This is a genomic window from Terrimonas pollutisoli (assembly GCF_029360765.1).
Classification (GTDB): Bacteria; Bacteroidota; Bacteroidia; order Chitinophagales; family Chitinophagaceae; genus Terrimonas_B; species Terrimonas_B pollutisoli.
The window spans coordinates 57,478-114,364 of record NZ_JARKNA010000005.1 but is presented as its reverse complement, the minus strand read 5'-3'; the positions used below and the strand labels follow the sequence as shown (position 1 = coordinate 114,364).

General features: G+C 41.5%; 60 protein-coding genes (1 of these 60 cut by a window edge). 32 read left to right on the top strand and 28 right to left on the bottom strand.

The window, feature by feature from the left end; genetic code table 11:
• Positions 1-90 precede the first annotated feature (90 nt).
• Complete coding sequence (locus P2W73_RS11080) at positions 91-645, top strand: fasciclin domain-containing protein (RefSeq protein ID WP_276502103.1); 555 nt, start codon at positions 91-93, stop codon at positions 643-645.
• Positions 646-789: 144 nt separating this feature from the next.
• Here P2W73_RS11080 and P2W73_RS11075 read toward each other — a convergent pair whose 3' ends face one another.
• The 4 genes from P2W73_RS11075 to pdhA all read right to left on the bottom strand — a co-directional run bounded on the left by P2W73_RS11075 (position 790) and on the right by pdhA (position 3,815).
• Complete coding sequence (locus tag P2W73_RS11075; protein WP_276502102.1) at positions 790-1,509, bottom strand: (Fe-S)-binding protein; 720 nt, start codon at positions 1,507-1,509, stop codon at positions 790-792.
• 22 nt (positions 1,510-1,531) lie between these two features.
• Entirely contained in the window at positions 1,532-2,032 is a 501-nt protein-coding gene (gene ribH, locus P2W73_RS11070; protein WP_276502101.1) for a 6,7-dimethyl-8-ribityllumazine synthase, read from the bottom strand.
• Between the two features lie 4 nt (positions 2,033-2,036).
• On the bottom strand, positions 2,037-2,726 hold the full coding sequence (locus tag P2W73_RS11065; protein ID WP_276502100.1) for a tetratricopeptide repeat protein: 690 nt from the start codon (positions 2,724-2,726) through the stop codon (positions 2,037-2,039).
• A 93-nt stretch (positions 2,727-2,819) separates the two neighbouring features.
• The gene (gene pdhA / locus P2W73_RS11060) at positions 2,820-3,815 is read right to left on the bottom strand and encodes a pyruvate dehydrogenase (acetyl-transferring) E1 component subunit alpha (protein ID WP_276502099.1); all 996 of its coding nucleotides are present in this window, start codon (positions 3,813-3,815) and stop codon (positions 2,820-2,822) included.
• 146 nt (positions 3,816-3,961) lie between these two features.
• On the opposite strand from pdhA, the gene recF reads away from it, so the two are divergent.
• Genes recF through P2W73_RS11045 form a run of 3 tightly spaced genes read left to right on the top strand, consistent with a single transcriptional unit; the run spans position 3,962 to position 5,730 of the window.
• Entirely contained in the window at positions 3,962-5,044 is a 1,083-nt protein-coding gene (recF, locus tag P2W73_RS11055; protein WP_276502098.1) for a DNA replication/repair protein RecF, read from the top strand.
• Positions 5,041-5,436, top strand: coding sequence for a hypothetical protein (locus P2W73_RS11050; RefSeq protein ID WP_276502097.1), 396 nt, complete (start codon positions 5,041-5,043; stop codon positions 5,434-5,436). The genes recF and P2W73_RS11050 overlap by 4 nt, the downstream gene beginning before the upstream one ends.
• A gap of 12 nt (positions 5,437-5,448) precedes the next feature.
• Positions 5,449-5,730, top strand: a complete 282-nt coding sequence (locus P2W73_RS11045) for a DciA family protein (protein ID WP_276502096.1) — start codon at positions 5,449-5,451, stop codon at positions 5,728-5,730.
• Here the strand turns inward: P2W73_RS11045 and P2W73_RS11040 are convergent.
• The 7 genes from P2W73_RS11040 to P2W73_RS11010 all read right to left on the bottom strand — a co-directional run bounded on the left by P2W73_RS11040 (position 5,724) and on the right by P2W73_RS11010 (position 13,684).
• Positions 5,724-6,167, bottom strand: a complete 444-nt coding sequence (locus P2W73_RS11040) for a CBS domain-containing protein (protein ID WP_276502095.1) — start codon at positions 6,165-6,167, stop codon at positions 5,724-5,726. The genes P2W73_RS11045 and P2W73_RS11040 overlap by 7 nt on opposite strands.
• 516 nt (positions 6,168-6,683) lie before the next feature.
• Positions 6,684-7,175 (bottom strand): hypothetical protein, encoded by a 492-nt coding sequence (locus P2W73_RS11035; protein WP_276502094.1) that lies wholly within the window; start codon positions 7,173-7,175, stop codon positions 6,684-6,686.
• Between the two features lie 36 nt (positions 7,176-7,211).
• Complete coding sequence (locus P2W73_RS11030) at positions 7,212-8,087, bottom strand: aldose 1-epimerase family protein (RefSeq protein ID WP_276502093.1); 876 nt, start codon at positions 8,085-8,087, stop codon at positions 7,212-7,214.
• Between the two features lie 73 nt (positions 8,088-8,160).
• A complete protein-coding gene (locus tag P2W73_RS11025; RefSeq protein WP_276502092.1) occupies positions 8,161-10,386 on the bottom strand; it encodes a B12-binding domain-containing radical SAM protein in 2,226 nt (741 codons plus the stop codon).
• Positions 10,387-10,437: 51 nt separating this feature from the next.
• A complete protein-coding gene (locus P2W73_RS11020) occupies positions 10,438-11,901 on the bottom strand; it encodes an early set domain-containing protein (protein WP_276502091.1) in 1,464 nt (487 codons plus the stop codon).
• Entirely contained in the window at positions 11,892-12,905 is a 1,014-nt protein-coding gene (locus P2W73_RS11015; protein ID WP_276502090.1) for an aspartyl protease family protein, read from the bottom strand. The genes P2W73_RS11020 and P2W73_RS11015 overlap by 10 nt, the downstream gene beginning before the upstream one ends.
• Positions 12,906-13,072: 167 nt before the next feature.
• Positions 13,073-13,684: a helix-hairpin-helix domain-containing protein gene (locus P2W73_RS11010; protein ID WP_276502089.1), complete on the bottom strand. Its 612-nt coding sequence runs from the start codon at positions 13,682-13,684 to the stop codon at positions 13,073-13,075.
• Positions 13,685-13,946: 262 nt separating this feature from the next.
• Here P2W73_RS11010 and P2W73_RS11005 point away from each other — a divergent pair, with 262 nt between their 5' ends.
• A complete protein-coding gene (locus tag P2W73_RS11005; RefSeq protein WP_276502088.1) occupies positions 13,947-17,342 on the top strand; it encodes a ThuA domain-containing protein in 3,396 nt (1,131 codons plus the stop codon).
• A gap of 48 nt (positions 17,343-17,390) precedes the next feature.
• On the opposite strand, the gene P2W73_RS11000 is transcribed toward P2W73_RS11005, so the two are convergent.
• Positions 17,391-17,786 (bottom strand): VOC family protein, encoded by a 396-nt coding sequence (locus tag P2W73_RS11000; RefSeq protein ID WP_276502087.1) that lies wholly within the window; start codon positions 17,784-17,786, stop codon positions 17,391-17,393.
• 196 nt (positions 17,787-17,982) lie between these two features.
• Here P2W73_RS11000 and P2W73_RS10995 point away from each other — a divergent pair, with 196 nt between their 5' ends.
• Both P2W73_RS10995 and P2W73_RS10990 read left to right on the top strand, forming a co-directional pair.
• On the top strand, positions 17,983-18,576 hold the full coding sequence (locus P2W73_RS10995; protein WP_276502086.1) for a cytochrome c family protein: 594 nt from the start codon (positions 17,983-17,985) through the stop codon (positions 18,574-18,576).
• Between the two features lie 34 nt (positions 18,577-18,610).
• Complete coding sequence (locus tag P2W73_RS10990; protein ID WP_276502085.1) at positions 18,611-19,537, top strand: NmrA/HSCARG family protein; 927 nt, start codon at positions 18,611-18,613, stop codon at positions 19,535-19,537.
• Positions 19,538-19,635: 98 nt separating this feature from the next.
• Here P2W73_RS10990 and P2W73_RS10985 read toward each other — a convergent pair whose 3' ends face one another.
• The 4 genes from P2W73_RS10985 to ku form a co-directional block, all read right to left on the bottom strand.
• Positions 19,636-20,616 (bottom strand): Gfo/Idh/MocA family protein, encoded by a 981-nt coding sequence (locus tag P2W73_RS10985; RefSeq protein ID WP_276502084.1) that lies wholly within the window; start codon positions 20,614-20,616, stop codon positions 19,636-19,638.
• A 304-nt stretch (positions 20,617-20,920) separates the two neighbouring features.
• Positions 20,921-22,750 (bottom strand): DNA ligase D, encoded by a 1,830-nt coding sequence (gene ligD / locus P2W73_RS10980; protein ID WP_276502083.1) that lies wholly within the window; start codon positions 22,748-22,750, stop codon positions 20,921-20,923.
• A gap of 81 nt (positions 22,751-22,831) precedes the next feature.
• Positions 22,832-23,377, bottom strand: coding sequence for a DNA polymerase ligase N-terminal domain-containing protein (locus P2W73_RS10975; protein WP_276502082.1), 546 nt, complete (start codon positions 23,375-23,377; stop codon positions 22,832-22,834).
• A complete protein-coding gene (gene ku / locus P2W73_RS10970; RefSeq protein WP_276502081.1) occupies positions 23,374-24,150 on the bottom strand; it encodes a non-homologous end joining protein Ku in 777 nt (258 codons plus the stop codon). The genes P2W73_RS10975 and ku overlap by 4 nt, the downstream gene beginning before the upstream one ends.
• 508 nt (positions 24,151-24,658) lie before the next feature.
• On the opposite strand from ku, the gene P2W73_RS10965 reads away from it, so the two are divergent.
• A complete protein-coding gene (locus tag P2W73_RS10965; RefSeq protein ID WP_276502080.1) occupies positions 24,659-25,198 on the top strand; it encodes a hypothetical protein in 540 nt (179 codons plus the stop codon).
• Between the two features lie 11 nt (positions 25,199-25,209).
• Positions 25,210-26,241, top strand: coding sequence for a ligand-binding sensor domain-containing protein (locus P2W73_RS10960; RefSeq protein WP_276502079.1), 1,032 nt, complete (start codon positions 25,210-25,212; stop codon positions 26,239-26,241).
• 369 nt (positions 26,242-26,610) lie between these two features.
• Here P2W73_RS10960 and P2W73_RS10955 read toward each other — a convergent pair whose 3' ends face one another.
• From P2W73_RS10955 to P2W73_RS10945, 3 genes are all read right to left on the bottom strand, one after another.
• The gene (locus P2W73_RS10955) at positions 26,611-27,687 is read right to left on the bottom strand and encodes a winged helix DNA-binding domain-containing protein (RefSeq protein WP_276502078.1); all 1,077 of its coding nucleotides are present in this window, start codon (positions 27,685-27,687) and stop codon (positions 26,611-26,613) included.
• A gap of 192 nt (positions 27,688-27,879) precedes the next feature.
• A complete protein-coding gene (locus P2W73_RS10950) occupies positions 27,880-28,596 on the bottom strand; it encodes an EcsC family protein (RefSeq protein ID WP_276502077.1) in 717 nt (238 codons plus the stop codon).
• Between the two features lie 33 nt (positions 28,597-28,629).
• Positions 28,630-29,475 (bottom strand): oxidoreductase, encoded by an 846-nt coding sequence (locus tag P2W73_RS10945; RefSeq protein ID WP_276502076.1) that lies wholly within the window; start codon positions 29,473-29,475, stop codon positions 28,630-28,632.
• Between the two features lie 184 nt (positions 29,476-29,659).
• Here P2W73_RS10945 and P2W73_RS10940 point away from each other — a divergent pair, with 184 nt between their 5' ends.
• Entirely contained in the window at positions 29,660-30,352 is a 693-nt protein-coding gene (locus P2W73_RS10940; RefSeq protein WP_276502075.1) for a molybdopterin-dependent oxidoreductase, read from the top strand.
• A gap of 205 nt (positions 30,353-30,557) precedes the next feature.
• The gene (locus tag P2W73_RS10935) at positions 30,558-31,619 is read left to right on the top strand and encodes an LLM class flavin-dependent oxidoreductase (RefSeq protein WP_276502074.1); all 1,062 of its coding nucleotides are present in this window, start codon (positions 30,558-30,560) and stop codon (positions 31,617-31,619) included.
• On the opposite strand, the gene P2W73_RS10930 is transcribed toward P2W73_RS10935, so the two are convergent.
• Positions 31,612-32,469, bottom strand: a complete 858-nt coding sequence (locus tag P2W73_RS10930) for an NmrA/HSCARG family protein (RefSeq protein ID WP_276502073.1) — start codon at positions 32,467-32,469, stop codon at positions 31,612-31,614. The two genes, P2W73_RS10935 and P2W73_RS10930, sit on opposite strands and share 8 nt — an antisense overlap.
• Positions 32,470-32,856: 387 nt before the next feature.
• On the opposite strand from P2W73_RS10930, the gene P2W73_RS10925 reads away from it, so the two are divergent.
• From P2W73_RS10925 to gloA2, 8 genes are all read left to right on the top strand, one after another.
• On the top strand, positions 32,857-33,243 hold the full coding sequence (locus P2W73_RS10925; RefSeq protein ID WP_276502072.1) for a VOC family protein: 387 nt from the start codon (positions 32,857-32,859) through the stop codon (positions 33,241-33,243).
• Positions 33,244-33,299: 56 nt separating this feature from the next.
• A complete protein-coding gene (locus P2W73_RS10920; RefSeq protein WP_276502071.1) occupies positions 33,300-34,217 on the top strand; it encodes a macro domain-containing protein in 918 nt (305 codons plus the stop codon).
• A 258-nt stretch (positions 34,218-34,475) separates the two neighbouring features.
• A complete protein-coding gene (locus P2W73_RS10915) occupies positions 34,476-34,877 on the top strand; it encodes a lysozyme inhibitor LprI family protein (RefSeq protein WP_276502070.1) in 402 nt (133 codons plus the stop codon).
• A gap of 6 nt (positions 34,878-34,883) precedes the next feature.
• Entirely contained in the window at positions 34,884-35,411 is a 528-nt protein-coding gene (locus P2W73_RS10910) for a 2'-5' RNA ligase family protein (protein ID WP_276502069.1), read from the top strand.
• Between the two features lie 106 nt (positions 35,412-35,517).
• Entirely contained in the window at positions 35,518-36,006 is a 489-nt protein-coding gene (locus tag P2W73_RS10905) for a DUF2059 domain-containing protein (protein WP_276502068.1), read from the top strand.
• A gap of 66 nt (positions 36,007-36,072) precedes the next feature.
• Positions 36,073-36,681: a hypothetical protein gene (locus P2W73_RS10900; RefSeq protein ID WP_276502067.1), complete on the top strand. Its 609-nt coding sequence runs from the start codon at positions 36,073-36,075 to the stop codon at positions 36,679-36,681.
• A 58-nt stretch (positions 36,682-36,739) separates the two neighbouring features.
• Positions 36,740-37,258, top strand: a complete 519-nt coding sequence (locus P2W73_RS10895; RefSeq protein ID WP_276502066.1) for a hypothetical protein — start codon at positions 36,740-36,742, stop codon at positions 37,256-37,258.
• A 384-nt stretch (positions 37,259-37,642) separates the two neighbouring features.
• The gene (gloA2, locus tag P2W73_RS10890; RefSeq protein ID WP_276502065.1) at positions 37,643-38,026 is read left to right on the top strand and encodes an SMU1112c/YaeR family gloxylase I-like metalloprotein; all 384 of its coding nucleotides are present in this window, start codon (positions 37,643-37,645) and stop codon (positions 38,024-38,026) included.
• 47 nt (positions 38,027-38,073) lie between these two features.
• On the opposite strand, the gene P2W73_RS10885 is transcribed toward gloA2, so the two are convergent.
• The gene (locus P2W73_RS10885; protein ID WP_276502064.1) at positions 38,074-38,778 is read right to left on the bottom strand and encodes a 5'-methylthioadenosine/S-adenosylhomocysteine nucleosidase family protein; all 705 of its coding nucleotides are present in this window, start codon (positions 38,776-38,778) and stop codon (positions 38,074-38,076) included.
• A gap of 58 nt (positions 38,779-38,836) precedes the next feature.
• Here P2W73_RS10885 and P2W73_RS10880 point away from each other — a divergent pair, with 58 nt between their 5' ends.
• The 3 genes from P2W73_RS10880 to P2W73_RS10870 all read left to right on the top strand — a co-directional run bounded on the left by P2W73_RS10880 (position 38,837) and on the right by P2W73_RS10870 (position 39,906).
• A complete protein-coding gene (locus P2W73_RS10880) occupies positions 38,837-39,247 on the top strand; it encodes an ester cyclase (RefSeq protein WP_276502063.1) in 411 nt (136 codons plus the stop codon).
• Positions 39,248-39,339: 92 nt separating this feature from the next.
• The gene (locus tag P2W73_RS10875; protein WP_276502062.1) at positions 39,340-39,504 is read left to right on the top strand and encodes a dihydrofolate reductase family protein; all 165 of its coding nucleotides are present in this window, start codon (positions 39,340-39,342) and stop codon (positions 39,502-39,504) included.
• Between the two features lie 9 nt (positions 39,505-39,513).
• Complete coding sequence (locus P2W73_RS10870) at positions 39,514-39,906, top strand: dihydrofolate reductase family protein (RefSeq protein ID WP_276502061.1); 393 nt, start codon at positions 39,514-39,516, stop codon at positions 39,904-39,906.
• A gap of 6 nt (positions 39,907-39,912) precedes the next feature.
• On the opposite strand, the gene P2W73_RS10865 is transcribed toward P2W73_RS10870, so the two are convergent.
• Positions 39,913-40,368, bottom strand: a complete 456-nt coding sequence (locus P2W73_RS10865) for a hypothetical protein (RefSeq protein ID WP_276502060.1) — start codon at positions 40,366-40,368, stop codon at positions 39,913-39,915.
• 295 nt (positions 40,369-40,663) lie between these two features.
• Between P2W73_RS10865 and P2W73_RS10860 the strand changes: the two genes are divergently transcribed.
• The 6 genes from P2W73_RS10860 to P2W73_RS10835 all read left to right on the top strand — a co-directional run bounded on the left by P2W73_RS10860 (position 40,664) and on the right by P2W73_RS10835 (position 45,191).
• Positions 40,664-40,897: a hypothetical protein gene (locus P2W73_RS10860; RefSeq protein WP_276502059.1), complete on the top strand. Its 234-nt coding sequence runs from the start codon at positions 40,664-40,666 to the stop codon at positions 40,895-40,897.
• A 339-nt stretch (positions 40,898-41,236) separates the two neighbouring features.
• On the top strand, positions 41,237-42,148 hold the full coding sequence (locus tag P2W73_RS10855) for a PLP-dependent cysteine synthase family protein (RefSeq protein ID WP_276502058.1): 912 nt from the start codon (positions 41,237-41,239) through the stop codon (positions 42,146-42,148).
• A gap of 295 nt (positions 42,149-42,443) precedes the next feature.
• Positions 42,444-42,917: a carboxymuconolactone decarboxylase family protein gene (locus P2W73_RS10850; protein ID WP_276502057.1), complete on the top strand. Its 474-nt coding sequence runs from the start codon at positions 42,444-42,446 to the stop codon at positions 42,915-42,917.
• Positions 42,918-43,006: 89 nt separating this feature from the next.
• The gene (locus P2W73_RS10845; protein ID WP_276502056.1) at positions 43,007-43,348 is read left to right on the top strand and encodes a YciI family protein; all 342 of its coding nucleotides are present in this window, start codon (positions 43,007-43,009) and stop codon (positions 43,346-43,348) included.
• An 89-nt stretch (positions 43,349-43,437) separates the two neighbouring features.
• Complete coding sequence (locus P2W73_RS10840; RefSeq protein WP_276502055.1) at positions 43,438-44,670, top strand: RNA polymerase sigma factor; 1,233 nt, start codon at positions 43,438-43,440, stop codon at positions 44,668-44,670.
• Positions 44,671-44,777: 107 nt separating this feature from the next.
• Positions 44,778-45,191 (top strand): iron chaperone, encoded by a 414-nt coding sequence (locus P2W73_RS10835; RefSeq protein ID WP_276502054.1) that lies wholly within the window; start codon positions 44,778-44,780, stop codon positions 45,189-45,191.
• A gap of 41 nt (positions 45,192-45,232) precedes the next feature.
• Here the strand turns inward: P2W73_RS10835 and P2W73_RS10830 are convergent, their stop codons facing one another.
• Positions 45,233-45,694, bottom strand: a complete 462-nt coding sequence (locus P2W73_RS10830; protein ID WP_276502053.1) for a hypothetical protein — start codon at positions 45,692-45,694, stop codon at positions 45,233-45,235.
• A 167-nt stretch (positions 45,695-45,861) separates the two neighbouring features.
• On the bottom strand, positions 45,862-46,338 hold the full coding sequence (locus P2W73_RS10825; protein WP_276502052.1) for a YybH family protein: 477 nt from the start codon (positions 46,336-46,338) through the stop codon (positions 45,862-45,864).
• 265 nt (positions 46,339-46,603) lie between these two features.
• On the opposite strand from P2W73_RS10825, the gene P2W73_RS10820 reads away from it, so the two are divergent.
• The 3 genes from P2W73_RS10820 to P2W73_RS10810 all read left to right on the top strand — a co-directional run bounded on the left by P2W73_RS10820 (position 46,604) and on the right by P2W73_RS10810 (position 49,356).
• On the top strand, positions 46,604-48,211 hold the full coding sequence (locus tag P2W73_RS10820; RefSeq protein WP_276502051.1) for an OmpA family protein: 1,608 nt from the start codon (positions 46,604-46,606) through the stop codon (positions 48,209-48,211).
• Positions 48,212-48,259: 48 nt separating this feature from the next.
• A complete protein-coding gene (locus P2W73_RS10815) occupies positions 48,260-48,796 on the top strand; it encodes a hypothetical protein (protein WP_276502050.1) in 537 nt (178 codons plus the stop codon).
• A 146-nt stretch (positions 48,797-48,942) separates the two neighbouring features.
• Positions 48,943-49,356 (top strand): hypothetical protein, encoded by a 414-nt coding sequence (locus P2W73_RS10810; RefSeq protein WP_276502049.1) that lies wholly within the window; start codon positions 48,943-48,945, stop codon positions 49,354-49,356.
• A gap of 70 nt (positions 49,357-49,426) precedes the next feature.
• Here P2W73_RS10810 and P2W73_RS10805 read toward each other — a convergent pair whose 3' ends face one another.
• From P2W73_RS10805 to P2W73_RS10795, 3 genes are all read right to left on the bottom strand, one after another.
• Complete coding sequence (locus tag P2W73_RS10805; RefSeq protein ID WP_276502048.1) at positions 49,427-50,032, bottom strand: DinB family protein; 606 nt, start codon at positions 50,030-50,032, stop codon at positions 49,427-49,429.
• Between the two features lie 181 nt (positions 50,033-50,213).
• Entirely contained in the window at positions 50,214-51,431 is a 1,218-nt protein-coding gene (locus tag P2W73_RS10800; protein WP_276502047.1) for a fasciclin domain-containing protein, read from the bottom strand.
• 38 nt (positions 51,432-51,469) lie between these two features.
• On the bottom strand, positions 51,470-54,148 hold the full coding sequence (locus P2W73_RS10795; RefSeq protein ID WP_276502046.1) for a TonB-dependent receptor: 2,679 nt from the start codon (positions 54,146-54,148) through the stop codon (positions 51,470-51,472).
• A 146-nt stretch (positions 54,149-54,294) separates the two neighbouring features.
• On the opposite strand from P2W73_RS10795, the gene P2W73_RS10790 reads away from it, so the two are divergent.
• Positions 54,295-55,224: a phosphoribosylaminoimidazolesuccinocarboxamide synthase gene (locus P2W73_RS10790; protein ID WP_276502045.1), complete on the top strand. Its 930-nt coding sequence runs from the start codon at positions 54,295-54,297 to the stop codon at positions 55,222-55,224.
• 146 nt (positions 55,225-55,370) lie between these two features.
• On the opposite strand, the gene P2W73_RS10785 is transcribed toward P2W73_RS10790, so the two are convergent.
• Positions 55,371-56,887, bottom strand: partial view of a DUF8818 domain-containing protein gene (locus P2W73_RS10785; RefSeq protein WP_276502044.1) — the 3' portion only. It continues 1,963 nt past the right edge of the window; the window shows 1,517 of its 3,480 coding nt (coding positions 1,964-3,480); its start codon lies off the right edge, out of view — the gene reads right to left on this strand; its stop codon occupies positions 55,371-55,373.

Below are 56,887 nucleotides of genomic sequence, written 5' to 3'. Positions count from 1 at the left end.
TTTTAAAACCGATCTTTTACCGTTTAACGTATTTGTATGCGATGGGCTGCTGCACAGCCTGATTAATCAAAACCTAAAAGCAACAATTTTATGAAATCAATTAAAGCAATCGGTCTTGCTCTTGTGGCAACAACGCTGATGAATGTATCGTATGCACAAAAAGAAAAAACAGTAGAAGTTGGTGGAGCAGCAATGTATCCTGCCAAAAACATTGTCGAGAATGCAATGAATTCCAAAGATCACACTACACTGGTAGCTGCTGTAAAAGCCGCCGGGCTGGTTGAAACCCTGCAGGGTGTCGGACCTTTCACCGTCTTTGCTCCTACCAATGCAGCATTTGATATGCTGCCTGCAGGCACGGTGGAATCACTGGTGAAACCTGAGAATAAAGAGAAACTTGCCAGTATACTTACTTACCACGTTGTTACCGGAAAATTGGATTCCAAAGAATTAGAGAAATGGATGAAAAAAGGAAATGGCACTGCAGAGCTGACAACTGTTGCCGGTGGCAAATTATGGGTGATGAAAAAAGATGGCAAATGGTGGGTGAAAGATGAAAAAGGCGGAATAGCTACTATCACTATTTCCAACGTTTATCAGAGCAACGGCGTGATCCATGTTGTTGACCATGTGTTGATGCCGTAGGAAAAATTCGGAACCACGCTTTATTAGATTTGAATGGATTAATGGGAAAGAGTGGTTGATGTCACCTAAAAACATAAAGAAGAAGCAGCGATACCTGCTCCTTCTTCCTTATAATCCTTTTTAAATTCGATCAATCGTGGTTCTTTACCAGCCATTGGCCAGCACATCAGCCAGGTGAAGTGTTTTTAGATTGTAGCCTTTGTGTTTTATATAACCACTCAGGTGCATCAGGCAGGAGTGATCAGTCGAAATAAGATATTGTGCGCCGGTAGCCAACGCATTTTCTACTTTCTGCTCCCCCATACCGATTGATATGGCTTCAAACTTTACAGCAAAGGTTCCGCCGAAGCCACAACAGGTTTCCACGTCATTCATTTCTGTTATCTCAAGACCTTTTACATTGGATAAAAGCTTACGTGGCTCTGTCTTGATTTTACACTCTCTCAATCCCGCACAGCTGTCGTGATAGGTGGCCTTACCATTCAATTCAGCGCCTACGTTTTCAACCTGCAGCACGTTGATCATAAATTCTGAAAATTCATAAATACGGTTGCCGATATTTTTCACCTCGTTATGCTGCGACGAATTGTCAAAAAGTTTTCCATAGTAATTACGGACAAAGCCCACACAACTTGCACTGGGCGCCACGATATAATCGCTGCCCTCAAAGTCTTTCAGGAATTTTGTACATACTGATTTTGATTCATCCCAAAAGCCAGCATTAAAAGCCGGTTGGCCGCAGCAGGTTTGATCAGTATTATAAGAAACAGTGCAGCCTGCCTTTTCCAACACTTTTATCATGTTAAATGCGGTATCGGGATAAAGCTGGTCTACAAAGCAGGGTATAAAAAGTTGAACGTTCATGCCTGGGTTACTTAAATAACAACTACTTTTTAAAGGAACGGGATAAGGAGATCATCTTAAGGGCTGTAATAGCCGCTTCACTTCCTTTGTGCCCGTGCTTTCCTCCAATTCTTTCCCGGGCCTGCTCATCATTATTTACAGTCAATACTCCAAATATAACCGGAACAGGCAGGCATAGATTTAATTGGGTTATCCCATCCGTTACGGCCTGGCATACATATTCAAAATGCGGCGTATCACCTCGCACCACGCAGCCAAGGCCAATGAAAGCATGCGGTAATTTTTTCTTCGCCGTGTTATCCCAATAATTTTTAATGGCAAAAGGAATTTCAACAGCGCCGGGCACAGTGATCGAAACTATTTTTTTGACCTTATGATTTTCTAACTCAGCTATCGCTCCCCGTTCCAGTTCATCAGCAATAGCGGCGTTCCATTCTGTTTTGACCAAAACAACACAGGCATCCTCAATGTCAAGGATGCCTGTATCAATCTGTAAAAGTTTGCTGTTTGCTATATCAGCCATAAAATTAATTCACGTTGTAAACACCTAGTTGTGCCAGGTAATTGTCTGCATCAAAACCTTGCTGTGTTCTTGGATATTTTTCTTTTAATTCTTTGTATAAAGCAATTGCTTCTTTTTGATTTTTCATCACCCGGTCAGCGAGGTAGGCTGCCAGGAATAAAGCTTCAGCAGAGTTTGCCTGGTCTTCTTCAAAATGATGCGCTGCTTTTTTATAGTAATCCAGTGCATCATCATTTTTACCAAGATCAGCTGAAGCATCGCCCAATAATTTATAGGCTCTTTGCTGTATTTGCTTTGCGTCGCTGCTGAACTCTTTCAAATGTTTGATGGCATTGGTGTTGTCATCCATTTTAATATAGCAGCTACCCGCATAAAAATGAGCCAGGTTAGCCGCATCGGTACCGCCATATTTGCTGATGATTTTCAGGAAACCCATCGACTGGCCGTCACCATTTAACGCAGCATTGACGGAATCTTTGCGGTAATAATCTTCCGCTTTAAATAATGCGTCAGCAGCTTTTTCTTCTTTAGGTTTTTGTACCAGGTTCTTATAGCCCCAAAAACCGCCGACCAGTAAAAGCAGTACGGTACCAACAATAAGGATAGGTTTGCTATTTCTTGTCCAAAAATCTTTTGCTTTGGCAAGTGCTACGTCTCCAGATTCAACACTCTGCACATTTTTCTGTTCTGACATTTTTATGTTGCTTGTTTTAATTTGTATTTTATAATATGGCAATAATAAATGATTGGCCCATTTGATCCGCCTGTCTTTTTCGTGGCTTACGTGTTAGTCAATTATAAATGGATAATTCTGATCCACGTACACATCTTTCAGCACTTCATCATCATCTGGCCAGGGGCTTTCCTCGGCAAATTTTACAGAAGCTGCTACTGTTTCATCAATTCTTTTATCAATTACATTCAGGCTCTCTTCAGTAGCAAATTTATTGTCGAGGATAGTTTTGCGGACTATCTGTATAGGGTCTTTTAATTTATACTCGTCTACTTCTTCTTTTGTACGGTATTTCTGCGGGTCGCTGATAGAATGTCCTTTGTAGCGATAAGTTTTTATTTCCAACAGTGTAGGGCCACCTTTTTCTCTCGCTCTTTTTACTGCTCTTGCCACACCTTCATGTACAGCTTCGGGCTGCATACCATCGATAACATCAGCGGGCATTTCATAACCATCAGCCAATTTATAGATATCGACTACATTGGAAGTACGCTCCACTGATGTACCCATTGCGTAGTTATTATTCTCGCAAATAAATATCACTGGCAATTTCCACAACATGGCCAGGTTAAATGATTCGTGCAGGATACCCTGGCGGGCTGCACCATCACCAAAATAGCAAAGCACCACATTATCCGTATCACGGTATTTTTCCGCAAAAGCGAGGCCGGTACCGGTACCAATTTGTGCACCTACGATACCATGTCCGCCATAAAAGTTTTCTTTTTTTCCAAAAAAGTGCATGCTGCCACCCTTACCTTTCGCACATCCGGTAGCTTTACCATACAACTCAGCCATACAGCTATTGACACTAATGCCTTTGGCAATAGCAAGTCCGTGATCACGATATGCGGTAATAAAAAGGTCTTCAGGTTTTGTAGCAGTCATACATCCGGCGGCAATCGCTTCCTGCCCGATATAGGCATGAAAAAAACCACGGATCTTACCTTCCATTTTGTACTTTTCTTCCGCCATTAATTCAAACTGGCGGATCAACTGCATCAGCTCGTACCAGTACAGGTATGTCTCTTTAGAAAATTTGGTAGCCAAGGGTTAAAAATTTGAGGGGCAAAAATAAGGGAAAGTTGCAAAGTTTTGAAGTTCCGTGTTTTAAAGTTTTTGACCCCTATCTGCCTGAAAATAACTCCTTTTAGACTTTAGCTGAACTCAAAACTTAGAACTTATATTGCAGTTTAATGCTTCAGCTTCATTCCATATCGTTGTTTCAGTTCAAAAACTACACGAACCAGGCATTTGACTTCAGCCACCGGATAGTCGGTATATGCGGCAATAACGGAGTAGGTAAAACCAACCTGCTGGACGCTATTCACTATCTCTGTTTTACCAAAAGCTACTTCACCCGGGCTGACGCCGGCAGCACTCAACAAGGCAGGAATGGCTTTAGAATCGAGGGAAATTTTTCATTGCAGGCAAAACCGGAAAAAGCGGTTTGCATTTTACGGGAAACAGGCAAAAAGGAGTTCCTGGTGAATGATCAGTCTTATGATAAATTTTCACAACATATAGGCCATTACCCCTGCGTGGTGATCGCACCCGATGATGCCACACTGATAACCGGTAGTAGTGAAGAACGGCGAAAGTTTCTTGACTCCATGCTTTCTCAGCTGGATGAGACTTACCTGCAAAATCTTATTACTTATACCAAAGTATTGCAGCAAAGAAATTCACTACTGAAGGCCTTTGCGGAATCGGGCAACCGGAATTGGGCATTGCTGGATGTGCTGGATCAGCAGTTGATAAAGCCCGGCGAACGTATTTTTAATAAACGAAAAGATTTTTTGATATCCTTTTTGCCTGCTGTAAAACATTTGTATCTCGACATAGCCCGCCAGCAGGAAGATATCAGCTTGTTTTACGAAAGCGAATTGCTGGAAGCCGGTTTTGAAGACCTATTAACGACCACCCGGCAAAAGGACTGTTTTGCGCAGCGGACCACCACGGGGATTCACCGCGATAATATTGAAATAAACCTGGGAACCCAACCATTTCGCACAATTGCTTCACAAGGCCAGCGAAAAAGTCTTTTGTTTGCGCTAAAGCTGGCCGAAATGGAAGTACTGCAAAAGGAAAAAGGGTTCCCTCCCCTGTTGTTGCTGGATGATGTTTTTGAAAAGCTTGACGAGGACCGCATTGGCAACCTGTTGCAAAGAGTTTGCGCCGAAAATGAAGGACAGGTTTTTATTACTGATACGAATCAGGAAAGACTGAGAAATAATCTGAATGCTCTATCCGTAAATTATCAGCTTATTGAATTATGAAAGAAGAACTTGAAGAAATTATCAACCTTATTGAAAAAAATAGTGATCCTAGCCAAGCATACATTGATTTAATTGTAGACAGAGATGACTTTTCTACTATTACAGGTAACCCTCTAGGCCTACGTCTATTGGCTTCAGAATTGCTAAAAAGATCAATTGAGATCGAAGAAGGCTACTTGGTTACTGCTGATATCCCAGATGCCAAATGGGTTCTTAACGACAATCTGCCTTTGTCTATTGTCGGGGTATCATCAAGCCAAATTGAAATCCTAAGTAAAAAGAAGAACGAAGAAAATGAAAAACCAACGGGAAGTTGGGGCTGTGTATTTGTCTTAGTGATTATTATTGCCTTAATTGTTCTTGGAGTAATTTACCTAATCAATCTCTTTTAATAACTTTGCCGCATGGGTCAATATTCACTTGGTTCTGCCATTCAGCAATTCTTAAATCAAAGCCGGATAAAAGGTGATATCCAGGCCATGCAGATCGAAGACGTATGGGAGAAGATCATGGGAAAAACAATTGCCCGCTATACCGACAAGCTCCAGATTTTTGGCGATAAATTGATCATCACCACACAGGTTGCCCCCTTAAAACAGGAACTCATTTACCAGAAAGAAAAAATTATTCTACGGGTAAATGAGGCACTGGGACAAAAAGTAATAAAAGAAGTTGTGATTCAGTAAGAATAACTCAGCGACATTTTTTTATCCCCATTGTCAAAAATAGCGTTTCGGTGACTCACAGCTTCCTGCAAAACATCCTCGCAAGAAACGACACCCAAAAAATTAAGGTTTTTAAATACCGGCACGTAGCGTACATTATACCGGCTCATCATCATCATTACATCCTCTACAGTATCCTCGGCATCGGCAACGGGCCAACGTGTGTTCATTAGCTGATTTACCTTGGTCAGCGTGATAGACCGGTTGTTAAAAATAGTTTTTGTTGCAATGTCATGCTCTGTCAACAGGCCTAAAAATCGTTCATCTTCATCCATCACAATCAGGTAGTCGGTGTTCTGACAACTCATTCTGCACAACGCGTCACTAATGGTACAGTTGGGAGAGATCTTGTTAAAGTGAGATTGCTTCTTGGCGAGAAGTACAGTTACGTTTTCCATACAATGAAGGTTTATTGGGTTAAACAATAGGTTCAATTCACGGGTATGTCTCACGTCGGAATGAGCAAGTTACGACATTCTAAAGCCTTAAATTCGAGGGGAACTACTCTTTTTGCTGCTGGAATTACGCCGCTTTTGTTTAGCAAAAAATAAGCCACGGCCGTATTTAGAATAAAATTTTTTCAATCTTTCGGCAGGAGTTGACTTTCAATCTTTTTGTTTGATCGAGAATGATGTCGCAACAATATTATTTTATGGTCTGTACCAGTTGTACATTATTTTCTACATGTATTGGCAAATACAATTAACGTGAGGGCGTTGAACACAGACTTGTAGCAACTGAAAAAGTACCGTCATGCTTTTTGAACTGACATCAGCCCTAAACATCGGCGATATTAAGAATGAATTGACCCAATATGATCCTGCCTATGAACAGGGCTTTCTGCTGATAGTCTGTGATTCGTCAGGCCGAAACAAAAGCCCAAGAAAACTGAAGTTGCCGTTTTCGGGTCAAGGTTATGTTTTGTCGTTTGTAAAAACATGATAAAAGTATTTGATATTGTCAGTATCCCCGTAATGAAATCTTTTAAATGCCTTCGCAATAGGGTCAGTAATATTGCCATTAGATAACTTAACGACAATTGGCGTCATTGTTATTCCGCTTGGCAAATTTGCATCTTCTTGTTTTAGCCAAGTCCCATCGTTATTTTTTATCATGACTTCCCCAACGTAGGCTCCTGCAACAAATATTGTTTCTGCGAAATCATCCACTTTCAACCCTTCATCACTAAATCGTTGAAGAAATTTGTCAACAAACTCTAATGTGTCAACCGAATAGTCAAGTTCTATTCTATCATTATTTTTTACCGCATCGACAAACTGTTGAGCAAACCTATGTCTATTGTCAGGTGTTGGAGTGAACTGGAGATTAAGCCCTCGTGTTGGCATCGGGCCTTTGTCAGGTTTCTTGTTGTTTCGTTTGCCAAATAAATTTTTTAAAAAACTCATAAGATTGATGGGTATAGCTGTAATGGTACCAACAATTTAATAAGCGGTGAAAGCCCAGCTTCTCTCAAACTGGTCAGTTGAGTCCAGCACATTGATTCCTTCTTTTTCAGTCAGCTGCTGGTTGCTGTTGACACTGTCGGCAATGCCACACCAGGGTTCTATGCAAACAAAATCGGCGCCTTTGGCGGCCCATATGCCGAGATAGGGAAATCCTGTAAAATCAAAGTCAAAAATTTCACCGTATTGACCTGATACCAGTTTCACACTTGTTGATTTCAGTTTTTTAAAAACGATCGCATCGGTATAAAATAACTCTTTTGCAAGCGGCAACCGGTTGGTATCCGTCATCAATGGTATTGGCTCCTCTTTTATTAAACCTTCATCCGAGATTGGCCATCGGCCCGCATTTTCTTTTTTATTAAACTCCAGCCAATAATCAGTATAGTCAGTACCGGCGAACACCGGCAGCTTGAACGCAGGATGTCCGCCAACGGAGAAATATAACTTTTGATTGATGTCGCCTTTATTTACGACGCGGTAGGTTACCTGCAGCCGGCCATCTTTTACGGAATAAATAATATCAAACTTAAACTGGAAAGGATATTTCTCCAACGTAACATTATTCCGAATTAGCGTAAAAGTGATAGCGGACGCATTTTGATTGGTCACTTCAAAATCCATTTCTCTTGCAAAACCATGACGGCTCAACCGGTACGCCTTGTTTTCGAAATAATAGGTGTCATTTTTTAATGAGCCGATTATCGGAAATAATACCGGAGATTTTTTGCCCCAGAAGGCCGGGTCGCCACTCCACATGTACTCGATATCTTTTTTCTTATTGTAAATGCTGTTGAGCTCCGCCCCTTTTGCGTTGATCTCTATTTTAAGATATTCGCTTTCCAATGTGAACATAGACAGATACTTTTATGTTGAAATAGCCAATCGTCAAAGCCAAAGTACGGGATCAATCAAACACGATAACTTTCTATAGCCTTAGCAATCCATATTTATACAAATTACTCACCGGTTTATTATCCCAAAATAATTCAAAATCTTCTAATCCTGCCGCCTCATAACTTTCTTTTAACTCCTGCACCGTAAACATCTTTGCATTGTGTATGGAGAGCTTTGGCAATGAGGATGCCAGCCACTCGCCTTGTGGCTTATTGACCTTTATTTCATGAATTTCTTTTTTTGTAATAAAAGAAAGGCTGACCATTTCCCTCGTATTTCCTTTTTTTGATTGGGTGAAATATTCCATGCCCGCATCTCTCCCCAGCCACAGCACTTTAGTGGTAGGTTTGGAAGAACTACCGTCATATTCATTCAGCGCATTGGCGATATAGTTTGGATCAATGCTTGTTTTGGGCACTTTGAAATCAAACCAATGTTGCAACGGATCATTCAAATGAGTGCCGTGCATATAGTTTAATAGTGATTTAGCTAATCCATATCCGAATGCCGGGTGGTCGGTGCCTGTGTGGTCAATATGTTCGATATCATTGTTGGCAAAACTCCCCATGGCTTCTGTCACTTTGCTCACATTATATTTTGCCGGATCCATTCCCACGGGACTATGTGCCGTCATGGTAAACTGGTGCCAGAAGGCTGATTGCAATATTCCCAATTTGAACATTTGCCTTACCATCTCCAATGAGTCAATGGTTTCCTGTGCGGTTTGAGTAGGAAATCCATACATGAGATATGCATGCACCATAATGCCGGCATCGGTAAAGTGTTTATTTACTCTTGCCACCTGTGACACCGTAATTCCCTTTTGTATCAAAGCCAATAACCTGTCAGAAGCAACTTCCAGGCCGCCGGAAACAGCAATACATCCGGAGGCCTTTAGCAGCAGGCAAAGATCGCGGGTAAAACTCTTTTCGAATCGGACGTTTGTCCACCAGCTAACGGTCAATTTTCGTTTCAAAATTTCCAATGCCAGTGCCCGCATCATAGCGGGTGGTGCAGCTTCATCTACGAAATGAAATCCGTTTTGCCCGGTTGTTGCCATTATCTCCTCCATCCGGTCACAAAGCTGTGATGCAGCAATGGGTTCATACACTTTTATATAATCCAATGAAATATCACAGAAAGTACATTTGCCCCAATAACATCCATGCGCCATAGTAAGCTTATTCCACCTGCCATCGCTCCACAGGCGGTGCATAGGATTGACCACTTCAATGGCTGAAATATATTTGTTCAGCAAAAGATCAGTATAGTCAGGCGTTCCTATATCCGCTTGTTTGTAGTCCCTGCAAAGGCTGTTGTTAAGGTAAGACACCCGTCCGTCGATCAATATAAAAGTTCGCTTTAGTTCTTCGACTGTTGCCTTTCCCTCTACGTGGTCAACCAATTTTTCTATCGGTGCTTCTCCATCGTCAAGCGTAATAAAGTCAAAAAATTCAAACACCCGGGGATCGGAAACAGAGCGTAATTCAGTATTAGCAAAACCTCCGCCCATCACCACTTTTGCAGCGGGATAGTTTCGCTTTATCCATTGGCCACAACGAAGGGATGTATAAAGATTACCGGGGAAAGGAACGGAAATAGCAACCAATTTAGGTTGTACTTTCCCGATATGTCTTTTCAGAATATCAATCAATATCTCATCAACATACGTAAAGGGTCGTTGCAAACTTTCATACAATTCATCAAAGCTATTAGCCGAACGACCTAATCGTTCTGCATAACGGCTGAATCCAAAATGATCATCCACGCATTCCTTGATAAGATCAGAAAGATCTTCCAGGTACATGGTGGCCAGGTGTTTTGCTTTATCCTGTATGCCCATTGATCCGAAGGCCCAATCCAGATCATCGATCTGTGCGAAGCGGGATGCTTCCGGTAAAAAATCCCGTTTGCATATTAAATGGGCTAATGTAGGGTTGTGTCCCTGCAAAAAAAGAATGACATCATCGATACTTCGGATATAATCGTCTTTTAATGCGATGATGCGCCTGGCGTTTGCAGAAACCTCCTTCAAATGTTTCGGGGAACCAGTTGAAGAATCTTCTTTTTCAATATGCGCAAATAAATCGGTCAGCCCCTGTTTTGAAAATATCGCCAGCGTGGCTTCAATGCCGAGGTCAGCCTGGAAAGAAGAAATGTTTTTGGTATTCAAAAATCCTTTGAGATAAGCCGTAGCAGGATACGGCGTATTCAATTGGGTGAATGGGGGTGTAAATAAAAAAACGGTTGCACTCAAGCCAGGTAAATTAAAGAGCAAAACTACGGCTTCATTCCTTGCAGGAAAAACTTAGTCTGATTCAAACCAGATTACTGAATTACCGGTGTTATGCTCGTTTTGTTCCCACAACTTGTTAGCGGGATCTAATATCCATTTACCATCGATGACAAATTTATAAAGATGCTTGCCGGTAGAAAGATGAGCGGTAAAGACCCATTCATCCCCTTCCCTCTTCATCAAAAAAGTATTGGGCGACCAATCATTAAACTCGCCAGCGAGATAAACATTTTTTGCATGGGGAAATCCTTTTAGCCGGAATGTATAATTAGGTTCAATAATAAAATAGGAATTCCCGTTTTTATCAGCCAGTCCCGGTTGACTAACCCATTTATTGTCCACAATAAAACGATAGAGATAATTCCCCGGCCCCAATGTGTAAGGCAATTCCCAACCTTTGGCCGTTTTTTTCATATAGAGTTCATCATTCCGCCATTTGTTGAAAGAGCCTGACAAAACCACTTGTCTTGCATCCGTATAGCCTTCCAGGAAAAACAAATACGATTTACCTATCCGGATAACTGAATTTACATCATTGAATTCATTGGGTAGTGTTTCCTTGTTTTGCGGATCACTCATCCATTTTCCATCTACGATATACCGGTAAGTATGTGTGCCATCAGCAAGATATAGTGGCAATTGCCATCCTGATACGGTTTCGTTCAATAATAACTCACGAGGCTCCCAGTTGTTGAAGCTGCCGGCCAGGTAAATTTTTTTTGCATTAGTGAAAGCAGGAAGCGTAAAAAGAATATTGGTTTTATAAAACACCGAGTTCATATTTCCCAGCCCGTCATTTTCGCTTAAGCGGTTGTCGGTATCAATTGTCCAGTTGCCATCTACTATAAATTTATACCAGTATTTGCCGGGACCAAGTTTGACCAACGCTATCCAGCCGCTATCTGTTTTCGTCATGGCGAGAGCTTTCGGATCCCAGTTATTAAAGCTGCCGGCCAGCATTACTCTTTCAGCATTCTTATTATTACGCAGGAAAAAGGTAACCACGGAATCATTTGTCGCAAATGGCTTTTTATTTTTGAAATTATTATAGCCATACACGACACGGTTGCTTACAGCGGGAAAACGTTGGGCAATAGAAGCATGCTTGTCAGTCAGCATGATCTTATTGGCGGGATTGCTCAGATCATCATAACTCCCTAATTTTTTACTGATGACAAATAATTCCGAATTGCTCAGGTCCAGTTTCCAGCCCAATTTTTTCAGCGAGTCGATATAAACTCCTTTTATAAATTGTTTCAGGGAAAGATCACCCAGGTCATATTGCGCAATAAAACTATCAATAGAGGCTTCGGATAAATTTTTACTGAGTGCAATAAACATTCTTCCATTCTTCACCGTATAGGCCTTCACAGTTTCCTGCGCAGTGGCCCCGCTCATCGCCAACATTAGCAGGATGACCAAACATACGGCAAGCTTTCTCTTTATGATGTGGTATGCAGTACCACTTATTTCCATATATACATTTTGCGTTTAACAAAGTTAAATCCAATTTTATGGAGTGAGAGAAAATCAAATCCCAGCATTCCATCAAGGCACTGATTATAGGAAAAGCACATTTTTTCCAGGTTAGTAACCAATACCGGCAGTGTTCCTATTTCCAGTTTTCCCAGTTTAATGTTTTTCATATCACCGTACAAAGCTTCTGTTTTTTGCGTGCCACTTCCTGCCAGCATGACCCGCCGGGTGATATTCACGTGAGCAAATATTTTTTCAGGCAGCCGGCTATCCAGCACGTTCGATTCAGCACCGGTATCAATAATAAATGTCAGCTTTTTGCCGGCAATTTCACCATGGGTTAGCAACTTATCTTCAAAAATGATGATCGGAAAAGTATTGTATAGTGATTCATCATTCAGCATTTCACTTTTATAAGTAGATGCTTCTTTCTTACCAATAAGATGCAGGTGGATCAAATTTTTTTCATAATCAATGATCATTTCAAACCGCTTGAAAAGTTGAAATCCCAGCAACCCAAGAATTTTGATACCCTTGCTATTCTCGATGTGACCAAGGTTTATCCGGTCGGCCTCTGCCTTGTAATATTTTATCGGTCCTAAAACGAGGTTGTTGACCATAGTTGGATTGGCCGAGGTGGTTCCGGTAATCCCACCCGATTCTATCTCTTCTCTATGCGAAGGGTAACCCCGGAAATAAGTAAGATTTAGTACCAGTTTAGGAGCACCGGTATCTAATATAAAATTGCCTTCTGTTGAATCAACTTTCGCTTTAATGATAATAAGGTTGCCCGCACGACTAAAGGGAATAATAGTTGTTGGCGTATCGCTTGTAACTATTGGTTCAACAAAACTTTTTAAGCTTTTCTCTTTTTTAAAAGGAAAATGAACGCTGTTTTGTTTTACTGCTACGGAAGAACCTGGCAAAATGTTTTTGGTATTTCCTGCTGCTAATGTGATGGCAGAGGCGATACATAAGCATATGATCTGGTTTATCGAAAGCATTGGCCTGGTTAGACCCATAAAGCTAAGAGTCGAATAAGCGGAGTTACTTACCGTTCAACCAAATGCAATTGAATTAATCTTAAAGAATCTATAAAATTAATAATGGCAATAACATGCATTGAAGCCCGGAGTGGTCCGGGCTTTTTTATTTCATGCTTCAGGGAATTTTATTTTCCTGCTGCCAATTCTTTTTGTAATGCTTCCAGCTCTTCCCATTTTTCAGCAGCAGCCAACTTTGCTTGTTTGGGCCAACTGGCAGGATCATGCATTTGAAACTTATTACCGGCAGCTTCTAAAATGCCTTTCAATTTTTTGGCAGAAGCTTTCGAAAGATCTTTAAAAGTGAGAATTTTTTCAGCCTGTAATAGTTCAGCGATCTTTTTACCGATACCTTCTATTTTAGTAAGATCATCAGCGGTAACTATCTTTTCAGTTTTCGCAGAAGCTTTTTTTGCCTTCGGAGCCTTTTCAGCTTTGGCAGCTTTTTTTTCTTCTTCCACAGGAACAGAGATCACGCAATTTTCAACATGGTAACCGTTGACAGGCACATAATCATCGGCACGGTGATCATTTACCCAGCGACCATCACTCAATAAATAGCGATACTGGTAGGTCCTTCCCTCTTCCAGTGTGGTTGTGGCTTTCATAGAGCCATCTTTTTGTTTTTTCAGTATGATGGCGTCATCAGAATTCCAATTATTAAATTCGCCTAATAGTAATGCACTTGTTGCGTCACCGACTGTTTCGGCGGATAATGTAAATGTTACTTTCTTTCCCATAACTCAAATCTTATTATTTGTTGCAAAATTAGCAGGAATGCGGTTTTAACGGCCTGCGGATATATTAAAAAAACTTATGTTATCGCAACTTAATACCATGCCAGTTCAAAGGTAACCCGCTACTGGTATGACGCTTTTCCACAGAATGTGTACAAAAAATAGAGAGAGAGCCGAAAATCAAACAAGCTTCAGTTAAATATTCATCACTTTTGGCTGCATTTTTCATCTAAATTTACCGATCTCATTAGAAGCCAACATAATTATGAAAAGTTACTTACTGATTGCTTTCACAGCCTTTACCTGCCTCGCAATTTCCTGTTCCAAAAAAAGAAGTGGTAAACCCCGGGTCCTGGTGTTTTCAAAAACAGCCGGCTTTGTACATAGTTCCATTCCTACCGGTGTTGCCGCCATTCAAAAATTGGGTGCTGAAAACGGGTTTGACGTAGATACTACCCAAAACGCCGAGTATTTCAATGAAGATTCATTAAAAAAATATGCTGCGGTAATTTTCTTAAGCACTACCGGCAACGTATTAAACCACAGGCAGGAGATCGCTTTTGAACGATATATCCAGGCAGGTGGTGGCTATGTGGGTATACATGCAGCAACCGATACGGAATATGACTGGGGCTGGTATGGCAGACTAGTAGGTGGTTATTTCCTCAGTCATCCAAGACCGCAACAAGCTAAGTTTACCATCAAAGACAAAAGCATTGCTGCCACCAGTTTTTTTACTGATACCATTTGGCAGGTTAAGGATGAACTATACAATTTCAAAAAACTAAACCCGGAAACAAAGGTCATTCTCACTATTGATGAGACTAGCTATGAAGGAGGTGCCAATGGAGCCAATCACCCGATGAGCTGGTATCATGACTATGATGGCGGTCGTGCATTTTATACCGCACTGGGTCATTTGGAAGAATTGTATGCTGATCCAACTTATTTGAAACATTTGCTGGGCGGTATTCAATATGCAATGGGTGATAATGAAGAATTGAATTACAGTAAAGCAAAATCACAATACCCGCCGGATGATGATCGCTTCACAAAAACTCAATTGTCGCAGGGTGAGTTTTTTGAACCCACAGAAATTACTGTTCTTCCCAACCTTGATGTATTAATCGTTCAGCGCCGCGGAGAAATTTTATTGTATAAGAATGAAACAAAGAAAATTCAAAAGGCAGGCTTACTCAATGTATATTGGAAAGCTACTGTTCCCAATGTAAATGCGGAGGAAGGATTGATGGGACTTGCTAAAGATCCCAATTTTGAAAAAAACAATTGGGTGTATATGTTTTACAGCCCGATCGACAGTTCAGTCAATCGCTTATCACGGTTTACACTGAAAAATGATACGATTGATATGGCATCTGAGAAAACGGTTTTAGAAGTAAAATCACAACGGAATATTTGTTGTCATACCGGCGGCTCCATTGCATTTGGTCCCGGTGGATTGCTTTATGTTTCAACCGGTGATAACTCCACACCTTTTGATGAGCCCGGTGCAAAATATGTCAACAGTGGTTTTGGCCCCATGAATGATCTGCCAGGCCGCCAACAATATGATGCACGCAGATCTTCCAGCAATACCAATGATCTGCGGGGTAAAATATTGCGGATAAAAATAAATGATGATGCTACATACTCTATTCCTGATGGAAACCTGTTTCCTAAAGGAACAGATAAAACAAGACCTGAAATATTTGTGATGGGCAACCGCAATCCTTATCGTATTTCAGTGGATCAAAAGAACGGGAATCTTTATTGGGGTGAAGTAGGTCCTGATGCTGCTAATGACAGTTCAGACTCCCGCGGACCAAAGGGTTATGATGAGGTGAACCAGGCCCGCAAAGCCGGTTATTTTGGCTGGCCGCTTTTTGTTGGGAATAATTACGCTTATCGTCAATATGATTATGCTACCGGGCAGGCTGGTCCTGCTTATGATCCGCAACACCCGGTTAATGACTCGAAAAATAATACCGGCCTTAATGAGTTACCATCTGCACAACCGGCATTTATCTGGTACCCCTATGGTGCATCTGGAGATTTCCCACAGGTAGGAACAGGTGGCCGCAATGCAATGGCTGGCCCTGTATATTATACCGACATGTATCCGAAAGAAACAAGACTTCCCGATTATTACAATGGTAAACTTATCATCTACGATTGGATCAGGGGATGGATAAAAGCGGTGACACTTTTGCCCAATGGCGATTTTGATAAGATGGAACCCTTTCTTTCCGATATCAAAGTAAATGCGTTGATCGATATGGAAGTTGGTCCGGATGGTAAACTGTATTTTCTCGAGTATGGCAATGGTTGGTTCTCCCAAAATCCTGATGCCGGTTTATTCCGAATCGATTTTAACAGCGGCAACAGGGCGCCTAAAATAAAATCTATTGCTGTTGATAAAACATCGGGCAACCTGCCCTTCACTGTTAAAGCAACTGTAGATGCCGTTGACCCCGAAAAAGACAAACTTTCTTATAACTGGAATTTTGGCGATGGTAAAACAAAACAGACTGAAACACCCGAGGTTAGTTACACGTTTGACACACCCGGTGATTATAAAATCTCTGTTGTGGTAAAAGATAGCAAAGGCGATTCCAGCATCAGCAATATGGCCGCCATCTATGCGGGTAATGAAATGCCAGTGGTGAGCATCGAACAAGCATCCGGTAACCGTTCGTTTTATCTTCCGGGAAAACCAGTTGGCTATAATGTTATCGTAAAAGATAATGACACGGCCAAAATTGACAACACCAATTTATATGTATCGGTTGATTATGTTGAAGGCTTTGACAAAGCTGGTTCATCGATGGGACATCAGCAGGGACAGGCATTGCTAAGCGGCAAAAGCCTGACTCAGTCACTCGATTGCAAGGGTTGTCACAAAGAAGCGGAGAAGTCGATAGGTCCTTCCTTCATGCAGGTATCCGAAAAATATCAAACGCATCCTGATGCTACGAATTACCTGAGTCAAAAAATTGTAAACGGAAGTAAAGGTGTGTGGGGCGAAACAGCGATGGCATCGCATCCCAATATGTCTAAATCAGATCTTTCAGAAATTGTGAGCTATGTATTATCACTGGCAAAAAAAGAATCGGTGAAAAAATCATTACCGCCAGCTGGAAATATTATAGCGGCCGCAGACAAAAAGCCAGCGAGCACTATGGTGATTTCAGCCAGCTATACCGATAAAGGAGGTATTAATAGTAAAGCCTTGACTGGTTCGTCTGTCTTTAGTCTTCCTTCCAATACCGTTGCCTTTAAACCGCGCCAGCCAATGAAGGGTTTTACGTCTTTCCATTTCAATAGCACCCTTTATTATATCATTCCGCAACAGGAAGGTTGGTTTGGGTTGGATAGCATCGATCTTACGGATGTTGGGTCGTTGTCAGCCATTGTTGGTTGGCAAAATATCACTCCTGCCGACTTTGAACTGGAGCTTCATCTTGATGCACCGGATGGAAAATTGCTCGGCAAAGGAAAATTATCCATACCAAAAAAAGATAAAAAGGGAGGATTGGTCAACATACCAATTGAAGCGGTCGGTGATGGCAAATTCCATGCATTGTATTTTGTTTATAAACCACAGGCTGGAAAAGTTGTTACAGGCGCAGGCATTTCTGCCGTCAGGTTTAATGCGAAATAAGAAATTTTGAAAAAGAGCCCTGCTTAATGAAAATAAGCAGGGCTCTTTTTATTTTTTAACTGGCTCGATCAAATCCCAGAGATTTCCATACAGATCGCTGAATACGGCCACTTTCCCCCACTCCTCTTTGACCGGCTCCCGTACAAATGATATTCCCTGTTGTTTCATTTGTTGGTAATCTCTATCCAGGCCATCAGTATGGAGAAATAAAAACACCCGGCCGCCAGTTTGATTGCCGATCCTTGTCTTTTGTTCTTCTGTTGCTGCTTTGGCCAATAACAAACTGCATCCGCCCGATCCGGGTGGGCTCACTACCACCCATCTTTTTGTTTCACTTAATACAGTATCTTCTTTCAGAATGAAGTCCAGCTTCTTAGTGTAAAAATCAATCGCTTCGTCATAATCATTTACAACCAGGGCCAGTTGCACAATTTGTTGTTGCATCCGATAAAAATTTCTTTCAAATCTAGTCAGAAAAAAAGTTGTTCATGCTGGTTTATATAAAACAGCAACCGCAGAACTGGTAAAGCCTTTTCAACACTTCATCTGCCGCTTTATTCATTTCATGACGCATCCAATTGCTTTCCGCATCTGACGGGGCTAGCTTGCGAATCAAATCAAAGTTTAAACATTATTCATTATGAAAAAGTCATTTTTAATTGTGCTTGCGCTGGCTGCCATAACCACTGCAACACTGATCGCCTGCCAGCCGGGTGCTGCCGGTAACAAGATCGAAAAGCCGGTTGTCATAAGCAAAGACAGCCTTATCAAACGGGGTTCCTATCTCGTTTACACCATGCTCTGTGATGATTGTCATTCGCCGAAACGAATGGGACCAAAGGGACCAGAGATCATTCCTGAACTCCGGCTTTCGGGTGCACGCCAGGATGGTAAACTTCCCCCGCTGGATATAGCGCAAATAAAAAAAGGCTGGACCTTGTTCAACGAAGACTTTACTTCTATCGCTGGTGCATGGGGCGTTTCATTTGCCGGCAATCTCACCAGCGATGAAACAGGTATCGGTAATTGGACAGAAGAGCAATTTAAAAAAGCCATTACTAAAGGCAAATACAAAGGTTTGGACAATAGTCGTGACTTATTACCTCCTATGCCATGGCCGCAGTTCAGTATTTTAAATTTCGCTGATATAAAAGCCATCTATACTTTTTTGAAATCAACCAAGCCGGTAAGAAACGTGGTGCCTGCACCAAAAAAGTTGACTGATTTCAAATAATCACTTTAACTCTCATTAATCAAAAACCTTAACGATGAATCAGAAAAAAACAATCCTCGTAACAGGCGCCACCGGCGCCCAGGGCGGCAGTGTTGCGAAAGCATTATTGCATGAAAAAAAATTTAACGTCCGTATTCTGACCCGCAATGCTCACTCACCCAAAGCACAGGCATTGCTACGTGCAGGTGCAGAAATAGCCGAAGGCGATATGGATGACCTGCAAAGCTTGAAAAAAGCTATGGGGGGTGTCTACGGCGTTTTCGGTGTCACCAGCTTTTGGGAACATTATGAAAAGGAGTTTCGTCACGGAAAAAATTTGGTGACTGCTGTTCACCAGTCGGGTATTAAGCATTTTATTTTTAGCACATTGGCCAATTATCACCAGTTAAGTGGTGAAAAATATTTCGTGGCACATTTCGACCTGAAAGCGGAGCTGGAAGAATATACCCGCAGCCTGAAAATTCCGGCCACCTTTATGCGCATTGCCTTCTATTATGAAAACTTTCTAAACTTTTCTCCTTTGCAAAAAGATGAGAACGGTGATCTATTCTTCGGCTTTCCACAGGGAGATACCAGGTTGTCTATCGTTAGTGCTGAAGATATGGGTGGCGTTGTCGCTCCTGTTTTCGATCACCCGCGGGAATATGTTGGACGGGTGGTTGGTGTGGTAGGTGAAGATCTGCCTTGCGATGAATATGCTGCCATTTTCTCACAAGTCTTACAACGAAAAGTTTACTACAAACATATACCTCGTGACGTTTATGCCGGCCTTGGCTTCCCCGGTGCCGAAGAGTTGGCAAATATGTTTGAAGTGCAACGGCTTTATATAAAGGAACGCCAGCTTGATCTTATCGAAAGCTATGGGTTGAACCCATCTATGCAGCGATTTAAAACCTGGCTGGAAAGAAATAAAGAGAAATTTGAATCTCATATTGCTGCCCAAATACGTGCAGCAGTTTAACCGAGAAAAAGCCTGTCAAATATTATTAATACAGATTGATTTGACAGGCTTTACTTCTTATCGTTTGCGATTAAGTTATAAGTATGATTGAAAGATTTTTATTTTGCCGTAAAACTATCAATCAGCTTCATCACCTCCACTCCTTCTTCCGCAGAACAGGGATTAGGGCGTCTATCCAAAAAATAATCTACCACGTTTCCGATCATTGGCTGCTGCACATGCTGCAACGGGTCAAATGAATATTTCTCGATGGAGCCATTGGCCATTACTGTAATGGGATGCTGTTCAAAAAAACTAAAAATAATAGTGCCTTTCTCCCCGACAATTTCACATTCATCTTTTTCATCGGCAGCCGAAACATTGAAGCACCAGGTGCCGCTAAAGTGCACGCCATTTTGAAACAATATGGTACCCGTTACGATATCGTCTGCTGCGTACAATCCGGCCTGGTTGCTTGCGATGCCAGTAGCTTTATTAATGTTTCCAAAAAAACAATAAAGCAGATCCAACTGGTGCGGCGCCAGGTCATGAAATAATCCACCCCCTGCAAAAGCCGGATCAATTCGCCACGCCGTTTTTTCAACTGCCATATCCTGGCTGCTTAGGGATTTTTTATACAATGACAAACGGACAAGCCGTGTCTCACCGATGGCCTTGTCATTGATCAGTTGTTTTATTTTTTGAAACAGCGGTTGTCCCCTTCGATAATGTGCAACGACTAATTTTCCATTTGTTTCTTTTACAGCCCTGGCCATATTTTCGGCTGATGCAGTATTCATCGTCATTGGTTTTTCCACGTACACCGGTTTACCTGCCCGCAAAGCTGCAATCGCATATTCTTCATGTGTGGATGGCGGTGTAGCTACATAAATGGCGTTGATATCAGCATCATGGATCAGCTTATTTGCATCATCATACCATTTAGGAACATGGTGCCGCTTTGCATAATCTTCAGCTTTGGCAGCATTTCTGCGCATGACGGCTATTAATTCTGAATCGGCTACCTTATTGAAAGCGGGGCCGCTTTTTACCTCGGTCACATCGCCACAACCGATAATACCCCAACGAATTTTTTTCATGCGAGAAAATTACAAAAGTTTCACGCAAAGTGCGCAAAGGAGCAGCGACCGCAAAGAATGATCACTTTCACTCTGCGCCTTTGCCTCGTTGCGATCGTTGCGTGAAATTTGATTTAATATAGCCCCTACTAATTGAGGCAGGGCGGCCTTAGTTATTTTACATTGATAGCCGAAAGCCTAATTGATTAAAATCCGAATCGCCTTCTACTTCAATTACATTCTACATCCGGAATTTATGAAATAATGAAACCTGTAATATCTAAAAAGACTAAAGACAAATCAGCTCTGCTTAATCCCAATAATCCTATAAATCCCGGTTCAGATTTTTTAGTGCCTTATCAATATTTGTTGAACCAGTTAATACGGGTTTAAAAATATCGCCTTTCTTTTCTACTCTTTCCAGGATATTTTCAATTGTGAACTGTGAGGGATGTAGTTTGTGAGTCACTTCTTTCCAATCAAGCGGTGTTGAAACTGTCGCCCCTTTTTTTGGCCGGAGACTATAGACAGAAGCTAATGTCTGGCCACTGCGATTTTGCAGGTAATCGACATATATTTTAGATCCGCGTTTGCTTAATGACCTTTCCAATGAAGTTGTTTTGGGTAATTGCTCCTGCACCAGCGAGGCAATAATATGGGCGAAATCTTTTACCGTCTTGTAATCATATTTATTTTTCATCGGCACATACACATGCAGTCCCGATGAACCGGAGGTTTTACAATAACAATCTACGGCGGCTTTATCCAGTACCTGTTTGGTAGCCAACGCCACATCTACTACATCCGTAAATTTATCTTTGGCAGAAGGGTCAATATCGATCACCATCCAGCCTGGATTGTCCGGGGCTTGGGTGGTACTGTTCCAGGGATTTATTTCAATACAACCCAAATTAGCCAGGTATAATAAAGTAGCCCTGTTATTACAAACAATATAATCGATGATCTTGTTGTTGCTGTCACTCTTTACTTTGAACACATCAACATAAGGCGGCGCTTTTTCCCCGGCGTCTTTGTGAAAAAATCCTTCATCCCTGATTCCATTTGGATTTCTTTTCAATGAAAGCGGCCTGTCTTTCAGGTGCGGCAAAATATAATCCGCCATTTTATTGTAATAATCGATTACATCGCCCTTGGTATAACCTTCGTCGGGCCAAAATATTTTATGCCGGTTGGTAATCGCAACGGTATGTTTTCCTACTTTCATTTCTTCACTTCTTTTCACTTCCGTTATTTCTTCTACCACTTCTTCGTTTACATCTTTGGTTTTCTTTTCATCCCGCAAACGGAGAAATACGGGGTGACGAAATATTTTATCTCTTGTCATTTCTGTATAAGCAATATCTGCCACCAGTTTTGGATTTAACCAGGTTACTTTACCGTTCAGCGGCACTTCGCTTTTGAATGGCGATTCACTGGTTTCAAGCGGCTTCATTTTTTTCTTCAGCTCTGCCAATAGCTCATGGGAGAAACCTGTGCCAACATGCCCGCGGTATTCCCAGGTCTTTCCTTTTTTATTGGCGAGCACCAGCGATCCAAAATGACTGCGGCCACCTTTTGGTTCAGTATAGCCTGCAATCACCACTTCTGTACTCTGCACATTTTTTATCTTCAGCCATTCTTTCGTTCTTACACCTTCCGCATAAGTACTATCTTTTTTCTTACCGATGATTCCTTCCAGACCCTGCTCTTTTGCTTTTTCCAAAAAGGCGATTCCGTCTTTATCGATATGATCACAATAGCGGATGATCTTATTATTCTTCAATAGTTGCTTCGCCAATTTTTTACGATCTGTCAACGGCAGCTTTTCGGTGTTCTTTCCCTCCAGTTCCAATACATCGAACACATAATAGATCAGGGGATAATTCAAATGATTTTCGTAGTGCTGCAATTTTTGAAAATCCGGCAGGTCTTTTTCATTTAATAAAACAATTTCACCGTCCAATATCACCTCATGCTTTATTTTCTTTAATGCCTGGTAAATAGCCGGGAACCGGTCACTGAAATCAATACCGTTACGGGAATAAAATTTGATGTCGTCTTTTTTTATCTCCGATATAGCCCGGTAGCCATCCCATTTTATTTCAAATAGCCAATCTTCGTCGTCAAATGGATTTTTGGCGATAGAAGCCAGCATGGGTTTAATAAAAGTTTTAACCTTCTTAGTTTTTCCATGACGGATGGAGGCAATTGTTTTTTCGGGTACTGCTTTCCCGTTTTACCTGCCTGTCCGGTAGGCAGGTTCTTCAGCATCGTAGATCGTATTTGTGGCATATTCATCTTTATGTTTGATCAATAGCCAGTTTTTTTCATCATTTTTTAACCGCACCAATACAAACTCTCCTTTCAGTTTTTTTCCTTTTAGTAAAAATTTTAATTCACCTTTCCCGATAGCTTGCAGGGCTTGTCGTTCTGAAATGGCTTCGTGCTTTTCATTCACCGGTTGGAAGAAGCCATTGTCCCATATGGCCACGGTTCCCGCACCATAGTTGCCTTTTGGAATAGTGCCCTTAAATCCAATATAACTGACCGGGTGATCTTCTACCATTACCGCCAATCTTTTTTGTGAAGGATTCAACGACGGTCCCTTGGGCACGGCCCAGCTTTTCAGCACCCCGCCGAGCTCAAGCCTGAAATCATAATGTAGCCGTGATGCCTGGTGCCGCTGCACAACAAAGCGGAACTTATTGGCCATTTCTTTTTTGCCAGCTGGTTCCGCTGTTCGTTTAAAATCTCGTTTTTTATTGTAGGTAGCCAGGCTCATGATGCTGCTTTACGTTTTCCGGCAGATAGACTGGCTTTCAATTGTTCCATCAGGTCTTTGGTAGTAGAGTGTACCACTTTCATTGGTTTGAATGGAGTTGATTTACCTTTCGATTTGGCCTTGATGATCTTTAACAATTTATCAGTGTAATCGTCTTTGTACAATTTGGGATCAAACTTTTTGGTCAGCTGATTGACCAGGTCAACCGCCATTTTTAATTCGGCCGGTTTACTTTTATCTGTCGGTAAATTCAAATCTTTTGGTGAACGTATCTCCTGTGCAAAACGGATGCGGTTCAGGATGATTACATCCTCTTTTGCTTTGATAATGGCCACATGCTCCCGGTTGTGCATCACAAACATACCTACACCCGCCTTGCCGCTTTTTTGCAGTGCATCACGCAGCAAGGCATAGGCCCGGGTGCCCGTTTTATCCGGTTCCAGGAAATAAGGCACTTCGAAATAAGTGCTGTCAATTTCTTTTTCGTTGACAAACTGGGTGATCTCGATGTGCTTGGTTTTTTCCGGGGCGGCTTTTTCAAAATCAGTTTTATCCAGCACGACATATTTTTCGTTCACCAGATAGCCCCGTACAATATTCTCCCAGGCTACTTCCTTACCGGTATTTTCATTCACCCGTTTAAATTTAATATTGGCGTGATCTTTTTTGTCCAGCATATCGAGGTCGAGGGTACTTTCTTCCACAGCACTATACATTTTTATGGGAATATTCACCAGCCCAAAGCCGATGGAACCCGTCCAGATAGCTCTCATGGCATGCTTTTTTATAAAGGGGGTAAAAAATGTGCCAGAATGTGAGTCTGACGGCCTCCGTCTGACACATGACTTTAATGTTGTTGTTACCAGCGATAGTTTTTCATGGCATCGTCCCTTGCGACCTTTAGTTTAGCTGTATAAAGGATGGTGCACTATCGTTGCTACTGGGAGAGTTTGCTCCGGGGAGCGTATTAGACCATCCTTTATTCTTTTCCTGTCATATATAGGTAAAATCAGCAATGGCGTGAATACACGTCGTATAAAGTGGCCGACATTTTTACTCGGTGGACTTTATCTAAGACAACAGTTTTTCGACATTAAACATACTATTTGAAATAATTTACAAAGTTTACATTTTAATTTACAATCCTGACCCTTCAAGCTGAAAGGATCAAAGTAGTTTCGCTGTATCAAACTTTATTAGGATACGAAAAATAAAAGAAATGCCTTAAACGGATCTGATTTATCAGGAGATAGATCTATGTTAATTAAACCTACAAAAAATATGAAAAAAGTTATTTATGCGCTGATCTTACCGCTGGTTGTGGTAAGCGGACTAGTATTTGCTAATCGCGAAATCAAAAATGAAACTTCTAAAAAATCAAACCCAAAGCCACTCTCTGCTGCTGAAATGAAAGCCGAAAGGGAAAGATGGGAGGCTACCCCTGATGGTATAAAGTACAAAGAATGGGAAGCGTCTCCCGCAGGTAAAAAAGTGTATGCCGCTGAAGCTAAAATAAGGAGGCATATAAGTGATTCTACCAATATGGAGGCTGTTGTAACCTCTCTTTCTCTTCCGCCAGGATCAAGATTAGGTTTCGGTGTGATGGTCAGGATTGATGGTGTCGATTATATTGTAAAATTTGAGCCGGAAAAGTCTCAACTTGAGCAATTGCATAGCCTGAAAGTTAACGACAAAATAATTATAAGAAGCCATAATGTATCGCATGCGCCCAAGTATTCATATCCAATAGTATCGGGCGACTATGTAGAACGAGATAGTAAAGTAATTTTTAAACGTGTCCCCCGAAAAGGCGGTTGCTGAGTAAATAAATTATGAAATACGTACTCATCTATACTTTGTTCTTAATGTTTGTTTTTTGCAGTTCCTGTGGGGGACAAAACCAACCATACCCACCCCCGGATATTATCAGGTCCGAAACCAAAGACACAGTCACTTCTTACGGGCCTAACACAATGGTTCGGAATGTAAAGCAAGATAGAAACGGAAACATTTTGTTCGCTGCATCATGGGGTGGTGTTTTTCGATACGACGGAAAACTGTTTACCAAAATCTCAAGTAAAATTGGTTCGCGCAGATTCTGGGATGTTTTGGAAGATCAACGCGGAAATCTTTGGTTCGCTACTACTGACTCAGGTGTTTACCATTACGACGGGAAATTCTTTAAGCATTTTACAACCAGGGAGGGACTCGCCAATAATTTGGTTACGTCTATTTGTGAAGGTAAAGCCGGCGTTATTTGGTTCGGCACCGGAGGTGGAGTAAGCCGTTATGATGGGAAATCTTTTCGAAATTTTACAACGAAAGACGGACTTCTTAATAACGGTATTAATTCTATCATGGAAGACAAAACCGGGAAATTATGGATTGGCGCAAGTGAGCCTTGTTTTTATGATGGAAAAACATTTACCGTTTTAAAAAACAAAGATGGCAAAGCGTTTAACAACGTTCGGTCTATAATCGAAGACAAAAAAGGAAATATTTGGTTCGGTGGCAGTGATGGTCTTTGGCGCTATGACGGTAATACATTTACCAATATCACCCGGAAGTTTATTGGTCATATCTACGAAGATAACAAAGGAAATATCTGGACTACCGGTGAAGTAAAACCCAATAAACCGAACATCGGGAATGATTGGGTACTTTGCCGTTATGATCAAAAATCCTTGTACAATGAAAAGCCAACTGTAACCGAAATAAAGTCAAAACATGAAGGAGGTAAAGGAATGCTTTGTGGGATGTTAGAAGCTAATGATGGAAGTATTTGGTTTGGATCTTTGTACGGAGTGTACCGTTATGATGGAAAGACCATCACGGACTTTAGAAGAAAAGAGGATCAGAAATAATGTGTATTGCTGACAATTTTAAGATGGAATTATTCTTCAGGCAGTACGTTTTTCGGCATCGACAATTGGCCGACATTTTTACCCGGTGGACTTTTAATCACTAATACATAATTTACTACATCGAGCCTGAAGGTCTTCGCGGTCTTCAGGCTTTTTTATTCCTACATTTTTTCGTTTTATACTACTTCACATTTTTTTCTGTTCAAATATTTGTTTTTAACTTAGAATACGCTCCGTTCATCTGCAGTGTATATGGCATCATCGAAATATTTAAAATCAGGCTTTGCTTTTTTATTGTGAAAAATCTGGCAGGCTCGTTTGATTTCTTGTTCTTTGTTCATTTTTTATAGATATTTTACCCTTTGAAAATTAGTCTTTCAATCCATCTCCTTTCCGAACAAACGCACAATATTTCTTTATCGCCTTATCCATTGCCTGTTGCCTGGTTTTACTGAGTGTTTTAAAAGGAACTGTTTCAACCACTGCTTTATTATTCTTAAATGTTCTCTTCCAGGTTCCTTCTATTTTTCCATCGAGAATGATCATGCGGTTGAAAAACGGATTTTCATTTTTAAATAAAGAAAGATCAACTGTTCCGTTAAACAAGGCACTCCGATCCTTATAACTCATACCATACTCATCGTAGTCCGGCATCAGGAAACTGGATTGTATTTTACCGGTAGCCATAACCGAAGGCAGAAAAATATATTCCTGTTCATTTATTTTTTCCCGAATAAACTTTTTAGGCAACATGGCTGCCCCTTCTTTCGCTTCGGTAATGGATAAACCCGACCAGCCGGCAAAATCTTTGACCGTTGCCGGTCCGCGGCTCGTGAAGTAGCGTTGGGTGAATTGAAACAACGCCTCTTTCCTTGTCATCGCTTTCTCCGGTCTAGCTCTTTCATCCAGCAAAGCATAAGTATGTTGATTGCCTCTTCTTGCCCCACTGCAGATAATCCCTTCCAGTTCTGCTTTCATCATCAGGCAGGATAAACGTATACCGTCTGCATCGATCTTTTTTTGTTTTAATATAGCTTGTAATTCTGTTCGCATCAACTGCTTGCCACCTTCCAGTGCTTTTGCTATGATATCGTTACTGCGTTTAAATATTTTGCTATCCAGGTTTTGTTCACGATAAGTATAAGCGTTGATTGCTTCTACCCGTGGAGCGGTTAACCGCAACAACCAGCGAATATCTTTTGGTGTCACAAAATGCCAGGTAGGCCGCATCAGGTGAGTTCGTAGAATATCGCCTTTGGCAAAGGCCGTTTCAATCAAGCTGTCGGTTGCCTGCGGTAACCGTAAACCAATCGCCCATTTGGCCATTGCATATTCCTGTGCCTGCATGGCCACTAACCAGGCGACAACTTCAGCCGGCTTGGTAAAAACGGGTTTTGCTATTTGTTGATTGAATAGGCGAAAGCGGATGATGTCAGTTCCGTTCATAGAAGGATAAAATCAAATGTAAAAATATTTGGCACCGCAGACTAATAAATTATTTCCACTGCTTCTATGGACCAAGACATATGAAACACAGCGGCACAAAGACACGAAGGCACAGCAAATTTAATCAGTGCAGATGCATAAATTAACTATTCTCCCTGCCCCGTGACCCCGTTTCTCACGTGGTTCAAAAAACTAATTCAGCAGCCGCATCCTATAAGCATTCATAGCCGTCTTACCCAGTTTGCGGATCAATCGATAGTTCACTAACACACCCACGGGAGCACCTATCACCGGAACCAACTGGGCCATCTTGGCCAGGTCAATATAATCGCGGTATTGCTGTTGAAAATTGCGCCAGTCAAATTGATGAATATCGGCCGGTAATTCTTTACTTTTCTGATCCCAGTTTTCCATTTTTAAATAGATCTGTTTGCGGTGTTCATGGCTGGAGAACGCCAATTCGAAAATATGCAGCAGGTAAACCCGTTCTTTGTAATCATGGGTATCAAATCCGTAAGCAGCGGCCACATCAAACAGAAATTTTATTTTAATAGCGATCAGCAACGGGAAATCAGCGAGTCCTAATAAAATACCACCAGCACCGGTGATACCGCCTTCCACTGCTGCGGTTGTCTTATAAAATTTTATCTTCTCCTCCACTCTTGCTTCACGTATCTCCAGGCTGGCATTGATGATGGGATCAGCCGTGGTATACTTTGCACCAAACAATACGCCCCGGATCATTTGTTTGATAGCGACTGTTACGGCGTTGTGTACTTTCTCAGGTATCCAGGAATTTATTTTATCCTGCGTTCGCTTCGAAAGCTTATTAAAAAAGGATGGCCTCCGCAGCATCTGCTTCTGCCATCCTTTTAATTCTTTTTTTGCCTGTAACTGGTATGCATCCATGGCAGGCAAGTTAATTAACTTGCTGCGACCAAATCACTTTATCTCTTGTTTGGGTTGATCGGCTCCAATAGTTATTTCTTCCCACGCATCAAAATCTTTTTGCATTTCTTTTATTTTGTTGCGTGCACCTCTTAGTGCGCCAACACCTAATAATAATCTTATCGGTGGTTCTGCAGCTTCAACCACTTTCACAATAGCTTCAGCTGCACGTACCGGATCACCGGGCTGATTACCGCTATATCCACGAATAGTAGTTTGGTTTGCATGGGCCGATGACGCATAATCATCAATTACAATTTTTGAATCATTGGCCGAGCGACCCGCCCAATCGGTGCGAAAGCCACTGGGTGCAATCACTGTTACTTTAATACCCAAATGTGCTGTTTCTTTTGCGAGTGCTTCCGAATAACCCGTCACCGCAAATTTGGAGGCGTTGTAAAAACCAACTCCCGGGAAAGCAGCCAGTCCTCCTATAGAAGAAATATTGATAATATGCCCGCTGCGTTGCTTGCGCATGATCGGCAGGATTTCTTTCGTGACATTGGCCAGTCCCCAAAAATTTATCTCAAACATGCGACGCACTTCTTCCTCCTCGCTTTCTTCAATGGCGCCAAAATAACCGATGCCCGCATTATTGACCAATACATCAATCTGTCCAAATTTTTCTCTTGCCTGCTTCACCGCATTCTTTATCTCCACGGGTTTTGTTACATCCAACTGTATCGCCATGGAAGTATTCGGATATTGGGTCACAATGTCTTTTACATCATTGGGATTACGGGAAGTTACGGCTGCCTTATAGCCTGAAGCTAATACCAATTTGGCCAGTTCGCGGCCAAAGCCGGTAGAACAGCCTGTTATAAACCATACTTTATCCATGTTAATCTTTTTAGTGTGGGAGTAGTATTCTTTTCAACAAACGGAGTGATTGTTTGTTTTTAAAAAGAAAAAATATTTGCAGTTATGCGATGTCTGGTAACGGACAACCTGAAAAGCAGGATATCGATAATTTTAAACAGGAATGGTATAATGCTGTGGCATAATTTTATCATAATTTGAGAACATGGAACAATCAGACAAACTCGACCGGGTAGTAGATGCCAGGATGAAACTGAAAGCAAGGTTTGAGGAAAAGATCAAACAGACGCCTTCGGTAGCAGATGACAGACCAATGGGTAAAGGCAATCCGAATCGTCACGGGATGCCAATGGTTCCTGTTGGGCAAATCGTTACTCAAAAATGGCCGGTGCTGGACCTGGGACTGCAACCGGATATCCCGCTGAATGAATGGAAGCTGGTATTAGATGGCGAAGTGGAGAACCCTGTTACGCTCAATTGGGAACAGTTTATGGCATTGCCGCAAACGGATGATGTTTCCGATTTTCATTGCGTCACTACCTGGTCAAAACTAAATATGAGCTGGAAAGGCGTTCGATTACTTGACCTGGCTGCACTGGCTCAACCAAAAGAAGCAGCAACGCATATTTTATGTTACGGTTATGATGATTATACCACCAATATTTCATTGGAAGAAGCATTAAAGCCGGATGTGTTATTGGTTCATGAGTTTGAAGGAAAACCATTGCCCAAAGAACATGGTGGCCCGGTGCGAATGATCACGCCACAATTATATGCCTGGAAAGGTTCTAAATGGATCAACAGGATTGAATTTTTGAAAAAGAATAAACCGGGATTCTGGGAAGAACGTGGTTATTCTAATACGGCTTATCCCTGGCGAAATGATCGGTACAGTTAATTCAACTCCCACTGTTTATTTTTTCCCCCAACCAATGTCATTGGCTTTGTATTACTCGTCTGTTATTCCAGCGGAGCCTTAGCTCTGACCTGTTATACAAAAGATCCTTTATGACGCCGCTGATTATACTGGCGGTACTTTTTGGGGTACAGTTCTTAACAAACAGCACTTGTTTTTGTTATAGTCTAAACAAAAAAGGACACTCATGGAAATAGGCATTTATACGTTTGCGGAAATGACAGCCGATCCCGGCACCGGTAAAACGATACCGGCGCAGCAACGGCTCAGCAACCTGATGGAAGAAATTGAATTAGCGGAACAGGTGGGTCTCGATGTATTTGCTGTGGGTGAGCATCATCGTCCTGACTATGCAGTGTCTTCTCCTGCTGTGATACTTGCAGCGGCGGCCGTAAAAACAAAAACCATAAAGCTATCCAGCGCTGTCACCGTATTGAGTTCTGATGACCCGGTGAGAGTGTTCCAGGATTTTGCTACGATTGATCTTTTGTCCAAAGGAAGGGCCGAGATCATGGCGGGTCGTGGTTCGTTTATCGAATCCTTTCCTTTGTTTGGTTATGAGCTCGAAGATTATGATGAATTGTTTTCAGAAAAGCTCGATCTGCTGGTAAAGCTGAATGAATCAGAAAAAATAAACTGGAAAGGGCATCATCGTCCTTCCATACAGAACCGGGGTGTTTATCCCCGGCCCTACCAGGATAAACTACCAATATGGGTAGCTATCGGTGGTACACCTGAATCGGTGGTGAGGGCTGCCCAATATGGATTGCCCATGGCCCTTGCTATCATCGGCGGTATGCCGGCACGTTTTGCTTCACTCACAAAACTCTACCGGGACAGTGCTGTGAAAGCAGGGCATGCTGCCAATACATTACAACTCGGTATTAACTCTCATGTATTTATTGCCGATACATCGCAGCAGGCAGCTGATGAATTCTATCCTTCTTATGCTGATGTGATGACGAAACTGGGAAGAGAACGTGGTTGGAACCCGATGAACCGTCAGCAATATGAAATGATGCGATCAAATGAAGGTTCATTGCTGGTGGGCAGCCCGCAACAGGTGATCGATAAAATTTTATACGAGTATGAATTGTTTGGCAATACCCGCTTTCTCGCACAAATGAGTGTGGGCAGCATTCCGCATAATAAAATGATGCATTCGATTGAATTGTTGGGAACCAAAGTGGCGCCGGAAGTAAGAAAGCATGTAAAGCAGCGAGCCACTGCGACGGCTATTGTTAATTAAATTTTTGTTTGATCCATTCATCCAGCGAAAGCATGCCGGGAAAATCTCGTTTTAACGCATCGAGGTCCTTTACAAAAACAGCATCATGCTGGTTGATCCAGTTAAACATTTTGTAAAGGTCGCGGCCCATTACTAACCGGGTAATGACACCCGGCAGTTGCTGGTATTTTACCGGCTTGTTAAAGGCTGTCGAAAAATGTTCGGCCAACGTTATGCCATCCATTTGTTCAGAAGCAAGAGTGATTGTTTTGTCCATATAGCTTTGCGATTCGGAAAAGATGATTGCCGCAATGCGACCTACATCTTCGGTGCTCATGTATTGTTGTACTTTTTTCTTATGCAGCGGCATTACTAATTTTCCTTTTAGTAGCCGGCTCTTTACCTGAGGCAATAAAAAGTTTTCCATAAAGTAACAGGGGCGGATAATGGTATGATGCACGCCACTTTGCTTCAGCAAATTTTCAATCTTGTTCTTGCTTTCCCAATGTGGAATGCCGGTGTTGGCATCGGCGCCAATGACGGAAGAATAAAGGAAATGAGCAATGCTTTTTTCTTTCGCGGCTATGATAAGATCAAATCCCTGTTCCGTTTCTTTTGTAGGTCCCTGTTTAAAATCGAGCACGGCGAAAATGCCATGGATATTATCCAGGTGATCAGTATAGGTAGAAGGTTCATCCAAATTACCTTCTATAATTTCAACATTCGGTTGACGGAGTAATTGAGCAGCTTTGCTTTCTTTATTCCGGGTAAATGCTTTGATAGCAAAACCGCGTTGCAGCAAATGTTTTATTGCGGCTCCACCCTGTTTTCCTGTTGCACCTGTTACAAAAATTGTTTTACCCGTATCCATGCCTTTTAATTAAAAGCTGGTGACCATAGCTTTAAAATTAAAAAATAATCCTGCAAGGCTTTCGCATGTTTTTGCACGGGAACAATTTTCCCGCATAAACCGGTTGATCATTGATGCATTGCTGTGTATGGGAAAGAAGGAATGGCAAAAAATTTAGTCTTGGATTGTACACGTTGATCAGGCAATCATTTTTTTCCGGGTACTTAATCCCGGTAAGGTACTTATGAAAGAATAAGACGAACGCAGCGAAAATCGCATTGCTACAATAAACAATCCAAATGTGTAATACCATTTGGAGATTTAGTATTTTTAGTGTTATAGCGCATGATACATCAATGTACGAGTTTTGCGTTATGTCGTGAGATCCCCTCAATAAATCTACTAGTTATGACAGAGTGTGTTCCTTTTTTAAAAGTTCCGGATATCGGTCAAACTATAAAATGGTACCAGGACATCGGTTTTGAATGCACTGCTACAAATCATATTTGGGAACCAGGTTGCGAACTTAACTGGGCAAGGCTTGAATGGAACGGTGCGGCATTTATGATTGGACCAGATGAACGAACTACTTCCTCCGCCGCAAAAGATTCAAGTCTTTGGTTTAATGTTGATGAAGTGGATACTATTATTGAAATTTTAAGCCGTAAGGGTACCAGCATGCAGATAGAACCGGAAACTTTTTATGGCAGAAAGGTGGTTTCATTCAAAGATATTAACGCATTTGACATCTCATTCTCATGTGCATTGCCCAAAAAAGTTAATAGGGTAGTATAAAGGCGTTACGGCGTCACCATCTATGTTATGCATAAAAGTTAAGATGACACCTTACAATGAAATTAAAAGCGTTTATATATAGAGTTTTGGGCTTCAAAACAATTGACGAACTTTTCAAAGAATTTAAAGATGGGAAAAGAAAAAACATTGGCGGTAAAACTTTGGAAAATGCAAGAAAGTTGACAAATGCACGAATGCCAAAAGGACTTTTCTATCCAAATGGTGGAGAAATTTTTGAGGCATTACATGATGTAGATATTAATTATTTGACACATTTTATGGCAGCATATACAGGTGGGGATAAAGCAAAATTATTAAAGGGTGAACGAGTTATAATAAGCAAACCAAATCAAACTAAACCAACCGGCTACTATTGTGAAGCGACTAATTACATGGAGGTAGAAAATAGAATTGTACCACATCCAGACATCGGCAACTCAGCGTACAATGGTTACAGCATATCAATTGACACAATTAGCTTAAATCGGGACTTCAAACAAATTGAACTAATGCCAATAAAATATTTAAAAGGCGACGCGACAAACCCAACAGGCAACAAAGCAAAAATCATAGTTCACATTTGTAATGATGTTGGTGGTTGGGGAAAAGGATTTGTTTTGGCAATTTCTAAAAAGTGGAAACAGCCTGAAACAGAATATAGAAATTGGTATAAAAGAAAAGAACTCGACCCAACAGACAATTTAAAATTTGAAAGGCTTGAAAGCAGAGACAAATATTCAAATGAAAGAAAGTTTGAACTAGGCAATGTTCAATTTGTAAAAGTTACTAATGATATTTGGATTGCAAATATGATAGCACAGCATGATACTAAGCCGAATTCGGACGGCGTTCCCCCAATTCGCTATTCATCGGTGAAAGAATGTTTAGAAAGAGTTAGACAATTTGCAAAAAGTCAAAGCGCAAATGTTCATATGCCGAGAATAGGTTGTGGTCTTGCGGGTGGACAATGGTAGAAATTGAACCTATAATAAATCACGAGTTAATTGCCCACGAAATTGACACGACAGTATATGACTTTGAGTAAGCTTGACGAACAAAGCCTAACTTCAGTTCTTAATATTTAACTTTTCTCCCTTTCGGGTTTCCTCTAATCTTCGAACTAAATAGGCGATCCCGCCGGGATGTAGCAAAAGCCACCCACGACGAAAAAGAATACTTTGTATTTTTAATGGCCGCCACAACCATTGGCTCAACCTGCTCAATCAATAATTATGAAACACTTTCTTTACTATGTCTTTCTTACTTTAATAAGCCATTATTCTTTTTCGCAGACGCAATTAGAAATGAATGAGTCGGCTCATAAGGATTTCCAGAAGGCGGATAAAGAACTCAACCAGGTATATCAGCAAATACTGACGGCTTATAAGTATGATGCTGTTTTTATTAAAAGTCTTAAGGCCTCTCAACGAATTTGGATTCAATCCCGAGATGCCGAGTTGAAAATGATGTACCCCAACCGTGAACCCGGCTATTACGGAAGTATACATCCCATGTGCTGGTCAATATACAAAACGGAGCTTACGAATGAGCGGACAAAAAAGCTAAGAAAGTGGCTTGATGGTGAAGAAGAAGGCAATTCCTGTTCTTCGTCCATCAGAACCAAACAACCATAAGCGACAATGATTATCCGCAGGCAACTAACCTTATTCGTCAACGAAACTGAAGCCGTGACTATCGAGACTATTCGCAGTCAATACAATCCCATACAACGGGAATTGATAGACTGCCATGTCACACTCTGCCGGGAAGACGAATTGTTGGATATGGACCAGGTTTTGAAAAACCTTCTAACGCTCAAAGAAAAGGCAATAACCATTTATTTTGGACCGGTGACACGTTTTGACAATGGCAGGGGTGTATTACTACCAGCCACCAATGACAACAAGGAATTTCATCATCTCAGGAAGCAGGTCTTAAAAGGATTGAATGACAACCCGAGACCACAGCAACCGCATATCACCCTGATGCATCCCAGGAATTCCACCTGTACCGACGAAATTTTTGCAGCCATCAGCGAAATTAAGTTACCGGTTCAACTCCACTTCACCACCCTTTCATTGATTGAGCAAGTTGATGGCGGCAGATGGAAAACCTTACAGGTAGTTGCTTTGCCTGGGTATAATTCCTTTTTTACTGAGGGGAAATGATAAAAAATAATAATACCAAAAACAGGCGATGAGTTACTTGAAAAACCGATAGCTCTGATATACATTTATGGCCGGGTGTATATATCCTGCCAAAATCAATTAGCTTATGAACAAAATTTTCGCCGCACTTGTATTATTTATCTCTGTCTGCTTTTGCAGCCATGCACAAAGCAAAAAGGAATCGATTAAAACATTATTTGAACTTATGCAGCAGGATTCGCTGATGCATAAAAGCTTTGACGCAATAACGTCATCCATTGTTACCAGCATGACTGCGCAATTCAAAGGAGATACAACCATTCAAAGCAAAATGGCCGCTGTATTTAAAAAAAGCATGGAGTCTTCCAAAAAAATAGCCATGAAGCTGCTCAATGAGGATATGGTGGAGATCTATGATAAATACTTTACACAGCAGGAAATCGATGATTACATTGAATTTTATAAAACCAAATCCGGCCAAAAGATGATACAGACCATTCCCGATATCCAGAAAGACATTATGTCTGCTATGTCAGCCAAATATACGCCTGCCTTGCAGGAAGAAATTATGAAAGGGTTTGATCAAATCGTCAAAGAAGCTTCAATGCAAAAATAACCCGGTAATGTGCAGCAGTTCCCTGCACTCCCATCCATTTGACCACCTGATTCAAAAAAATCAAAAATGAAACTTGTACTTATTTTTATTTTCGTCTTTTTTACCCTGGCAGCGAACAGCCAGGAAGACTATATACTGCAATTAAATGACACTACGCTGAACGTGGCACTTGACAAACCCTACCATCTTGTGGTGAAGGGGAAAAAAATAGCCTTCAGACTTATTCAAAAAGACACTCTGACTTATAGCAACAACCTATATAGTTTCTTTTATCCAAAAGGCTTTAAGATTTCCAATGTTTCGGTTGACGAAGGAATAGAACAAATTTCCCTATTGACAGCGGAGGGTTCCGGCTTATTGATTCAAAATTATGAATCGATGAACCCCTCGACACTAAACGAATTCATGTTAAACGAGGTTACGAAGGAAAGCATTAGTTATGGCTTTGAAGAAAAACGAACCAGTTATAAAAAGATTTTAAGATCCGGGCAGGAGTTGGTAGTGACAAAAGCAGTACTCCGGTACAAGGATGAAGTTAATATCTATGAAATAGCTTCGATTGGCAGGAAAGATTCCGGCTTAATGATCGTTACCATGCGCATGGATGAAGTGGAAGGAAGCCAGGGCCAAAAAATTATTGATATGATGTGGAAGTCATTACAACTAAAGTGGTGATGAATTCCGCTTGCACTAAACCATATCGTCAGGTAAAAACATAAACCCGCCAACCAATATGTCACCCAAAAGTTTATTTCTTATTATTTTAAAAGTCTTCGGCCTTTTCTTTATTAAAGATTTTTTAGCCACTATTCCACAGGTATTGGCAGCCTTTTTATATTTGACCAACCCTGATTTGAGAACAGAAGCAATCTGGATGATCCTTTCAACCCTGGCTACGCTGACCGTTTATTGGTTTGTTTGCTATTATTTAATATTTAGATCAGAACAGATCATCGAGGTCCTAAACCTGGATAAGGGATTCTCACAGGATACTTTTTCCTTTAACATACACCGGTCAACTGTTTTAAGCATTTCAATTATACTTGTCGGTGGATTGCTTATTGTTTTTGAAATACCAAATTTTTGCAAGCAATTGTTTGGATATTTCCAGGAGACAAGATTAACCGGCGGACAAACGAATCCTACATTAATGTACACCGCTTTTTCCGGGATCAAAATCGTGATAGGTCTGTTCCTCATAGTAGGGCAACGGCAAATTGTGAACTTTATTGAGCTTAGGAGAAAGAATTGAGGTACTGGTAAATGCAGAGGTTAATCTTAGTTAAAAGCCCATTATGGAAGATAAAAAAACTCTATTTCAAGCATTTTCTGATACCAGGCTTATGGAAGTTGTAAAATGAAAAAGTCAAAAGTTCTGATCAATAAATAACGTGCCTTGCTTGTTTTACCGGCAATATTTAAAATGTTTGCCAGCCTCCGGTTGAGACTTACGATGCTATACTAATTGTTCTTGTATCACAAGCCGCAATAGCTCAAAAAATGGATTCTTTAACTATAACAAAACAGAGATAAAAATCTTTTTGAATGAAACAAGGTGATACAGGCTAGCTAAAGAGTTTGGGTTGTATGTATGATCTATAAAGGGTTAACAAAAACAAACTTCAATTTGCAACTTATGCTAAGCAACATTCATCATATCGCCATCATTTGCTCAGACTATGAAGCATCTAAAAGATTTTATATTGATGCACTGGGTTTAACGGTCATCAACGAAACTTACAGGGATGAAAGAGCTTCCTACAAACTTGACCTTGCATTAAACGGAAACTATATCATCGAATTATTCTCCTTCCCTGATCCGCCGAAACGGCTATCAAGACCCGAGGCAACGGGCCTTCGCCACCTGGCATTTGAGGTGGATAATTTAGAACCCGTCATCTCTTGTCTTCAAAAGCATCATGTTGAAGTGGAGCCTATCCGTACTGACGAGATCACCAATAAACGTTTTACGTTCACCACTGATCCCGACAATTTGCCTATAGAATTTTATGAGAAGTAGACATTGTTGATTAATACCATCATTTGTCAGACTCCTCCCTATTTGTTTTACCTGTTCGGAAACAAGATTTGTTTAAACGCCTTTGCTGTCAGGTGAACCTGCACCGTCCAGTCTTCCGCAGCTGAACCATCGGCGCCGTCCGAAATATATTTGAGACAGAGAAAGGGAATTTTTTCTTTCATTGCTATCAATGCTAATGGATAAGCTTCCATGTCCAGGATATTATAATCGGCAGATGAATGCTCCATCTGAAAACTGTCACCCGTGCCGCAGATCCCTTGCTGCAATCCATCCATCTCCAATCCATATTTAAGCACAGGCGGGATACCCGACAGCGGTGTTTCGTACATGGCGAAACCCAACCCTCTTACATCCATATCACGCTGGATAAAGCGGGTGCAGCAAACCACCTCTCCCCGCTTAAAAACATTGCTGCCTGCCGAGCCCTGGTTGATGATCAGGTCCGGTCTTTGTGTATGCAGATGTTTGGTGAGTGCATACGCTGCGTTCACTTTACCGATGCCGGTGATCAGCTTATTGCAGCCATCAAACTCACCTGCTTCTTCCGATTCCAGCGCAAATACAAACAAAGCGTTTTTGAGGGATGATTCCGTTAATTGAAATTGATTAATCATGTCCCGCAAATGTAGTGTGCCCTGTTTCAACGGGCAAATGAGCTTTATCATACCGAAAAGGGAAATGACCGATGCATCAGGCTGCGCTACATTATCAGCAACTCCTGTCACCGCCATGTCTACCGGATTCCGTCAATTGTTCTACCTTCAGCTACTAATCTTAAATAAACCTTTTATGCCTGCCAAAAATTCAACCCTCACCTATCGCTGGATGGAAGAAGTCTGGAACAATGGTCGTGAAGAGGCTATTGATGAAATGATGGAAGCCGATGCTATCGTTCATGGCATTGAAGACATCAGAGAAAACGGGACCAATGGCTTCAAAGCATTTTTCCGCAATTTTCGAAACCAGTTTCCACAAATTCATGTCAATGTGGAAGAAGTAGTGGCACAGGATGATTATGAAACGGGCCGCTGCTCTGTAGATGCTACTACTGCTAATGGACAGCCTGTACATTTCACGGGTATGACCTGTGTTCGTATCAACAATGGCAAGATCGCAGAAGGCTGGAACAATTTTGATTTTCTCAGCATGTACCAGCAGTTAGGATTTAGGATGGTATCCGCCAATGAACTAACCGCCTGATCAGTCTTTGCTTAATTGAATAATCCAATGCAATAGTAGTATTGCATCCATTAGCCTATTGCCTGAACTGTCAATAAAGTTTGCCCAATGCCATGAGAAAACTTATCGCTTCCATCAATATGACCCTCGATGGGTTTTGTGATCATACCGCTATGATCGCCGATGTGGAGTTACATGAAAATGCCAATGAACTGTTGAAGAATACCGATACGATCTTATTTGGCCGGGTCACGTACCAATTGATGGAAAGTTCATGACCGGCGATCGTGCAGCACCCTACGGGGGTCTCATCTGTGGATGAGTTTGCAGTGCTGATCGACAATGTACCCAATCTGGTATTCTCTCATACGCTAAAAACAGTAAGCTGGAAAAATACCAGGCTGGTTAATGGCGACATGAAAGAAGAAGTGACACAACTAAAACAACAACCCGGAAAAAACTTATTAGTAGGAAGCCCCAGCCTTATTGCCGGCATGATGCAATGGGGATTGATTGATGAATTCCGGTTTTGTGTTCAACCCATCGTATTGGGAAAGGGTTTGCCCCTTTTTAAAAACATTGCTGAGCGTATTGATTTAAAATCATTAAAAGCAACGCCTCACCTGTCCAGTGCAATCCCCCTTTTTTATGAACCAGTAAGCCCGGCCTGTAAAAGTTGAATGGCTTTACAATTTAATATACAGTGATGCCCGCCCACTAAATCCGCGGTTGAAAATATAAAGCGGTTCAATGGCAAATGCTTTTTGTCCTGAAGGAAACAAAAATTTGGAAGACAAGAAAGGTTGCATGCTGCTGGCATCACCCATGACATAACCGGCATTTAAAAAGCCCGAGAATTTATAATCTACCTGTACCAGCCGGTAACCCACATAACCAAAAATATTCAGCATGTTGGATTTTTCTGTGATCTCTTCTGTGCCGCTTTTTACAGTAGTAGTGACAGGTGTTGAATAGGCTACTCCCATGCCGGCCGTAAAACCTATATTGGTGAAATAAGCCACTTCTGCTGAAGCCGATTTGGGCAGGATATACGACAAGCCGATAGCGGTGTGATTTTCGCATTCAAACTGGGCATTCGCCAAACAGGGTAAGACAAGTAATATAAGTACAAGTTTTTTCATGGTACCGGATTTGCCTTATAACAAGAATAGTCTTCGCTTTAGTATGCAGGCTTCAAAAATTGAGCCTTATCATCAGCTTAACATCGTATTTATTCATCAGCCTTCGTATTTATCCGGTTTTTGATACGGCAGTTTACCTGCCCTTCACCATTTCACCCTGCTTTCTTCTGTATTATGTAGATTTTTTTGCTCAATAGCACAGGGTTCCCGGTGAAAAGACAGCGATATCACAGCGGACCGTACTGGAACCATTTTTGGGTTACAACCGGTGATCATTTAAACAAAATCAATTATTATGTTCAAACGCAAAATCACCGGATTGAAACAGGCTTATACAAAACTGATACTGGCTATCATGCTGAGTATAACGGGAGCCCTGGCATTTGCGCAGGACAAGGGCCTGGATGTTGATATTAATGTGAAAAAGGAAACCGAATGGTACCAGCAACCCTGGGTATGGATTGTAGGCGCTGCTGTTTTTATTTTGTTATTGGTAGCCATTCTTCGTAGCGGCACCAGCAAAGAATAATTATTATTAACGAGCGTTACCTCAACACAGTAAGGCTCGTTTGTTTTCCGATAAACATCCTGTCACTTTACTAATTGGCAGTTTCAGTAATTTTTCCGTTCAATCTCTTACAGGGTTTGACTCAAAAACAGCAAGCGACAAGTGGGCGATGCATCTCTTTGGCATTACGTCCTTATTTTTCCTGCATTTCTATTATCCAGTTGCAGCTGATAACAGATGCCATCTGCCGGAAAATTTAACAATCGCTATCCCGGAAATAGAGTGTTATTAAAAATCTTCGTACAAAAGAGACATCACCCGTATCTTTCGAATATGACATTTTAGTTCAATCAAAATAACATGAAAGCAATTGGCAACACACCACTGATAAAACTGGAACGACTATCGGAGCCGGGTTGTGCGGACATATTTGTAAAATATGAAGGTGCTAATGCTACGGGCAGCATGAAGGACCGCATGGCGCTGTCTATGATTGAAGGCGCAGAAAAAAGAGGCCGGCTGAAACCGGGTGGCACCGTTGTCGAGTACACGGGCGGCAGTACCGGCAGTAGTTTGGCAATGGTATGCGCCAATAAAGGCTATAAAGCACATTTTGTGACGTCGGATGCCTTTGCCGAAGAAAAGTTGCAAACGATGCGGGCCTTTGGAGCCGAACTGGAAATCATTTTTAGTGAAAATAAAATGATAACGGCGAAGCTGATTGATACGCTAAAGCAGCGGGCAAAAGAATTAAGTACTAATCCCAATACTTTCTGGACGGATCAGTTTAATAATGTTGACAATCGCAATGCCTATCATAAAATGGCGAGAGAGATCATTGGAGCAATGGGCAACCGGATCGATGAATTTGTCACCGGTGTTGGAACGGGTGGTTGTTTTTCGGGTAATGCTGAAATTTTCAAAAATGAAATTCCCGGCATTCGTTGTATCCCGATCGAGCCATTGCATGTGCGGTCGTTGTCGGGTGGCGATGTATCGGGCAAGCATAAACTTGAAGGTATCGGTGCAGGCTTTGTACCTTCTATCTGCAGGCTCGACCTGGCCGATGAAATAATGGCGGTGTCCGACGAGAATGCCATGCACACAGCAAGAGAGTTAGCAAGAAAGGAAGGAATATTTGGCGGCACTACTTCCGGCGCCAATGTATGGGCCGCTATTCAACGGGCAAGGATCATTGGTGCGGGAAAAAGAATTGTGACGGTCGTGATTGATTCGGGATTAAAATATCTGCGAGGCGAGTTGTACAGGTGAGAAAATTTTGGAGTAAGATTATTTGTAAAAATCCTGTTTTGATAATTCCGGATGCGTGACTATTTTTCAAATGGCATTGAATTATTTTGCGAAAAGCCCGGTAGCATTGGTCTTACCGGAAGAAAATTATTCGAATATGCCAAAAGCATTGGTTTGCATAAAAATTATTCTGTAAGAAGCTCTGAGCATCGCTGACTCGCCTTCAAAAAAAAAAATTTCCCCTTCCTGTCCAATTTGTCCAATCTCAGTCATTATTGAAGTGTAACCCAAACATTCAATAATAAAATACAACAAAATGGAACAGAGAATCAATCTATTCGAAAAAGGACAAGCCGCTTTGAAAGCAATGTATGGACTGGGCGGCTATTTGGCAAAATCGTCACTGGACAAAGGACTGTTGAACTTGATTTACTTCAGGGTATCACAGATCAATGGTTGTGCCATGTGCCTGGATATGCATTCGAAAGACCTGCGGGCAAAAGGAGAAACCGAGCAACGCCTGTATATGCTGGACGCCTGGCGTGAAGCACCGATGTATACTGAGCAGGAACGTGCAGCGCTGGCCTGGGCCGAGGCAGTTACAAAATTGCACGAAGGTCATGTATCGGATAAAGTGTATGCCATAGCCAGCGAACAGTTTACAGAGGAAGAACTGATCGAACTCACGATGGCGGTTGTAACAATAAATAGCTACAATCGCATTAATATTGCGTTTCGAACACCGGCTGGTGATTATCAGCCGGGGCAATATGCAGCGAAATCAAATTAAGTTGCAACAAAATTTTAAATAAAAATTTTTTATCACGGCCTGTTCAACTATTGGCGGCCAATTTTTGACAAGCTATAAATTATTTACATATGAAAGAGTTTATGTTATTATTCCGACAGCCAAACTATGATTATAGCAAGGCTACATCCGAAAAAATGCAGGCCCTTGGAAAAAAATGGCAGGACTGGGCTGGTGGCATCGCCGCGCAGGGGAAAATGGTCAGCAATGGCAACCGGTTGTCGATGGAAGGCAAAGTGCTGAAAGCAGGTGGTGTTATCACCGATGGGCCATTTGTAGAAACAAGAGAAATACTGGGCAGCTTTATTGTTGTAAAAGCGAATAGCCTGGAAGAAGCCACTACCCTTGCGCACGGATGCCCTGCTATTGATGAAGGCGGCAGCGTAGAGATCCGGCCAGTCTATGGAAGTTAAACGAAAACAAGAATCAGTTTGCTTGTTCTATTGCGACGAACGCCGATAGGACAAACAAACTGATCTACTTTGCCAAGCCCAAAATGATAATGAAAGAAGAACATTTATCGCTCAAACACCTGTTCCAACAGGAGTTTTCAAAAATGGTGGCTGTAATCAGCAAGCTGTTTGGTCTGCAGCATATTGAAATAGCAGAGGATATTGTCAGCGAAACTTTTTTGCAGGCAACGGAAACCTGGGATGCCAAAGGCATTCCGGCCAACCCTACCGCCTGGCTCTATGCAGTGGCAAAACAAAAAACATTGTATCACTTTCGGCGAAATAAAATTTTTGAAACAAAAATTGTCCCTGCCCTGGTGTCGCAGGAGGAAAAAGAGATAGCCGCTATCGAACCTGATTTTTCCATGCAAAACATTAAAGACAGCCAGTTGCAAATGCTTTTTGCCATTTGTGATCCCGCCATTGCCAGCGAAGCACAGATCGGTTTGGCATTGCGTATCCTTTGCGGTTTTGATATCGATGAAATTGCTGACGCCTTTTTATCCAATAAGGAAGCGATCAATAAAAGACTCTTCAGGGCTAAAGAAAAATTGCGGACTGAAAAAGTGCAGTTAGAAATGCCGCCTGCCAATGAAATACCCGGGCGACTCGACAATGTGTTACATATTATTTATCTCTTGTTCAGCGAAGGTTACTATTCTAAAACGCAAAACGAGGTGCTTCGCCAGGAGCTTTGTATTGAAGCGCTGCGATTGGGAATATTATTAACTGATTATGAAACGACCAACCTGCCGAAGACAAATGCATTGATTGCCCTGATGTGTTTTCATGCTTCCCGTTTCAATGCCCGCCAGGCAAATGATCAATCGCTGATCTTGTATGATCAGCAGGATGAAACGCTATGGGACCAATCAATGATCAGCCAGGGTATCCATTTCCTTGACCGCTCATTAGAAGGAAATGAAATAAGCTCTTATCACCTGGAAGCGAGGATTGCGTATTGGCATTGCATCAAAGACGATGACCAGGAAAAATGGGAGGAAATTCTGCAATTGTATAATCAATTGCTGATGGTAAATTATTCACCGGGTGTAGCCCTGAACAGGACCTATGCTTTGTATAAAGTGTACGGCGCCCAATCAGCGTTGATCGAGGCTGAAAAACTTAAGCTGGAAAACAACCATTTTTATTTTGTGCTGCTTGGCGAATTGTATAAAATCATCGACAAAACAAAGGCGAAAGATCATTTTCAAAAAGCCTATATACTGGCAAAAACCGATGCGGAGAAAATACTGATCCATGAAAAAATGGAAACACTCTGATTGTATTTATCCATCATTGGCTGTCGTAAATCACCCTTTTTTTGTCGCCCTGCACATTTTATAGTTGCTGAGTAATGATGTAAGTTCATATCCTAAAACTGACAACCATGGCAGCCCCGACAAAAGCTTCGGCTAAAGCTAAAAAAGCAGCAAAGAAGAACACCCCGGTTGCTCCAAAATTTAAAACCGTACAGGAATACATAGCAGCCTTGCCTGCGGCAACAAAAGGGCTAATGAAAGATATCCGGCAAACGATCCGGCAAATAGCGCCAACCGCTGAAGAAGTGATCAGCTACAACATGCCCGCTTTTAAACTGGATGGCAAAGGCCTTATATGTTATGCGGCCTGGAAGGAACACATCAGCTTATACCCCAGGACAAGACTCATGGAAGCAGCGATTAAGGAATTGGTCAACTATGAAGGTGCCAAGGGTACCATCAAATTTCCTTTAACTCAACCGATGCCTTTTGATATGATCCGAAAGATTATAAAATTCCGGATGCAGGAAATAAAAAAATAAAAATAAGCTAATCAGTAAGGAATTCCACTTCGGGCTTAACATCAATTATGGCTACCGGAACCTACTCTTTCATAATCGGCCCGGTGACCGGCGTCAATGGCATAGCAACCAGCGACGATACTTAATTTGTTGCCGGTAATTTGGAAAAACTGTTTTTCACTGGTTCTATCATTGTCATAAATGATCCGGTTGGCAAACTGCCCGGCGGGAAATACCAGGCACACACTGGTTTCAACATCCGGGTCAGGGACAATGTTGTATTCTCCCTGTTTTACTACCTGTCCTCCATCATAGATAGAATAGCGGGTCTCTGTAAGCTTTATTATTTTACCATTGCCAGGCGGATAATTTCCTACCAACGGATTCATGGCTGCCGAGGTTTGGCGCAGTTCCCATTCGCCAACCAGGGAGTCAGTAACTTCAACTTTACTGCCGGACTTATTGCAACTGAATGTGAAAGTAGTGAGGCAAGCGATGCCTAATAATTTAAGTGTATATTTCATACCGTCCTGACATCCGGTTTACAGGTAACGTTGCAAAAAGAAAAGCAAATTTTCGTTGTGATTGTATTGTTTGAATTTATAGGTATCATACTCACACCGGGGTGATGGTCAAACCTCGGTGTGAATGCTACTGCTAATGGAGAAAGAAAACATTGACAGAATTAAATTCAATCCTTCCGGTTGCTGCTAAACGAATCGCGGTACATTTTCCAACCCTTTGCTGTTTTCTTCCAGAGCACCAGGAATTTTCCATCATCAAACAGCTTATTGCTGGCATCGTAGGATTGCCACAATCCCTCCTCTGTTACAAAACCATCGCCACTACCGTAGACATTGGTGGTAATAAATTTTCCATTTCTCAATCCTATTTTATGATAAGCCAATCGAAAAAATTCAAGCGGTGCATCAGGTCCGCACATTGCTGGTGCACCAGGCGCCATGATACAGCAGTCTTCCGCATAGCGTTCGATAAAAATGGAGGAGTCTCCTTTTGCAAACGATTGAAAATAGATCGAATTACTTTCTTCAATAGCTCTCTTAGCTTCTTCAAGGTTACTGTTTTGTTGCGCTGAACTATTGCCGCAGCCCGCAAATAAATAAGATGAAGCGACTAAGAGCAGGCAAATAGAAAGGTTTTGTTTCATTTAATTTGAATTTATTGTTATAAAGCAAAACTAAATGCGCTTTCCATGCCTGAATTGTACAAAACGGAACAAATGAACAGATCAAAAATTTTCAACTGTCCGGGTAAGCGATGGGCGTGATATTTCTCAACTTAATTTGTTGCGGTTAGTTTAAGAAACACTAAGGGGCGGTTTATTAATGCATCGTAAAATCACAAGTAGTTTTTCGATATTATCCTGTATTGATTTCTGTTAATTTACACCCGCTTTACCAAAATCCACTGCCTTGAAAAAAGCCACTCTCTTTTTTATCCTATTCATTTGGATAATAGTCGCCATTGCACAGCCTTCGCAGGACACATCGGGTCCATTGATAGCTCAAAAAGAAAATATTATTAAAGCAGAAACGATTATCAAGATCGAAAACCTGGGGCCAAAAGTAAATACACAATACCCGGAACTAAGACCAACTGTATCTGCTGACGGTAATATTCTCTTCTTCATCTGTGAAAATCATCCACAGAATACCAAGTACAATTCCATCCGCAATTCGCAGGATATCTGGTATGCCGTACGGGATAGTTTTGGTAAATGGAGCGAAGCCTATCATATGGAATATCCATTAAACACCTATTTCTACAACGCGGTGTTTTGGATATCGCCTGATAATAACCGCATTCTTATCCGCAATGCTTTTATTGATGGTGATTATATGGGCAACGGTGTAAGCATGAGTTACCTCGATAAAGATGGCTATTGGAGCAAACCTGAAGCATTGCGCATCAAAAACTACCAAAAGTATGACAGGGGCCGGCAGAACGGAGCTACTATGGCACATGATGGCAAGACTTTGTTGCTGTATATGACCGAGGAGAAAAATGGTGTGAACAATGATATCTATGTTAGCTTTTTACAAAAAGATAAATACTGGACAGAACCTAAATCACTTGGCAAGAAAATAAACCTGCCGAAGAGTGATGAAATGACGCCCTATCTCGCGGCAGATGGTGTAACACTCTACTTCAGTAGCGACCGACCCGGTGGACAAGGCGATAATGATATTTGGATGAGTAAACGCCTCGATAGTACCTGGCAAAAATGGAGTGACCCCGTCAATCTCGGTGCTCCTATCAACACCCCTGAATGGGATGCCTTCTTTACTTTGGACGCAGGTGGTGAATATGCTTATCTCACCAATAGTACCGACACTTATGGCGAAAGTGATATTGTAAGGGTAAAATTGCTGGAGCGGGAGAAACCAGATCCGGTTGTATTGGTTAGTGGCAACGTGTATAATAAAAAAACAAACGAACCGCTCAGTGCCTCGTTGCTCTACGAAACATTGCCGGATGGAGAAGAAGTTGGTAATGCTATTTCCAATCCCGATGACGGTGCTTTTAAGATCGTATTACCTTATGACAAAAATTATGTGATCAGGGCTACTGCAGATAAATTTTTTGCTCAATCGGAGAACCTGAATCTTGATTCCCTCGTAAAGGCTGGATATAAAGAAATACATAAAGATCTCTATTTGGTACCCATCGAAATTGGCCAGGTAGTGAGATTAAATAATGTATTCTTTGATTTTGACAAATGGGATCTGCGTGCCGAATCACATTTGGAGCTAAACCGCGTGGTAAAACTATTAGAAGAAAATCCTGCGATAGAAATAGAAATGAGTGCCCATACCGATAGCTATGGCTCGGACGAATACAATTTCAAGCTAAGTGATAACAGGGCCAGGTCAGTGATGGAATATATTTTATCAAAAGGTATATCGCCTAACCGCATCCGTTCACAAGGCTATGGTGAAACAAAGCCCGTAGCACTTAATGACACACCGGAGAACAGGCAACTGAACCGGAGAGTAGAGTTTACGATCCTGAAAAATTAAAACTACTTTTTAAAAATCGACATAACCACCAATAAAATCCAATAAAAAATGAAACCGTCCATTTTCGGACCCTTGCTTGTCCTGCTTATCGTCTTTTCGTCCTGCTCCAAATTTGCCTACGACGACGGCCCTGCATATGGTGAAGGGCTTAATACCTGGACTTTTTATGATGGTAACCGTTACTATTCGGGCAATATAGCTGTGAGTGCAGTACTTGATACCACCCTACAGGCAAACAATACTTATACTTTGGCAATGACCGGTACAGAAAGAATAACAGGTCAATTGTTCACGACAGCTTTAGCCCTTGCTGATTTAAATTTTACCGTGAAGTCATACCAATCAGGCGTCAATGGATCTGATCATACCACGGCCATGTATTTTTCAGCATCGGCAGCCAGCAGGCAAAGCATCTACTCATCAACAAACAATGATCCGGGAGCTGTAATGATGTACAGGATCACCCACTATGACGTAGTAAGAGATGTTGTTACGATTTCGTTTAGTGGTAATGTGCATGACGAACTGGGTAATATGGTTAACATATCACGGGGGAAGATCACCGTGCATATAACCCGGCAGTAAGGCTTTGTTTATTTTATATAAGAAATGCCCGGCCATGAAAATTGCCGGGCATTTCTTTTTTGCGGGAAATTGAGCTTTGGCAATGTGCATAGTTTTATTTGCCGCGTGCTATCAAATAAATTAAATTTATAGTAAATAAAAATCGGATGAAAAAGGTTTTTACTTATTCAACGATTTCCGTCTTCACCCTCGTAGTACTTCTCTCCTGCTCAAAAAACGTAAAAGAAAGCCTGGCAGAGCCGGCTTCACTCAATCCCGACAAGGTAATCAATGCAAAAGTTGCTCCTGGTGAAACTTATGTATTGAATGTTGCCAACACCGGCGGGGTCAACATTTACAAACAGGCATCCCACTATTCATTAAGCCAGACAGGGACGAATGAAAATGGAACATTAATTTATCAATACATCCCTGCAAAAGGCTTTACAGGTGCGGACAAAGTGTTGTTACTTCATACCGATGAAACAAATTTGTCCGCCGGCTACAATGGGTGCAATTACAATAACAATGAAATGAGCAGTCGTACTACACTTATTGCAGTTAACCTAACCGTGCAATAATCAGCCATGGAGAGCACCAGGAAAAAGCCCCGGCAGTGCTGCCAGGGCTTTTATCTTTTCGGTGGGCGTTTTAATTATTTGGAAAATTCGGATCAGCTTTTACTTCGTTTATTTGTTGCATGTGCCGGTTGCTGTGAGCGGCAATAAACAGGATCATTTGATAACAGTCAAGACTGCCAAATGGCAAAGTGGCAACATGGTTTCGCAAGTCTTCAGATGTGCCTTTGGTATAATCAATCAGCTTGCTGCGGTTGTCTTTAAAAGAAGCAATGGCTTCCTCCATTGTTTTATAAGAGGTATTCTGTGGTTCAAACGGTGGAAAGGTTTTGATTTTGGTTGACCGGTCTTCTATTTTCGTTTTCACCTGCTCATCTGTCATTTTGATATCAGCTCTTTTTTCAGGATTGGCAGCTTGTTTTAATGTGCCACTCGTCATTTGCCAGAGCGCAATTTCTGTCGCTGCAATATGCTTCATGCAATCTTCTACACTCCATCTATCCTCTGCCGGTTTGAATTTAAGCTGGGCTTCGCTTAATCCCTTTACCGACTCCAAAACTCCTTTTTCCGTTTCTTTTAAAAATTTGATCGCTGATTTCTTTTCTTTTTTTGAAACACCTTCTGCAGTAGTAAATGAAAGAGTGATTGCTGCAACAAGCAGGAACAGTAACTTTTTCATGGCGAATAATTTTGGTTTAATGAAATGAGACAATGCATTAAGCGGACAATTGCATGGTAAAAGTTACTTAAAATAAAACGTCGGGTAAATTATTTTTAGATGAAGTACTGTCAGCAGGTGATAATATTAAAAAGCAGGCAGCCAAAACGACTACCTGCTTTGTTTCTTTTGACTAAAATATTTATTGGGGTAGTAAAACCTTATCTATTATATGAAAGACACCATTTACGGCATTGCGATCTTTACCGACAACGTTCGCCGTATAACTAAATGGTGCACCGCCTGGCGGAAAACTTCCATAACTCGAGAACGTGAGACCCGATACCACAGGTCCGGTAAACGTTGATTGGGCCACTACTCCGGGATGGACTGCTACCGATCCGTTTATTAAAGTTTTGAAAGCGGTAGGTGTCGAACTGAAGTTGATGGAAAAAGCTCTGTACTTAGGTTCATATGCTCCTTTGGAATTAGGGGCCGCAAGAAAATGGTAAGCTAATATTGCCCTGATGTCAGCGGTAGTGATATTGTTTGTACTTAGAAAAGCTGGGCCTGCCGCCACAGCGTCGGTAGCCATTGCATTGGCTGTGACAGGATCACTCGTTGCCGCCAACACCTTCCCATACACTAATCCATATATCAGAGTCCTGAAAGCGTCATCATTAGGAACCAGCACCGTCATATTGACTACCGGGTACTTTAGTAGAGAGTCAAACCTGGATAAACCTGTGGACCCGCTATCAGCTCTTGCTATAGCTGCTTTGTAGTATGTCAGGTCTGCAACCCTGTATATGGTATCCGCTAATACCCTGGTCGGCGGAGCGACTATCGCCAATGTTTTATGAATAATGCCATTCGCAACAGCAATGTCTGCCTGCGTAACTGGAATATTGTTCACTACAAGCCCGATCGCAATTTTTCCGGGAAATAGTGGCATTCTCAATCCGGGTGGTAAGGTAGCCGAAGGTGGTTGTATTACAAGTGCACTTTGCAGGTAAAGATTTTGGCTGGGATTCGCCGGTGTAATGGATGCGGCAGTATACTTCTGTCCGCCGACCAGGTTATAGTTGATAATAGCGTTCCATTGAGCCGCTGGCAAAAACTTAATCGCATTAGTATCGGCAAATCCAGATAATTGAAAAGCCGCGTTGTCTGGGGCAAAAAAAGTAAATATTGCAGATTTATCGGCTAAAAGATTATTTAATCCTGCCCGGTTGATCGCAAACTTCAGCAAACTAAAGTTTGCATCGCCAGATATGGTTTCAGCAATAGAAGAGCCACTCGGTGGCGTAGGCGTAATCGGTGTTGCCTCTGGCAAATCTTTATTGCAGGCTGTGAAAAGCAGTACGGTTACGCTTAACAGGATGATGAACCGCAACCAGTTATTTATAAATCGTTTCATGTGTTAGTTTTTTTGAGTTTTTTTCGCCATTTCGAGGCTTACAGGTTATAACCATAGCTTATATAGTAAAGCCCGCCGATTGATGGATTACCTACCGAAGTACGATAGTATTGATTCAGCAGGTTGCTGGCGCCAATTTTAAAAGTGGATTTGATCTCCGGTTTTCTATAGCTGAATTGTGCATCCACGGTGTGATAGGCAGGTACATCACCGCTGGCGAAATCATTCTCATAAAAGAATTTATCCTGCCACCTCCACGATACATTAAAACCTAAACGATTTTGACGACCAAACCCGCTATTACTTAAAGACACATTCGTTCGATATTTTGGTGTATTTAAGGATGTAAGAAATTTATCAGGCACATCTCCTAAATCGTCAGATGAAATATTTGCTGATATAGAAAAATTCTTTGGCAAAATATAGTCTAAGCCAAGACCCCAACCGGACGCTTTTACTTTGCTTGGAGAATTTATTACAATTGAAAATCCACGCTGGTTAGCGGTACCAGGATTTTGTACCACATCGCGACGTGACAGAAAATCTTTGTATTCGCTGAAGTAGTAATAAGCATCCACTAATAATTTTTGACCCAGCAATGTCTTGTACCCAATTTCATAAGACTGAACACTTTCAGGCTTGAACTCTACATAAGGTACTACCTGCAGTGTTGTTGGATCATAAACAGGATTGTTGATCATGTTATACTTATCCCACAAAAACTTTACACCTCCTAATAGTCGGCCTGTCACCACGTCAAGATCGATCCATTGTTGCTGTGTAGAAGCAAAACGGTAAGCAGTCTGGTAAGAAAGACGGATGTTGTGATCTTTCGCCGGTTTGATGAGTGCAGTAAATCTGGGTGTAAACCGACCATCTGAAAAAGTTTCATTCTTATCGTAACGCCCCGAAGCAGTCAGCTTAAGCACATCTTTTACGATTTCTTTGGACACCTGTATATATCCACCAAATTCATCTATCTTGATTGGTTCAGCCTCCTTTGCAAATAATGTTCCTTCACTTTTAAGCACATACTGTTTCCAGTTGCCACCCACGATCACTTCGGCAACTTTAATGACGTCAGTGAAGTTGTATTGACCCTCTACCATGTATAGGTCCGTACGATCAAGGAACAAGCCGCCTTGTGGAATTGGCTTTTTGCGGGTCGCATCCCACAATTGTTGGAAAGCAGCCGACCCGGCTACAGGACGACCCTGGTCAGCAACTGAACGGGCAATATTGTGCGCATCTAACTCATTGCGGCCCCCCATTTTTGCATTTACGTATGCAAAACCATATTGCTGAAACCATGTGGCGTCCGCTTTCCAGCCATCATTAAATCTAACTGCATTAAATGTGAGGTTATGAGCGCCACCGGCATTTTCCTGGGTAGTATAACCACGGATAAACCAATTTTTATGATTCAATTCGAGTTTGTATTGACCCATTTTCAAATCACGAAGTGAGTAACGCTGGCTACCGGTATACACTGTATTTCCTGTACCCCAATAGCCACTCAGACTGGCTTCAATGGCATCAGTCAACTTATAATGTAAGGCACCTGAAAGTTTATACACCAAAGTATTGGGATTAACTACATCCTTTTCAGTATAACCTGTACGGGAAACAGGTATATTAGCTGGAAGTGAATTAATATAATCAGCCCAGAATGGAACGGCTTGCGCTATCGGAAGTAACACTCTTTGTTTCAAATTAATTGAAACCTCATCTCCATAAACATTCACGCCGTCATAATTGGGATCCGTTTCACGGGTACCATCTGCTATTACACCAGTGGAACCGGAACGTTTATAATTTCTATAATCGTCGCCCTGCCAGTCTTTGGCCTGGATCAACTCGGTACCGATTTTGAAAGCGAATTTCTTTCCTATCTGTTCAGCCCACCGAAGGCTCCAGTTGTAGTACGGTGAAAGATCTCTTTGACGACCATCCGTGTGCATGATGCCTTGCTTGATTTGAAAGCTTAGCCCTTTATACTTGAAAGGATTTTTTCCATTAATCAATAATGTTCCGTTCATGCCACCAGGCCCATACAAAGCCGAAGAGGCACCGGGAAGCAATTCCATATTATCAACATCCAGCTCTGTTAAACCAATCACCATGCCCACGGCAAAGTTTAACCCCGGTGCCTGGTTATCCATACCATTTACAACCTGGTTGAAACGTGTATTACCGCTACCTGAAAAACCACGGGTAGTAGGTGTAGCGTAAGTGAGCGAAGAGTAAATGACATTTACACCTTTAAGTTTATTTACAATATCATAATAGTTGGCGGTGGCATTATTCCGGATAGCTGCGGCGCCTACCCTTTCAATTGATACGGGTGACTCTAAAATTCTTTCCGGTGTACGGGAAGCTGATACCACCACTTCCTGGCCGAGGGTGGATGCAGGAGTTAAAGCAATTTCAACCGGTGCGTCAGCATTGCTGACTGTTATTTCCTGTGCTTCAAAACCTCCTACAGAAGTTATAACCAGTGTAACCGGTATTTTATCAACGGCTAATTTAAATGCACCGTTTTCATTTGTGTAGGTACCGGATGATGTTCCTTTTACAACAACTGATACGGAAGGGATAGGTTCTTTTGAGACGCTATTGCGAATAGTACCGGAGATGGTAACCGATTGAGCGAAGCCAGCAACAGCAAGAAGATGTACCACTAAAAGAGCAATCAATAAGCGGCGGTTTTTTCTCATATATGGCATTTTTAGTTTGGAATTATCAGTAAAATAAGAATTGTGTTGTTCATCCAAAAATTAATTTTAAGTAAAAAAGGAGAAATTGTTAAAATCTTCGAAACTCCTTTATTGGGTGTAATTTCGCACCTCCTTAATTTCGACCAATGAATCATTTTTCATTTCCAAATCAAACAGCTTTCTATAGCGGTAAAGTTCGTGACGTTTATACGATCGGTGATAAATTAGTGATGATTGCCTCCGACCGTATCTCTGCTTTTGACGTAATACTTCCAAGACCCATACCATTTAAAGGACAAGTGTTAAATCAAATCGCTGCATACATGTTAAAAGCCACAGAAGATATCTGCCCGAACTGGCTTGAATCAGTGCCGGCGCCCAATGCTTCTATAGGTAAGAAATGTGTGCCTTTTAAGATCGAAATGGTAGTAAGAGGAAACCTTACCGGTCATGCCTGGCGAACTTATGATAGTGGTAAACAGGAGCTATGTGGTGCTACAATGCCAAATGGTATGAAGGAAAATGATTATTTCCCTTCTCCGATTATCACTCCTTCAACAAAAGCAGAACAGGGGCATGATGAAGATATTTCACCAGCCGCAATCATTGAAAAAGGTTTAGCGACCGAACAGGAATGGAAAATTCTACGGGAATACACTTTGCAGTTATTTGAAAGAGGAAAAGAGATTGCAGCAAAGCAAGGTTTGATACTGGTAGATACGAAATATGAATTTGGAAAAATTGGTAATACGATTTACCTGATTGACGAGATTCATACACCTGACAGCTCCCGCTATTTCTATGCCGATGGATTCGAAGAGAGACAAGCGAAAGGCGAACGGCAAAAACAATTAAGCAAAGAGTTTGTGCGGGAATGGCTGATCGCCAATAATTTTATGGGTAAAGAAGGACAGACAGTTCCTGTGATGAGCGATGAGTGGGTAAGCACTATATCACAGCGTTATATCGAACTATATGAAAAAGTGATCGGTAAAAAATTTGCGCCTGAGCCTTTATCTGAAGCGGAAACATATGAACGCATTATTGCTGCTTTGAATAGTCTTGCATCTTCCTGAGAAAACATAGCAAGAACAACGATTAGCAGGATTTTTGGACACTAGTAGGAGGTTACGCAGTTAACAATTTATGGAAAGAGCAGCAAAGTATGTTGCTCTTTTTTATTCCTCTTAATCTTTTCTAATCCGATAAATCGAGGTTCTTTTTAAAATAAAGCTGTCAGTGATGCCCTTCCAATATGTACTATTTTGGTTGATGCAGGTTTTCTGCCGTCATATTGAAAGTTCAACTCAAGATTATTGAGCAATCGTTTTGTCAGAATAACTGACCAGAGATAATTTTTGCCAGGCAACAACCCATCCAGCATTATATAACTGACGGTTGATGTGGCAGCACCGCCTGCAGACTTGTAATCAATATTGTTGAACGTGAACTTACCGGTGATAGAACTGTTTTGCAAAACATTGTATTTCGACTCAACATTTATAGAACTGGAATTAGCCTTCTCTCCACCATACGAAGGCAGATTTTTTTTGTTCTCGTATTTATAGCCGGTTGCCAGCCGGAAGGAAGTACTGCGGATAAAAGTCAGCAATGGTTCAACGCTATAGATATCCAGGTCATAATTTCGATTATCGAATCGCGCATTGGGTGTAAACAAAGAATTGGTTCCTCTTCTTCCGTTTAACGTAAAAGCCAGGGACCTGCTGATGTTCCATCTGAACTTCGCTGTCCAGTCTTTGATGCTGCGGCTTTCATAGCCATAGGTCAATAATGATTTCCCATTATTGCGCAGGTTACTTATATCAATACCCCAATCAGCATTGAAGCGGTTAAAAGAAATGGTATTGGCAAGCACCGTGTTGAGCGTTACTAATGCCGTGTCGTTTACATTGTATTTAAACGGGTCAAACTCAAAACTTCCTTTGGCAACTGACTTTTTACTGATCTGCAACGAAGTGAGCAGATTTAGCTTTGACACAAACTTTCTTAGCCCCTTAATGTCGCTTTTATTTAAAAGGGAACGGGGATTTAAATTCAGGCTGTAATTAAATGTGATATAGTTGGCCTTTATAAATTCATTGGTAGGCGTAAGGATACGAATAAACTTTGCCTGGTCTGGAAAAGCAGCCAGCTCAAATTCATTTAATTGTTGAATGCCGTCTGCATTGTAATCGATCCAGGCATATTGGCCGGTGCCGGCAGGTACTTCAATGTAAGTCATATCTCTTTTCTGCTCCTGCCCCGCTCCCACTTCATATAAAACATTTCCTGTTATCAAACCTTTCAATTCATTCATCACGTATTCAGCCCGGCCCAGGATTGTTTCGTCCGCCTCTTGTCTTGAAACAAGCGGATTAATGATGTGTAGTTTTCTGAAGGTCGTATTCAGGAAAAATTGGCGGTTGGAATTTGCCAATAATTCTGTCTGGAGATTAAGGTTATAACTCCGGTCGCCCTTTAAAAAACTTTTGCCATAAGCATATTTGTCAGCCCTTGTAAAAAAAGTGATGCCATAGCGATTCTTTTTAGCCTCGTCCGATTTCACGTACACAGAATAGCTATCGAAATAAAACGCTGATGGTGATAACGTATCAGTTGATTTATCCCTGACTGTATTTTGCTCTTCTGCATAACGAAAACCGATTCGATAGTTGCTGAGTTTTTTTAATTGTTTGCTTAGATCGAATGTGGGTCTGAAAAAAACGCCTTTATCAGTCA

What these genes read in the sequence shown, in the direction of transcription:
- P2W73_RS11080 (WP_276502103.1), top strand. Translation starts at nt 91, where the DNA reads ATGAAATCAATTAAAGCAATCGGTCTTGCTCTTGTGGCAACAACGCTG.
- P2W73_RS11075 (WP_276502102.1), bottom strand. Translation starts at nt 1,509, where the DNA reads ATGAACGTTCAACTTTTTATACCCTGCTTTGTAGACCAGCTTTATCCC.
- ribH (WP_276502101.1), bottom strand. Translation starts at nt 2,032, where the DNA reads ATGGCTGATATAGCAAACAGCAAACTTTTACAGATTGATACAGGCATC.
- P2W73_RS11065 (WP_276502100.1), bottom strand. Translation starts at nt 2,726, where the DNA reads ATGTCAGAACAGAAAAATGTGCAGAGTGTTGAATCTGGAGACGTAGCA.
- recF (WP_276502098.1), top strand. Translation starts at nt 3,962, where the DNA reads ATGCTTCAGCTTCATTCCATATCGTTGTTTCAGTTCAAAAACTACACG.
- P2W73_RS11050 (WP_276502097.1), top strand. Translation starts at nt 5,041, where the DNA reads ATGAAAGAAGAACTTGAAGAAATTATCAACCTTATTGAAAAAAATAGT.
- P2W73_RS11045 (WP_276502096.1), top strand. Translation starts at nt 5,449, where the DNA reads ATGGGTCAATATTCACTTGGTTCTGCCATTCAGCAATTCTTAAATCAA.
- P2W73_RS11040 (WP_276502095.1), bottom strand. Translation starts at nt 6,167, where the DNA reads ATGGAAAACGTAACTGTACTTCTCGCCAAGAAGCAATCTCACTTTAAC.
- P2W73_RS11035 (WP_276502094.1), bottom strand. Translation starts at nt 7,175, where the DNA reads ATGAGTTTTTTAAAAAATTTATTTGGCAAACGAAACAACAAGAAACCT.
- P2W73_RS11030 (WP_276502093.1), bottom strand. Translation starts at nt 8,087, where the DNA reads ATGTTCACATTGGAAAGCGAATATCTTAAAATAGAGATCAACGCAAAA.
- P2W73_RS11020 (WP_276502091.1), bottom strand. Translation starts at nt 11,901, where the DNA reads ATGGAAATAAGTGGTACTGCATACCACATCATAAAGAGAAAGCTTGCC.
- P2W73_RS11015 (WP_276502090.1), bottom strand. Translation starts at nt 12,905, where the DNA reads ATGCTTTCGATAAACCAGATCATATGCTTATGTATCGCCTCTGCCATC.
- P2W73_RS11010 (WP_276502089.1), bottom strand. Translation starts at nt 13,684, where the DNA reads ATGGGAAAGAAAGTAACATTTACATTATCCGCCGAAACAGTCGGTGAC.
- P2W73_RS11005 (WP_276502088.1), top strand. Translation starts at nt 13,947, where the DNA reads ATGAAAAGTTACTTACTGATTGCTTTCACAGCCTTTACCTGCCTCGCA.
- P2W73_RS11000 (WP_276502087.1), bottom strand. Translation starts at nt 17,786, where the DNA reads ATGCAACAACAAATTGTGCAACTGGCCCTGGTTGTAAATGATTATGAC.
- P2W73_RS10995 (WP_276502086.1), top strand. Translation starts at nt 17,983, where the DNA reads ATGAAAAAGTCATTTTTAATTGTGCTTGCGCTGGCTGCCATAACCACT.
- P2W73_RS10990 (WP_276502085.1), top strand. Translation starts at nt 18,611, where the DNA reads ATGAATCAGAAAAAAACAATCCTCGTAACAGGCGCCACCGGCGCCCAG.
- P2W73_RS10985 (WP_276502084.1), bottom strand. Translation starts at nt 20,616, where the DNA reads ATGAAAAAAATTCGTTGGGGTATTATCGGTTGTGGCGATGTGACCGAG.
- ligD (WP_276502083.1), bottom strand. Translation starts at nt 22,750, where the DNA reads ATGCTGGCTTCTATCGCCAAAAATCCATTTGACGACGAAGATTGGCTA.
- P2W73_RS10975 (WP_276502082.1), bottom strand. Translation starts at nt 23,377, where the DNA reads ATGAGCCTGGCTACCTACAATAAAAAACGAGATTTTAAACGAACAGCG.
- ku (WP_276502081.1), bottom strand. Translation starts at nt 24,150, where the DNA reads ATGAGAGCTATCTGGACGGGTTCCATCGGCTTTGGGCTGGTGAATATT.
- P2W73_RS10965 (WP_276502080.1), top strand. Translation starts at nt 24,659, where the DNA reads ATGAAAAAAGTTATTTATGCGCTGATCTTACCGCTGGTTGTGGTAAGC.
- P2W73_RS10960 (WP_276502079.1), top strand. Translation starts at nt 25,210, where the DNA reads ATGAAATACGTACTCATCTATACTTTGTTCTTAATGTTTGTTTTTTGC.
- P2W73_RS10955 (WP_276502078.1), bottom strand. Translation starts at nt 27,687, where the DNA reads ATGAACGGAACTGACATCATCCGCTTTCGCCTATTCAATCAACAAATA.
- P2W73_RS10950 (WP_276502077.1), bottom strand. Translation starts at nt 28,596, where the DNA reads ATGGATGCATACCAGTTACAGGCAAAAAAAGAATTAAAAGGATGGCAG.
- P2W73_RS10945 (WP_276502076.1), bottom strand. Translation starts at nt 29,475, where the DNA reads ATGGATAAAGTATGGTTTATAACAGGCTGTTCTACCGGCTTTGGCCGC.
- P2W73_RS10940 (WP_276502075.1), top strand. Translation starts at nt 29,660, where the DNA reads ATGGAACAATCAGACAAACTCGACCGGGTAGTAGATGCCAGGATGAAA.
- P2W73_RS10935 (WP_276502074.1), top strand. Translation starts at nt 30,558, where the DNA reads ATGGAAATAGGCATTTATACGTTTGCGGAAATGACAGCCGATCCCGGC.
- P2W73_RS10930 (WP_276502073.1), bottom strand. Translation starts at nt 32,469, where the DNA reads ATGGATACGGGTAAAACAATTTTTGTAACAGGTGCAACAGGAAAACAG.
- P2W73_RS10925 (WP_276502072.1), top strand. Translation starts at nt 32,857, where the DNA reads ATGACAGAGTGTGTTCCTTTTTTAAAAGTTCCGGATATCGGTCAAACT.
- P2W73_RS10920 (WP_276502071.1), top strand. Translation starts at nt 33,300, where the DNA reads ATGAAATTAAAAGCGTTTATATATAGAGTTTTGGGCTTCAAAACAATT.
- P2W73_RS10915 (WP_276502070.1), top strand. Translation starts at nt 34,476, where the DNA reads ATGAAACACTTTCTTTACTATGTCTTTCTTACTTTAATAAGCCATTAT.
- P2W73_RS10910 (WP_276502069.1), top strand. Translation starts at nt 34,884, where the DNA reads ATGATTATCCGCAGGCAACTAACCTTATTCGTCAACGAAACTGAAGCC.
- P2W73_RS10905 (WP_276502068.1), top strand. Translation starts at nt 35,518, where the DNA reads ATGAACAAAATTTTCGCCGCACTTGTATTATTTATCTCTGTCTGCTTT.
- P2W73_RS10900 (WP_276502067.1), top strand. Translation starts at nt 36,073, where the DNA reads ATGAAACTTGTACTTATTTTTATTTTCGTCTTTTTTACCCTGGCAGCG.
- P2W73_RS10895 (WP_276502066.1), top strand. Translation starts at nt 36,740, where the DNA reads ATGTCACCCAAAAGTTTATTTCTTATTATTTTAAAAGTCTTCGGCCTT.
- gloA2 (WP_276502065.1), top strand. Translation starts at nt 37,643, where the DNA reads ATGCTAAGCAACATTCATCATATCGCCATCATTTGCTCAGACTATGAA.
- P2W73_RS10885 (WP_276502064.1), bottom strand. Translation starts at nt 38,778, where the DNA reads ATGGCGGTGACAGGAGTTGCTGATAATGTAGCGCAGCCTGATGCATCG.
- P2W73_RS10880 (WP_276502063.1), top strand. Translation starts at nt 38,837, where the DNA reads ATGCCTGCCAAAAATTCAACCCTCACCTATCGCTGGATGGAAGAAGTC.
- P2W73_RS10875 (WP_276502062.1), top strand. Translation starts at nt 39,340, where the DNA reads ATGAGAAAACTTATCGCTTCCATCAATATGACCCTCGATGGGTTTTGT.
- P2W73_RS10865 (WP_276502060.1), bottom strand. Translation starts at nt 40,368, where the DNA reads ATGAAAAAACTTGTACTTATATTACTTGTCTTACCCTGTTTGGCGAAT.
- P2W73_RS10860 (WP_276502059.1), top strand. Translation starts at nt 40,664, where the DNA reads ATGTTCAAACGCAAAATCACCGGATTGAAACAGGCTTATACAAAACTG.
- P2W73_RS10855 (WP_276502058.1), top strand. Translation starts at nt 41,237, where the DNA reads ATGAAAGCAATTGGCAACACACCACTGATAAAACTGGAACGACTATCG.
- P2W73_RS10850 (WP_276502057.1), top strand. Translation starts at nt 42,444, where the DNA reads ATGGAACAGAGAATCAATCTATTCGAAAAAGGACAAGCCGCTTTGAAA.
- P2W73_RS10845 (WP_276502056.1), top strand. Translation starts at nt 43,007, where the DNA reads ATGAAAGAGTTTATGTTATTATTCCGACAGCCAAACTATGATTATAGC.
- P2W73_RS10840 (WP_276502055.1), top strand. Translation starts at nt 43,438, where the DNA reads ATGAAAGAAGAACATTTATCGCTCAAACACCTGTTCCAACAGGAGTTT.
- P2W73_RS10835 (WP_276502054.1), top strand. Translation starts at nt 44,778, where the DNA reads ATGGCAGCCCCGACAAAAGCTTCGGCTAAAGCTAAAAAAGCAGCAAAG.
- P2W73_RS10830 (WP_276502053.1), bottom strand. Translation starts at nt 45,694, where the DNA reads ATGAAATATACACTTAAATTATTAGGCATCGCTTGCCTCACTACTTTC.
- P2W73_RS10825 (WP_276502052.1), bottom strand. Translation starts at nt 46,338, where the DNA reads ATGAAACAAAACCTTTCTATTTGCCTGCTCTTAGTCGCTTCATCTTAT.
- P2W73_RS10815 (WP_276502050.1), top strand. Translation starts at nt 48,260, where the DNA reads ATGAAACCGTCCATTTTCGGACCCTTGCTTGTCCTGCTTATCGTCTTT.
- P2W73_RS10810 (WP_276502049.1), top strand. Translation starts at nt 48,943, where the DNA reads ATGAAAAAGGTTTTTACTTATTCAACGATTTCCGTCTTCACCCTCGTA.
- P2W73_RS10805 (WP_276502048.1), bottom strand. Translation starts at nt 50,032, where the DNA reads ATGAAAAAGTTACTGTTCCTGCTTGTTGCAGCAATCACTCTTTCATTT.
- P2W73_RS10800 (WP_276502047.1), bottom strand. Translation starts at nt 51,431, where the DNA reads ATGAAACGATTTATAAATAACTGGTTGCGGTTCATCATCCTGTTAAGC.
- P2W73_RS10795 (WP_276502046.1), bottom strand. Translation starts at nt 54,148, where the DNA reads ATGAGAAAAAACCGCCGCTTATTGATTGCTCTTTTAGTGGTACATCTT.
- P2W73_RS10790 (WP_276502045.1), top strand. Translation starts at nt 54,295, where the DNA reads ATGAATCATTTTTCATTTCCAAATCAAACAGCTTTCTATAGCGGTAAA.